A 57,671-nucleotide genomic window follows, 5' to 3' on the forward strand; every position below is an offset into this window, starting at 1 on the left:
CGACCTGCTCGATGAGCTGACTAAGACTCATGATGAGGCCTGTTCTTCAAGACATCGCCCAAACGGAACAGTTGGGTATCGAGAGAAGCATCGACTTGTCGAGTTGCGGTGTGCAGCAGGCAGCTTCCCCGTGGAAGAGACGGCACCGGTTCGATGGTGATCGTCAACGCAATATCCTGCTGCCCCGTGAGTTCCGTCCGAACAGCCTCGAGCACCGCTGCATCCGCCGGATGGACCCGTATCACGACGCCGCCTGACTCTCGAATGACGCCCAACGCGGCTTTGACCTGCACAACGATCTGTTCCCGGCGCGACTCGGCCGACTCGTGAAGAATCTTGGACACAATCTGAAGCGCGAGTGCGATGACTTCGTCGTCGACCGTCTGTCGGAGCAGTGACCGGGCGGCATCGAACTTTCTGACGGCATCGGTCAGCACCGTGATATCGTGCCGGCGCTGCTCTTCCGTCTGTCGCCGGCCGTCCGCCAGACCTCGCTCGTATTCCGTCGGATCGTCCTCTCTTCGGAGCGCCTCTCCGTCTCCGAAGGTCTGGAAGGGTGCGCTCTGCAGACGTATCGCGCCGGATCGCACGGCGGCATGTTTCAAGACCGTATTTTCGGTGCGCAGCCGATGGAGTTCCAGTAGGCGGCGCACGGTTGCCAGGACGACTTCGTTTTGAAAGGGCTTCATCAAAAAATCGGTGGCGCCGGCCTTCATCGCGCGGACGGCGAGTTCCACCGTCGCCGCTCCGGTCATCGCCACGCCGATAATCCGATTGTCGATCCGCTGTGCTTCTTCGAGCACTGCAATCCCGTCTTGATCCGGCAGTAAGACATCGACGATCAGCAACGCCGGCGCCATCTGCTTCACCATCGATAGCGCCTCCTGGCCCGAACCGGAGACTCGAATGGGCACTCGCTCCGGCTTGAACAGTTCGACGAACAAATTGCGAACTCCCTCGTCATCGTCAACGACTAGGATGCTGCCCTGAAGTCGTGGAACCCCTCGTTCGCGCGCGGTCATCCACGGGATGGTCATACCCGTCACTACAGCATCTCCTCTCCCGGTCCGGCGATGACGATGCGGCTTTCCTCCTCCAGCTTGCGGCATACTTTAAGGATATTCTGCTGAGCCTTCTCGATATCGGATACCTTGACCGGTCCCTTGGACTCCATATCGTCCTTCAACATTTCCGAAGCACGGCTCGACATGTTCTTGAAGAATTTCTCCTTGACCTCCGGATTGGCGCCGCGGAGGGCCAACGGAAGGTCTTCCTTGCTGATCTCCTTCATCAATTCCTGCATGCCGCGGTCGTCGACTTTGATAAGGTCGTCGAACACGAACATGAGCGCCCGGATGGCGTCGGCCAGCGGCTGGCTCTTCTCGGCGATCCTGACCATAATGCCGCCTTCGTTGGCCTTGTCCATTCTTGTCAGAATGTCGGCCATCACTTCAGGCCCTCCGATGCTCTGCGATCCCATTCCTTTACTGGTCAATAACGCCTCTTGCATACTTTGGCTGAGTTCCTCCAAGACCTCCGGCTGCACTTCCTCCATGGTCGCGAGCCGAAGCGCCACGTCCCCGCGCATCGATTCCGGAAGCCCGGCCAGCACCTGCCCGGCTTGTTCACTTTCAAGGTGGGCGAGCACCACCGCCACCGTCTGGGCATGCTCGATTCTCAGCATTTGAACCAGGCTCCTCACATCAACCCATTTCAGCGCTTCCAGGCCGGGATAGGTTTTTCGGGCCATCGATTCGATGATCCGTGCCGCCTTTTCCGGACCCAACGCCTTATTGAGGACGGTCCTGATAAACTCTTTTCCATGGAACTGGACTTGTCCCGTCGCGCTCTGGGCGCGAAAGTCCGAGATGACCGCATCTTCCTCGTCTCGCGAGATTTGCGCCGTGCCGTCCATGAAGCTTCCCAACTTTTTGATTTCTTTGGGGTCGAGTTGCTTCAAGACCTGGGCAGCCGCCTCTTCCCCGATGGCGCGAAGAAGAATGGCTGCTTTCTGCTCACCCGTCAGGTTCTTCGTCATCTCAACGTACTAGGTTGGATTCTTGAGCCACTGTTTGACGACAACCGCCGTCGTGTCTGGATTCTTTCTGGCCATGTCGATGATCTGAGCTCGATCCGGCGCGTTCGGCAAGGAAGCTTCCCCCATTCCCACAGCGCCGGGTAATGCAGAGGCGACCGCCTCGGCCGGCATCTGCTCCGTCGTCGAACCCAGCATGGCCAGCAACGGACGGACGACGAAGAGGAGAATCACCGTAAACAGCAGAATTCCGACCCCGTAGCGGAGATACGGCAGCCACGGCCTTGGGCCTTCCGCCATGGCCTCTGCCGTCGCACCCTGTGCTTCTTCCGGCTCCGTGCCGAATTGGACATTGACGACTTCAACTTGATCTTGCCGCTCGGCCGAAAAGCCCATCGCCTTCTTGACGATTTCCTCAATCCGTTTTAAATCTTCCTCCGAACGCGGAGTGTATTTTCGTGCGACGACCGGCGTGTCCGCCGATTGCCCCTCACCGGCTTTTGCGGTTTCATAGATGCCGTCGACCAGCACCGCGACCGACAATTGCTTGATGACCCCCACCGGCTCCACGATTTTTGAGACTGTTCGGCTGATTTCATAGTTCACCGTCTCGTTTTTCGTCTGGCTGCTGCTCGAACTGGTCTGAGGCGGTTCCAGATCCGTTCCCGGCGGTACATTCGACTGCACACCGGGAACCCCGCCGCCGACCCCGTTGGAGCCATTGGCTTTTTCCTGCCCGCGCTGCTCGCTCCTCACCACCTGGCTGTTCGGATCATAGCGCTCTTCCGTCGTCTCGACCTTGCGGAAATCGACCAGGCTGGACACACGGACCACCGCCTTGTTGGGCCCGACGATTCGCTCCAACATCGTTTGAATGCGGGTCTCCACATCCTTTTCGATACTGCGTTGGTATTCGAGCTGCGAGTTGGTCAACCCCGACGTCTCGTCCGTCGCCGTGGACGACAACATGCGGCCGTGTCCATCCACCACCGTGACATCTCGGGCCTGCAGCCCTTCGATACTGCTGGAGACCAGATGGATCACCCCTTGCACCTGCGACTGAGTCAGCTGTTGTCCGCTGCGGAGCGAAAGAATGACCGACGCGCGCGCTTTTTCCTGTTCGCTGGCGAAAAGACGACGCTCCGGAATGGCCAGATGCACACGGGCCCGTTCGACTTCCGGCAGCTGCGCGATGGTTCTCGCCAACTCTCCCTGTAGGGCGCGACGATAGTTCAGCTTCTGGACGAATTCGGACATGCCGATCGATGTTCGATCGAAAATTTCAAACCCGACCCCGCCGCCGTGGGGAAGCCCTTGGGTCGCCAGTTGAAGCCGCAGATCGTGAACCTGAGCGGTCGGAACGAGCACCGTCGATCCGCCGCCGGTCGTTTCGTACGGCACCTTTGTTTCTTTGAGCTTGTCGACGATGGCGGCTGCGTCTTCAGTGCTGAGGTTGGTGAACAGCACCTGCATGTCCGGTTGCTGCGTCCATAGAGTAAGGGCAATGAGACCCGCAACGGACCCGGCCAACGCAATGAGGATGATCATCCGCTGATTGATGGAGAATTTTGAAAATATACCGGCCACGTTCCCTCACTCCTTCCGGTTGATCAGAGCTGCATCCGTTGAATCTCTTCATATGCTGCGACCAGCTTGTTCCGGATCTGCATCATCAATTGGAACGACACGTCCGCCTCCTGCAGGGCGACCATCGTGCGATGAAGATCCTGCGATTCACCCGTCATGAGGGCATCCACCGCCCGGTTGGATTCTATTCTCGCCTCGTTGACTTTTCCGATGGCGGACTTGAGAGAGTCCACGAACCCGGAGGTACCCGAGGTTTCGGCGGGGCCTGCCGTCCCAATCTTCGCCACATCGGCGATGGGAGCGATACCGGATGTCACGCCGTAAATCTGACTCATCATTACCTCCCGATCTCGAGCGCCTTATTCCACATGGCGCGTGTCGCGTTGATCGCCTGGACATTGGCTTCATAGGCGCGCGATGCCCCGATCATGTTCACCATTTCTTCCATGACGTTCACATTGGGCAGACGGACAAACCCTTTTTTGTCGGCATCCGGGTGATGCGGGTCATAAATCAGTTGCCCGGGTTTGGGATCTTCCACGACCTTTGCCACGGAAACCCCTTCGAGCGCATGCGCCGATGGTCCAAGGGCGACTTGGCGGAAGGCCCGCTGAAACGCGCTGGGGACCGCCGTCGAGCGAAAGACGACGTCACGTCGCTTGTACGGACCACCCGTCGGCGTCTTGGTCGATTGCGCGTTCGCAAGATTGCTGGCAATGACATTGAGTCGTCGCCGTTGGGCGTCTAAACCGGAAACCGATACGGCCATACTGTCGGACATTTCCATACACAACCTCCTCGATGGCAGTCAGCTCTCGGCAACCATCTGTCGGACGTCAATTGTTTGTTGACGGTGATTCGTCATCGCGCATCTCGTATGGCGCTCAACAACCCCCGGAACCTGGCGGCCAGTATCGTGGTCGCCGCGTTGTACTGCATCGCGTTCTCAGATAACTTCGCCATCTCCAACTCGAGATTCACGGAGTTCGCGTCGAGAGGGAGATCCCCTGCCGGCATTTCGCTGAGCTTCCCTGTGACGGCTTGCACCCCTTGCGGCCCATGGACGCCGAAATGCCCGGACTGAGTGGCCGCCAGCATGATCGGCAGGCGCCCCTTGTGCGCAGAATGCAATTGGTCCATAAAGTTCAGCTCTGATGCGCGATAGCCTGGTGTTTCTTCGTTGGCCAGGTTCGAGGCGATCACACGTTGCCGCGCACTGCGAAGATCAAGTGTCCGTTCCAACAGTCGCATGGTTCGATCAAAAATCGTCATAGCCTTGTGCTCCCTTCAGTATGCGTCGGCGTACCGTTTGCACTTTGATTGCAACCCTAATGCCTGCTTAAACCATCCGGTTATGGCCGAGACCCCAGCTTCGTCCCTATCACACGGCTTGTCGCAGCACGTGTTGTGGTTCTCTGTTTGGCGCGAGCCGTGGCTCGGGACGAACTTGCCGACCGGCAATTCTTGCCTCCCTCATGGCGTGATGATCGACAAGGGCTGCTCGCTCTCCCGATACTCCCGCAGCTTGTTTCGTAACGTGCGGATGCTGATGCCCAATTCTTTCGCGGCGTGTGTGCGATTGTCTTTCACACGCGCCAGCGTCTTAAAGATCAATTCCCGTTCCATCTCCCACAGAGATCCGTTGGCCGGCTGTTGCGGACGGACGGGCTGCGCCGCCGTCTCATCGCTTCGCTCCGGAGGACAATGATCGGGAAGGATGGGACTCTGCCCGGCCAACAGCACCGCCCGTTCCATCACATTCTCCAACTCGCGCACGTTTCCCTTCCACGCCAGCCGTTGCAAGTGCGCGATGGCGCTCTCCGACAAGGACGGCGGAGTCAGGCCGTTCCTCGTGGCCGATTGGTTCACAAAATGCCGCGCGAGGAGAGGAATATCGGCGATGCGCTCGCGTAGCGGCGGGACGGTGATGGGAAATACGTTCAAACGATAGTAGAGATCCTCGCGAAAGCGGCCTTGTTCGACCTCGCGATAGAGCGCCCGATTCGTCGTTGCGATCACGCGGATGTTGACGGGAACCGGATCGCGGCCTCCGATCCGATCCACCTCGCGTTCTTGCAAGACACGCAGCAGCTTCGCTTGGAGGGTCAGGTTCATTTCGCTGATTTCGTCCAAGAGCAGCGTTCCGGAATGCGCCATCTCAAACTTCCCGATTTTTCTGATCAAGGCGCCGGTAAACGCGCCGCGCTCGTGGCCGAAGAGTTCGCTCTCGAGTAGTCCGTCCGGCAATGCGGCACAATTGACCGCAATGAACGGTCGATGCGCCCGTGGGCTCCTATTGTGGATGAACCGAGCCAGGAGCTCTTTTCCCGTACCGCTCTCTCCATGGATCAGCACGGTCGCTTGACTGGAAGCCACCCCTTCGATTGTGCTTAAGAGCCTGACCATGCCCGGGTCTTGAGTTAATATCGCCCGGGTGTCCGTCGGTTGGGTCGGCAGGTCTGTTCCCGCCCCTTCTTCCCGTCCCACTTTGAGGTTCACGACGACTCGCTCCAGCAAGTCCATTGAAAACGGTTTCAAGAGGTACTCGCTGGCGCCCAGCTTCATCGCCTCGACCGCCGTTTCGATCGTGCCATACGCCGTCATGAGCACGATCGTGACCTGCGGAGCGCGCGACTTGATCTCTTTGATCAAGTCCAGGCCGTTCAGGCGCGGCATCCTGAGGTCGGTCAGCACCATCCAAGGACGAAACCGGACGATCCGTTCCATGGCATCGACGCCGTCGGACGCCCCTTGCACGGAATACCCAAGCCGCCTGACGGTTTCCATCAGCGCTGCTCGCATCGACGGGTCATCGTCCACAATCAGAACGCGTTCGTTTTCCTCGGCACTCTCCGGAAGAGGGCTGTTTTTATCGCGATCACTCATGAGACCAATCCTCCAGTCACATCACATTGCTTTCCACAGGGTCCGTTACATCGGATGCATTCCCGTTCCGCGCCATGACCGGACCCTCACTCTGATTCGAGGACGCCGATGGGTGCGGCAGAATGATCGAACAGGAGGTGCCTTGCCCGACTGTGCTTTCGACATCGATCCGTCCTTGATGGGCTTCGATGATTGAATGGACGATAGCAAGGCCGAGGCCGGTTCCCTCGTCTTTCGTCGTGAAGAAGGGATCAAATATGCGCGAGCGAAGAGCCGGGTCGATGCCGGTACCGGAATCGCGCACGGTCAGCCGAACGGCGGGCATGCCGAGTGTGTGCGCCGGTTCTTGTTGAAGACCGACCACCAAGATGCCTCCGTTAGGCATCGCCTGCACGGCGTTCACGACCAGATTCAAGACGACCTGTTTCAACTGCCCCTCATGGCACCAGATCGACGGGGTCTCTCGATCGATGTCGACTCGAATCTCCACCGGCGCTTTGGCGATCGTATGGGCGGCCAGCTTGATGGAATTACGGATCAACGGGTCAACCGGGTACCAGCCACGAGCCATGCGTACCGGTGTTGTGTACAGCAAGAGATTGGCCAACAAGCGGTCCATCGATTGGACAGCCTGCGAAATCTGTTCGGCATAGCGTTTGGCAGACGGGTGCTCATCGAGATCGCGCTGGAGCATGGATGCAAAGAGCTCCACGCTGCCCAACGGATTTCTGATTTCATGTGCGATCCGTCCGATGAGCTCCCCCATGGCCGCCAGTCGTTCCTTGCGCTGTAATTGCTCTTCAAGCTGATACACCCGAGTGATGTCCTGAATCAGGACGAGGTGACCGGAGGCATCTCCGGAATCGTTGTGCAACGGTACCCGACTGATTGAGACCAACGCCTGCCCGATGCGTTGCGGCCGATCGCACACGCTGAGGCCCGCACGTGCCAAGACGTCGGATGCGCGACGATTCCGCAGTTCGGCATCCGTCGCCCCGAGCAACGTTCCGGCGGCTCGGTTGCTCCGGCTGATGATCTCGGAATCGTCCACCACCAAGACCCCGGTCGATAAGGACTCGAGGATGCCGTCCAGATGCACGCGCATGGCCTCGTTCTGACCGAGCTGCCGGCGCAGCGCCTCGTTGCTGTGAGCCAATTCCACATCCATCTGCTCCACACGCGCCGTGAGCGCGTGATACGATTGCTGCAGGGTATGGGCGGCTTCATCAAAACTTTTGAATGCCGCGCAAAGCAGTTCCCGTTCCTCAGGACGCCCTGTGGTCGCGCTGGTCATAATCCCTCCGCATTCGCCGAACGACGGACGACTTGCAAGCTGGCTTTCAGCGATGCCGCCAACCGGTTGACCGTCTGATCACCGGCCACATCGAGCTCCGCCAGCGCGACGGTGGCGCGATCGTACTGCTTCAACGCCGTCCAATGCTGGGCGGTTTGGAGATGCGCCCATTCGGCTTGGCTCGCCTTCGGTTTCTTTTCCAACACCGCCAGATAAGCCGTGATGGCTCGTTCATGCCGATTCAATCGAGACAAGGTATCCGCGTAAGCCAGGAGTGTATCGGGCGATTTCCCCGCGCCGGCTTTGAACGCTTCTTCGTACGCCAGCGCGGACTCGTCGAGCTTCTCCAGTTCTCCCAAGGTCTTGGCCAACTGCAGATACATCGCCGGCCGTTCAGGATGAACCGGATGGCGTATGAGCCATGTGCGACAGAGATGGAGAAGGCCTTGCAGATCCCGCTGCTGCCGCATGGCGGCGATGAGCAGATGCAGCACTTCCCCTTCGTATTGTCCGATAGGAAACTGAAACCGGTATCGCTCAAGGACTTTTCGGGCGGCCTCAGGATCCCGTTGATCGAGATAGATCTTTCCAAGGCTGATTAAGGCCGGTTCGATCAAGGCCGGCTCCCGATGCGCCTTCATCACCTGTTGGTGAAGCCGCAGGGCCTCCCGTGCGAACCCGATGCGTCGATGGGCCTCGGCGATTTCGAGCAGCAAAGGAGAACGCGCATAGCGTTGTTCTCCGGTTGCGCCGTAGCGATGAAAGAGACTCACCACCGTGAGATCGTCATGCGAGGACACCGCCGCTTCGATCCAAGGCGTCAAGAGGGCCGACAGACGCTCCGAAGCCTTCATCGCCCACGGAGCGCTTCCAGGCTCGGTTCGAATGGTGACGTCCCTGTATGCACCAAGCGCCCGATTCATGTCATTCGCATCTTCATACCCCTTCCCCAGGTAAAACAGTGCCTCGCCACCGATGGGAGTATCCGTCTCTTGCGTCGCGATCGCCTCCAGCAGCGCTCGGTAGGATGTGTCGGTCTGATCCGGGACCGGTACGTCGTGCATCATGGCGCGTACCGTGAGCCCGACCCAATTTCCTCCGGCAGGAAGCATGCTTTCCCCGCGAAGCGTGGCGATCCGCAGCCTGGCCGTCGCCGCCAACGGGCTTTGAGGGTACAGCGAGGGAATCAACGCATAGACAAACTCCGCGAGCGGCTGTTTGGCCCCCGCCCGGAAGCTCTCGGCCGCCTGCAGCAACGCTGCAGGCGCGTACTCGTGATGCGGGTACAGATTGTAGAACAGCATCATGAGCTCTCGGACAGGTGCCTCATGATGCAATTCAACCTGTGTAACGGCATACCACTGAAGAGTCAGAGGGTCACCTCTGAAGAGGGTCGGCCATCGCCGATAACTCAAGTCGTAGAAGATATGCGCCTCCGCAAATCGTCTCTGCCGGAACAGGGCATGGGCCAATCCCAGCGTGGCCCCTTGAAGCAGCCGGTCATCCTCGCTTCGCTTTCTCACATTGGCATAGGCGTGCTCGGCGTCCTTCCATTTGCTCATCGCCATGAACGTATGTCCCAGCCCGAGTAGAGCCCGATTCGCGTCGAACGGAAGGTGGGCGGAATGGGCCATGGCTTGTTCATAGAACGCCTGTGCTTCCTGAAACCACCCTTGATCGATGTATAAATCCGCGATCCGCCATTCCGCTCTTCTGGCGTTCGCAGACTGTGGATGATCATGAAGAAGCTTTTTGTATTCCTGAATCGCATCCAACCGGTGTGGCGTGGAGAGCTCGTCACGAAGCGACAGCTCAACCAAAAACGCCTTCGCCGACGGAACGAGTACGCTTGCCGGATGTTCTTTGACGATCATCTCGAAAAATCGTCGCGCTTCCACCCAGGATTTCTTTCTATAGGCAGACTGGCCTTCTTCCCACGCCAGACCTTCAATTCCTTGAGAGAGGCCTTCCAGACGGGGCCCGTCGTCGGGCAAGAGCTGCAGGAGCCGGTCGACCGGCTCCGGATTGCGCACCGAGGGGGCCCGCTCGGTGACGGCGGCCGACAAGATGGGAGGAGATGAGCGGCCGGAAGACTCCCCAATGGCTGAGGGAGGGATCGCCATCCAGACGGCGGTCCAGAGAATCAACGGAGCATATAAAGGGCGGTATCGATGCACGGCGATAGGGCATCAGCAAGGCTCATGCCCTGTGCATCCGCAGAAAACTCGAAGGAAATCATGACACTTATCGTGAGCGGTCGTGAACCGCGGCTGGCGGCGTCAGGATTGGCGTCGGCTAGGTCGCGATATCGTCAATCTTTTGACTGGATGGCCCGGGCCACAATGGGAGCGTTTCCAGGTGGGATCGCGGATCAACGCCTTTGCGTTTGAGTTTTTCGACCAACGTCGTTCGATTGAGATGGAGAAGTTGAGCGGCGCGAGACGTGACGCCGTTTGCCTTGCGTAACGCCTCCATGATGAGGTGCTTTTCGTACTGCTCGACCTCTCTGGAGAGATTGATGCCGTCCTCACTGAATCTGAAGAACTGTTCCTTGAATTCAGGGGCGGCCGGTTTCGGACCGATCTTCTGCGGAAGATCCTCTGCCGACAGAATGCCGTGCTTCTTCAGGACGACCAACCGTTCGACCATATTCTCCAGCTCGCGAATGTTCCCAGGCCAGTCGTACTCGGTCAACTGATGCAGAGCCTCGGGGGTAAAACCCGACACCTCGGTGTGCTTGCTCTGATTGAAGCGGGTCAAAAAGTGATCGATGAGGAGCGGAATGTCGCTGCGGCGGTCTCGGAGGGGCGGGATGACGATCGGAATCACGTTGAGCCGATAGAACAGATCCTTGCGGAATCGCCTTTCCTCCACGAGCGTTTCCAAATCCTGATTCGTCGCGGCGATGATGCGCACGTCCACATGAATCGTCCGATTTCCCCCCACCCGTTCGAATTCCCGTTCTTGCAGCACACGGAGCAGCTTCACTTGCAGCGGGAGGCTCATTTCCCCGATTTCATCGAGAAAGATGGTCCCGCCATGCGCCAACTCAAAACGGCCCATCCGCGGATGGGTGGCACCGGTAAACGCGCCCTTTTCGTGCCCGAAGAGTTCCGATTCCAGCAGATTTTCAGGAATGGCTCCGCAATTCACCGGGACCAACGGGCGATCTCTTCGGAGACTATTGAAGTGGAGCATGCGGGCCACCAGCTCCTTGCCCGTGCCGCTCTCCCCTTGAATCATCACCGTACTGTCGCTGTCGGCGACTTTTTGCACGAAGTCCATCACCTGCTGCATGGGCTCGCTGATGCCCACCAATTGCTCCAGCCGGTATTGATCTCGCACGGCCTTTCTCAAGAGGTGGTTTTCTTGACGCAGGCGATGAAACTCCGCCGCCTTCCGCACCACCACCGCAACCGTCTCGAGATCAAACGGCTTCGTAATGAAATCGAACGCGCCGGACTTCATGGCACGGACAGCGGTTTCGATCGTGCCGAATCCGGTCATCATGATGGGAATGATTTTCGCGTCGAGCTTGGCAAGGCGATCGATAATGGCAAGTCCGTCGATGTCGGGCAGCTGAAAGTCCGTGATCACGATATGGACCACTGCCTCCCTGACCGCACGGATCGCCGCAGTCCCATCCTCTGCAGTCGAGACACTGTATCCCTCCTGCACGAGCGTTTCCTGCAGAATGTCCCGAAGCGCGGGATCGTCGTCGACAACCAACACGTGGACTTGACTCATGGTCGATACCATTGGGAATACGAAGTACGCGGCGGGGTTAGGATAATCACCAAGGGCATCCAATGCAAGTTATATCAGTTACCCAACAGCAACCTGATCGGAGGGAGATTACTTGAGAGGTTCTAGTGAAAGGACACCACATGTCATTCGCCAAGCAACGTATCGAAGAACTCAAAAGAGAGCTGGCCCAAGCGGAAGAGGAACTCACACCGCACACTGTAGAGGTTAACCGACGACAAGGAGCAACGCGTAGTTAGACTCTATCCGAGCGAGACAATTCGCACTGATACCCGCGCAGGCGATCCAGAGGCAAACCAGCACATCCCCGATTTAGGAAACCAGGTGAAGACGTAGAGGGGCAATCTAGCCCGGCAGTGTTCTATGAGTTCGTGTCACGTGGCCGGAAGTGTCCGGGAGTGTAAGGAGAAGGACGAGCAATAGCTCTTAGAGTGTTAAAAAGAACCGCAGGAAGAAGCCAAAGGAAGTCGTCCAGGTGGGTGACTCTAGACGACTCCCTTTAGGCCAGCCAACAGCGGGTGATTGTCAGGGTAACTAATCCAGCTGTTGAACTCTCTTATACCGGTGACAAATCGGGAATGCGGGCACAGTCCCAGAAGTATTTTGAGGAGCATGCCCTTATTGCCGATTCACAAAGCCTCCGTGTCGTTCACAGAATGGGTGTCGCACACAGGCTAACGCCGCGCGAGTTGAAACACTTGGTACACCAACCCAACGATGGTGGCCAACAAGAATACTTCTATGAGGATTGTCATAATGTGTTCACCTCCCTCCTCTTGTCTTTAGCCTATCCTGCGAACATGAATTCCCGATGACGATTTCGTGAACATTTCTTCATTGATCTGAAACACAACAATTATGCCTATGGAACCGTCTCAGGCTGCACTCCGAAACGGCCCATAGGCGAATCGGGAAGGGCCTTCAGGTTAGTTCTCACTTTTGCCGCTGTTGACCCTTTTTGTAGACGACCACTCCCGCAATTACTAACCCAAGAATCGTCCCACCGAATATCAGCCAATTGGTGTCCATAGGTTCCCCTTTCGTTTAATCGATGTAGACAGCCTACCGCTGGGAGATGAAGACAGGGTGAAGGTCGCATGAAGAAGGTCTAATGAGAGCAGCGCACCGCCAAACCACGGAAGACACTCATGGGACTAACCCAGCGGCCTGATAGTGGCTATGTGAAGTTTCGCGTGATCGAGAGCGAAGACGGGAAATCGTTGGTCTTGGCGAGTGGGGTACACACTCCCCTCAACTGTGGAAGCGGTATAATTAGATTCGAGAGGAAGACTTAACTCAGGCGGCACACCGACTCGGAAAGTATCTCCAACAGCACACGCCCAGAACACTTGACGGAGCACCCCATAAAGGATAAAAGGACAACTCCTCGAAATTCTTAGAGGGCTGGCGTAGCTCAATCGGCAGAGCAGCGGTTTTGTAAACCGCAGGTTGGAGGTTCGATTCCTCTCGCCAGCTCCAACCTTTCAAGCACTTACGACTGACCCTGATTCACGATCATCGGCAGGTGTTATTACAGTGTTAGAAAGGTAGGCATTCAGCTTATTCGCAGCCGTTAATAGATCACTCTCCGCCACACTGTTATAACGTTTCCACATGAGCGGCGACTTGTGACCAATGATCTGCATTGCCGTAGTGGTATCGACCCCTGCTCGCCTCAAGTTGGTCGCAGCACAGTGTCGCAAGTCATGAAAGCGTAAGTTTTCAATTCCAGCCTTCCGGCAAGCTGTCTTGAATGCCGTTTTGACCTCACTCACTGGATTCCTCTGATAGACAAATACATGCTTGTGGGCAATATCTCGAACCTTGGCTAGTTGGCTCAAGGTTGCCTTCACTTGTGGTGTCATGGGTATTTGGCGACGTTTGTTCGTTTTTGTGTCTATTGCTCTCAGAGTGATAATCCCCCGATGCAGATCAACCCGATCCCATGTCAGATTGAGAATCTCGCCTAATCGCTGTCCTAGGTGGTAGGCGGTCAGCAAAATAGGCTTGAGGTGTGGAGCAGCCGCCTCAAAGAGCCGTAGCCATTCTTCAGCCGTCAATACCTTATCCCGTTCGTTGTTAGCATAGGGAATCGGTACCAGGGTCGCAGGATTGACGGAAAGTAGCCCCTTACGTCGTGCTACGTTCAAACAATGCTTGAGGATGATATGGTCATTGTTAATGGTCTGCAATCGTGGAGCCTCTCCGTCATACTTTCTGCGTTGAGCACGATACGCCTCCACATCCTCCGGGGTGATGGCCGTCAGGAGTTTCTTTCCAAAATATGGAACCAACTGAAGGCTGACCACGTTTATCCGATCCTTGAGAGATCGTAGCCGCTGGACTTGCTCTGATTGTAGATAGTCATTTGCCCACTCTTCGAAGGTAATCAACCTTTCTCTATCGCTCTTGATCGCTCCTTTCATAAGGTCAGTTTTGATTAGGGCTTCCTGCTGCTTAGCAACCGTCCTATTACTACTACCTACTTTCCACCGTCGAAGCTTTCCACCTTGGGCTTCTGATGACAGTTTAAGCGTTCTGCCATCATCAGTAACTCGAAACTCGACATAGTAACTGTCCTTCCGTTTGGTCAGTCCCATATAGCTCCTCCCCGTCATTCATGCATCCTTGTGTCCGGCCCCTTAAGGTTCGTTAGTAATGTTTTTACGTGCTTAGTTGCCGATCTAACCTGCTTATACTCATAGTTCCATGTATAACGCTCCCATAGACCCCTCTCCACATATTGACTAAGCCACTTTTCCAAGGCCTTGATCGCCTGGTCTACGGCGGCGTTTCGGCCTTTTGGATCATCTTGATTCTTCATCTCCTCCCTCCTTTGATTAGGTTGATGTTTAGAAAAACGCCCTGGGCCACCAAGTAATTCGGGCACCGCCACACCCAAAGTCGCTGCTATAGCGAGAAGGGTTGAAAGGCGGGGGTCGTATTCTCCCTGTTCCAGGCGTACAAGCGTAGCAAGACCAACCCCCGAATCCTTGCTCAATTGTCGCAAGGTTTTTCGCGCCTCCTTTCTTATAGCTTTAAGTCTAAGCATGATCACATGTACTCAGTTGTGAGTACAACTGTCAATAGGTAATCTTGGACATAGGCATAACAGTGTTCTGCATGAGCCACTTATTCAGTAGTTCCACGTCAAACTTCACCAATCGTCCGACCTTGAGATAAGGTATTCTCCTTTGGCTGACCATCGAGTAAATGGTATCGGTAGCCAAGCCGGTGTACAGGCTGACCTCCTTAACCGTTAGAAGCTTCTTAGAAACCATCATCCTTTCTCCTTCCACAATGGGGCCACAGCGCAAGCATAAGGAATCCATAAATCCTTGATATTGCTATTGTAAGACGATGTATGTGCATTTCTCTTTTTTATGCAGCAGACCTCATCTTGGCAGCCTGTATAGCTAACAGTTCCTTGTAAACTTCATCCGTTGGACGCCTACCCATTCGGTAAGGCCAAAGGGCACAATTGGTCACTGGACACAGACGAACTTCTTTAAGCTGGTAACAGGAACAGTCAATACACTTCTCTCTGATAGCCTGGATTGCTGTTAGTCTCCTCATAAATGCTTGTCCTTTGTAAGAAACCAGGGGCTAGGTGACCTTTTTGGAAAAGATCCACCGCATCCCTATGGATGGCCCTACCCCTGGATTGATTGTTTCGAAATGTGGCACCTAACTATGATCCTTTTTCACTATTAAACGATTGCCGGTACACCCATCGCAGACTGCAGAGCTGGTTACGGCGTAGTCCGCCGCCACCGCCTTTCCCTATAAGAGATGACGCATTGGCGCATATTGACTACTGCTCTTCAGAGCTGGGTTCCGTCACAGCCCACACTCCCTTACTCTCTTTATAGATCTTGCCTCTCGATAGCAGCTGTATGCGGCTTAATGTTCTCTGGGCTGTTCTTTCGGTAATGCCAAAGCCTGATAAGTACGCTAGGATTTCCTCAGTTGCTGCATGCCTCTCAGTAGTTCTAGAAACGTAATCTTGTATCAACCTGTTGGCCTTCTCTACCTGGCTTTCTGGTCGCTGAGCATTTGACGTTTCGTTGAAACTTTCAAATTGCATGCTGATAGGCCTTTCATTCCCTTGACCTTCTTGAAAGGCTACAAGGAATGGTTTGACTTCCTCTGCTTCGCGCGATTTCACACACTGCACTTGCAACGCATTCCCCTTTCGCATAACCGCAAAGCCTGAATCAGCTCCAGCCAAAATATCGGTCGATCCGCTAGCTCTATGGCGGTTGTCATCCCAGCCGTTCGGGTTAGGCTTTCTCATGTGATGGGAGATGATAATAGTCTTCCCACTGACTCGAAGAGGTTGAAGATTACGCCAGAATGCGCCAACACTTTCCGCTTCATTCTCACTGCCAACAATAACCCTTCGCAGCGTTTCAATGATGATGATGTCCGGGTCAAACTGCGATTGGTTAAGTGCCTCCAATAGCTGTCCTGCTCCGTCAGCATTAAACGTGATACCTACTTGGGACAGATGCGCAAACGGAATATCGCTCGCCCTGAAGTTCCTTTCGATCCCAAGCCGACGTATGCGTCGTTGCAATGTCCTGCTATTCATTTCTTCATCGAGGTACAGAACTCTTGCTGGTGAAGGAACCTTGAACTGATTCAGCCAATGTTCCCCAGCTGCGATATGGAGTCCCATATCAAGCAATAGCCATGATTTCATCGAGCCATATTCACCGTAAATGATCACCCGATCACCTTTCGCAATGACCGGCTCTATGACCCATTCAACTGGTGCCAGTTCCGATTCCATGATTTTCGCAAATAGGACAAGTGGGAGTGGTATTTGTAGTGCGGGCATAGCTATCTCCTCTTCAGCAAATGTTTTCAGCGTTTGTCACTTCAAAAAGTCGCTGCAGCTTGCTGGGAGGATATCGTTGCAAGAAAAATGGAACCAGACTGGATAAATTGAAACTGAATTGTTCAGGGGGACAAAATGGGAACGAATTTATCGGCTAGGCTGTTGGTGGGAGAAAGTCAGCGATCTCAGCTCTCAGTTCCTTTTCAACGTCAAGATTCTGGGGTGAAGTAGGAGGAAGGTGAAATAAGGCTCCTATATCAAGCGTTCCGTCAATCGCGGCTGTGCGCGTCAAATGCCAGCCTTTCATAAATTTCTGGCCTGGGGATAGTGATTTTGCTAGCCGCAAATAGTTACGAATTGCCTTCATAGTTTTTGATGCATGTTTGTCGAAATACTTGATATCTGCACGTGGTAATTCTAAGTCAGGGAACACCTTCCCAGTTCTTTTAAGGATAACCCACATTCTTACATACTTTCTTATGGCATCCTGTTTGATGACATCCTGTGGTGACCGCTCAGCTTCGACAGTGTTTTGCACAAGCCGGATAAGCCCGCCTTGCGTAATGTGTCTAGCGACAGGACGTCTCAATTCATGGTTCCATAGAATTTTGAACACATCTGCTCTTTCGGAAGGTCTACCGCGCTGCCTCTTGGGATCATGCCGTCTGATCCATAATGCCCTCGCATTGGTCAAGAATGCTTTCAATGTCTTTGCATCTTCAATCAAAAGCATTTTTGAGGATACAACCGACTTCCATTCATCTGGTGCAACTTCGTAGTCCAAATCCATTTCTACTCCGTAATGTCTGACGAAGTCTGCAATGGTCCATCTGTTCAGAATCTTTTGGTTTGGCATTCCACACACCCCGTTTCCTCATACAGCAACTCACACAAAATCCGATCTGCCATTGAGGAGATGTTTTAATAAATTGGATTATCTCTAATAGAACGGCCCTAGGCCTCGCAACCGTCAGGACTTGCTAGTTATCTGATAACCACCTAAAATACCCACAATTATGACATAAGCCCAGACTGCATGGTTAGCACTTAATCTGACTTCTAAAACCAACTTGCATCCTGCATCACAACAAAAATCCGAGGTCGATCTTACCCCCCACCTAAATAAGCTATTACAGATTCCACATGACACCTTAGACGCGTTTATACACTGCGTTGCCAGAACGACTGTCTTACCGAGCACCAAAGCGAATGTGCGATGCTACTGCCTCGCACTCGATGGCTCTGGCAATCCACGGGTAAAGGATTTCATAGAAGAACTCGCAGTTCACTCGTTGACCTATGCAATACCGCGCAGTCGAATCGAAAAAGCAAAGGCTAGTGGAATTCCTGCCGAGTTGATTAGATTGGGGAATGAAGCCCGCAAACTATTTACTTACCTTCTAAATAGTGGAGAAGGAGGAGAGCTGCTGCTTTATCTGCTCGCAGAGAAGCTCCTTAAACTTCCGCAGCTCCTTTGCAAAATGCCACTTAAGACCAGCGCTGCCATGCATGTTCACGGCAGTGATGGTATACACGTGGGCGTCACTGAAGATACGAAACAACTAGCTCTTTACTGGGGTGAGGCAAAGTTGCATAAAACTCCAGCTAGCGCCATAGCAAGCTGTATTAAAGATATTGCTCCATATCTCCTTGACGCAGGTGGCAGTGAAGCAGCTCAAAATCGCGACCTCCAACTGCTTAGAGATCAACTAGACCTCAACAACCCTGATCTTGAAACCGCCCTTAAGATTTTGCTGGATAAGAGCAATCCGCATTACAACAAAGTAGAATTTCGAGGGTTAGGCCTGATTGGATTTGACAATGAGCTATACCCAGTTGAGCCAAATAAAAAGACTATTGAGGGTCTTGCTGCTGAAATTAGTAGTGAGATGAGCTTGTGGAATAGTCTGATTGCAAGAAATATTAAGAATGAAAGTCTTACTTCATTTCGCCTAGAGTTGTTCTGTTTCCCCTTTCCTTCAGTAGAGGAATATCGCGAAAGATTTAAAAAGGAACTAGGTATATAAATTGGGAAAAGCAGAATTACAGGGCTGGCTAGCAGAACGGTCATTCTTTAAGAGAGATGTTAGGAATGTCGTCGCAACCTCTGTCCTTAAACAATTTAAACAAGTCGAACCTGTTGAAGATTATAAGCGTATAGAGCACGACTGGAATCACCTACTGTTATGCGCCAGCCTATTGGCGCAATCCAACAACGAAGCTCATCAAGACACCTCGCTGCGAATTGCTCAGCATTGCTTAAATGATGGTTCAAGCAGAGGACAGCATAAGGATGCTGCCGCAGTAATTTTGGACTGTCTCGGCAATCGAATCGCTATCGAGTTAGCCGAAAGCCGCAACATAATACCCGCAGGAATTGATGAAAGATTGCCTCCTCCTCTCCGTATGGACTGGACCGCACGAGCAATGGAATATTCGCTAGCGCTAAATACCGATAAGATCTTGCACTTGAATAAATTCCAACGTTCGTTTTGGGATGCCATTAATGAAAGCGATTGGCTTAGCCTCTCTGCCCCAACATCAGCGGGAAAGTCTTTCATTATGTCTAACTGGATTTCTCACTATGCAAGAGAACACTTGGAGTCAACTATCGTTTACCTGGTGCCAACTCGTGCACTCGTTCAACAAGTAGAAGAAGATTTACGGCGTTGTTTTGAAGAAGCTAACCTTACCTTATCGATTCATGTTTCCTCAGTACCACTTCATTCTAGCATCAGGCCCGGTGTGGCTAATGTACTAGTCTTCACTCAGGAAAGATTGCATCTCCTACTTGCTTCTACCAATTACGAAATGCAAATCACCTCCTTGATTGTTGACGAAGCACAAAAGTTGGGAGACGGTTATCGTGGGATATTGCTGCAGTCGGTCATAGAAACCTCTTTGGCAGCAAATCCAGGTATGAAACTTATATTTGCAGCACCAATGGCTGACAACATTGAATCGCTGATCGAGCAAGATCAGCTCCAGGATGAGCCTCAGAGAAAGACGCGGGCAATATCAAATGATGCCCCCATGGTTAACCAGAACCTCCTTTGGGTATCTCATGTCCCAGGTAGACCCAAGGAATGGAACATGGATCTTATCCTGGAGGGCGAGCCAACAGCCATTGGTAGGTTTGTAATGCGATTTGCTCCTACATCGACAAGTAAGCGACTCACTTTTGTGGCTTCTGCTCTTGGAGGTAACGAGGGGGGCAATCTTATTTATGTTAATGGAGCAGCGGAGGCGGAAAAGATAGCTAAGCAGCTTTATGGGATTCTCCCACCTCTGTCACCTCAACAACAGTTAGAAGTAGCAGGATTGATACAGTTATCTAGAACTGTAGTTCATCAAGAATACCTGCTAGGTACTGTCGCATCGAGGGGCATCGCGTTTCACTATGGAAACATGCCACTTCTTTTGAAATCAGAAATCGAAAGGCTTTTTCGCGCAAACATAATTAAATATCTGATTTGCACATCCACACTTCTAGAAGGTGTAAACCTGCCATGTAGAAACGTATTTGTTCGAGGACCAAGAAAGGGCAGAAATACACCGATGAAAGACGCCGACTTCTGGAATCTGGCTGGAAGAGCTGGACGGTGGGGTCAGGAGTTTCAAGGAAACATAGTCTGCATAGATCCTCATGACTCTAAGGTATGGAGGTTGCCTGCACCTAGGATAAGACATAAATATACAATTCAGCGTACCTCCGATGAGGTCCTACGCCATCCCACTGATCTAATCGAGTTCATTGAGAATGGAACCCCAAGGACGACGGCCATGCAACGGCCTGACTTAGAGTATTCATTCTCTTACTTGGTTTCGACGCAGTTAAGATTTGGCTCAATTTATAACACCCCCTGGACACATAAATTACCGAATGGGAACATTCAAGATCTGCAGACAATGATTGAGAACATTTGTTCGAACCTAAACCTACCTGCTAGCATAGCGACCCGCAATCCTGGGATCAGCCCACTCGCCATGGAAAATCTGTTGGCTTATTTTCGTGAAGAAGAATTGGACCCGCAAAAATTCGTACCAATTCCATCTGAGAGCGACCAGGCCGTTCTGCAATATACAATGTTACTGTCCAGGATTAATAAGACCCTTGGGCCTGTATTTGGTCATGCGGGGCGAACATATGTCTTAGGTCTGCTCATTACAAATTGGTTGGAGGGACATCCTCTCGCTAGATTAATTTCTGAGAGGATCAATTACTTAAGGAGAATGGATCGTCCCGCAAATATTGCAAAGGTAATAAGAGACACTATGGCAGACGTGGAACAAGTAGCCAGATTCGAAGCCCCTAAATATATTGGCTGTTATGTAGACGTGTTGAGCTTCCATCTAAAATCAATACATAGGGAAGACTTAATTGAACCCATAAAAGATATAGCTCTTAGACTAGAGTACGGCATCAATAGCACTACACAGCTATCCTTGATTAGCCTAGGTCTATCCCGCACTACCGCTGTGGCACTGGCGGAGATCATACCAAACGATGAATTAACGGAATTCGAGTGCGTTTCGTGGTTAAGAGACAACCGACAGCTATATAACGATCTCTCACCGGTTATAAAGGCAGAAATTGAAACAAGCCTCCATCAGAACCCTGAATCATTTTGATACATGACGAATCATTTATGATTCACCATATCCGCAAACAGTAGGTTTCGCGCCTCATCAAACTCGTGGCTATATTAGGCTTTAGTTCTTCGGATCAGGATGGCGTGATCCTTGCCTCAATCTGCAACTTTAGAAACTTGACAGAAGGTATTAATGCCCAAAGTCTATGCCTGGGGAAACGCTCAAACCAATCCTGTTAAATCAGGGAATCTATCGGCGTTTCAATACGTTATGAATCGCGACCATTTAAATGCCATCATATTTTATATAGGCTCTAGAAATTCTTTTTCGTAGGGGCATATAATTTCGCCCGCATACCTAGAGTGCTTGGACTTTGAAGGAGGACGCCATGCCCTACAACAAATTCCTCGTCCCGGTTAGCGCTCTGCTGGCAGGGCTCATTCCTGCGAAGCTGCAAGCTACCCCTGCTGTTCCGGGTGATCTGATTCCTAGCGAATTGGTTCAGGAACGGGATCCTTCTACCCCCACTCCAAACGACACAGTGTTAATGAACCTTCAGTACATGCTTAAGACCGAATTGCACAGTCTCATTCTTCGTCAATCTCAAACAGGTACTCTTTATGCCGGACATGGTTCGCACATGTCGCACTCTTCTCATGCATCGCACTCTTCTCACCGATCTGGGTACTAAACAGATTTGGCGATGAAAACCTTCGTGCTACCTATCAGCGCTGCAATTGCTGCTCTCCTCTCCCAAACCCTTCCTATGCAAGCCAACGTGATACCAATGGAATAAGGACAGACATGGACTTCTCTCGATCTACATTTGCCATGTTGTCAATTCAGAACCATCTATCGTCGTTACAGTTGGCCTGCCAACAGTTTGGTATAAAGCTGGCCACACACAGTTCACATCGGTCCCATTCATCGCATCGATCGCATAGCTCTCATCGGTCTGGACTATAGAAGCTGCATCCTGGTTCCATTTGGAGATCCTCTTTTAATGAATTCCATATTTGTCGAATTTGACCTCAACGCATTTTCGTTGAATGTCGTGAAGTTGGCTGCATACCGATATCTCCATCTCTTTACAACAGATATCATGGTCAACGATCAGCGCATTCAGTGCGCACTGCAATTTGCATCTACGCTAAGTCAAGACAAGACACAGCAGATCGTGAACGATTTTAAGAAGGAAGTCTTGGATCAGGACTTGAGAGAAAGACTAAAGGCCGAAACTGAGACCGTAAGGAACCTCATTTTGGCCCATGCTTTTTCTAAAACTGGTTTGGCGGACCAATGAGCCATTTCCAAGGGATTGAAAGCTATCATCCCGCCATTGCGGAATATCATCTGCTGCCATTTCGCTTTAGCCATCTGCAACATGAACAATATGTCCTTTCCAACCTTGCAGGGGAATACCTCGTATTAGACCGCGACGCCTTATTGGATTTAGTCACACATCGGTTAGATCAGAACAATCCTATCTATACCGATCTACGAGCCCGACACTTTCTCATGGATTCTAGTACTTCGATTGCACCCACACTAATAAGTCTAAAACTTAGGACGCGCTACCAGAGACTAGCGGAATTCACCACCCTTCACATTTTCGTAGTCACACTTCGATGTGAACATGCTTGTCCTTATTGCCAGGTTTCAAGACAGTCGGAGGATACCCTCAGTTTTGACATGAGCCAGGAAGCTGGTAGTGCAGCGATTGATCTCGCCTTAAAGTCACCTGCTCAACTTCTCAAATTTGAGTTTCAAGGTGGAGAGCCGCTACTGAACTTCCGATTGATCCAATCGATTGTCTTAGAGGCTAAGGGGAAAGCCGAACGATTGGGGAAGCAGCTCACGTTCGTGATTGCCACCAATTTGGCTTTGATGACCAAAGAGATCCTAGATTTTTGTCGAGAGCACTCAATTTTGATCTCCACATCTCTTGATGGCCCACGCGAACTTCACAATACTAATAGACCGCGTCCTGGTGATGACAGTTATGAAAGGACTGTTCGGGCCATTGCCTTGGTGAGAGGAGCTTTGGGACCTGATCGTCTCTCAGCGTTAATGACGACTACCGAAGCAAGCCTCTCCCAGGCTAAGGAGATCATTGATGAATATATGTCACGAGGTTTTCCCGGCATTTTTCTGCGAGCACTCTCACCCTATGGCTTTGCGATAAAGACTAGGTCTTACCGTGCCTATAACACAGAGCGCTGGTTGCGCTTCTACAAGGAGGGCATCGAATACATTATTGAACAGAACAGACAGGGGCGCGATTTTGTTGAGTACTATGCGGCAACCATTCTCAAGAAGATGTTCACAAGTGAAGACCCTGGATATGTCGATCTAACAAGTCCAGCAGGCATTGGAATTGGAGCGATTGTCTACAACTATGACGGGTCCATCTATGCTTCTGATGAGAGTCGGATGCTCGCTGAGATGGGCAACGACCATTTCAAGCTTGGTCATGTCCTGACACATTCCTATAAAGACATCTACACGTCGCCACGACTCCTGGAGGCGTTGGAAGAGTCATTTGCCTATAGTGCTCCGATGTGTCACGACTGTGCGTTTGAACCATTCTGTGGAGCTGATCCGGTGTTTCACTATGCGACCTCTGGAGACTATGTCGGCAGAAAGCCGGAATCGGAATACTGTAACCGCAACATGGAGATAATAAAGTTTCTAATTTGCAGGATGGAGGAGGATCGTTTTGTCCGACAGCTATTCACGAAATGGGCGAATCGTTGATGCTGAAGCTTAACGGACATTTACCGATGCTACAGACCGCAACACGAGATGCCTATCTTGTTACGGTCACCACGAATGACACCCTTCCTTCAGACTTAAGAAGTGGTCGAGCATTAATGATGGGGCCGGGCTTGGATCCTGAAGGCTTCAAGGCAGTACTCGTGAAGGAACGAGTGGATGCCGTATCGACTACTGATTCAAAGCGCGATGTCTTCCTACTGTCCAATGACTATGACTATTTGGATGAAGGGGACATCTTGCGGCTTGATCCGAACACGGGGGCAATGCGCTGCTTGCATCGCAGAAACTCTCATCACAATACGATCCTCTTAACCGAGCGTTGTGACCATTATTGTTTGATGTGCTCGCAACCGCCAAAAGAAATTGACGATGCATGGTTATTGGATGAAGCTAAGAATCTCATCTCGCTGATTCCTCGCGAAACCCAGCACCTAGGATTCTCCGGTGGTGAGCCGACCATGTATGGAGAACGCTTTATTGAATTGCTTCAGCACACAAAACACTGTCTTCCTACTACTGCAATCGATGTCCTTTCAAATGGGCGAGCCTTTAAAGATATTGATTTCACAAGGAGCTATGCGGAGGTAAATCACCCCAACCTCATGATGGCAATCCCAATCTATTCCGATGATCCGGTCAGGCATGACTATGTTGTACAAAGCAAAGGCGCATTTGATGAAACGGTTCTCGGTATCCTGAACCTAAAATCTCTGAATCAACGGGTAGAGATACGAATTGTCATTCACAAGCAAACCGTGGATCGCCTTGTTAATACCTGCCAGTTCATTGCTCGCAATCTCCTATTCGTGGATCATGTTGCCCTTATGGGATTGGAGATAACTGGTTTCACACGCACTAATCTGGAAACGCTTTGGATTGACCCGTACGAGTACAAAGACATTTTGAGCGAGGCCATCACAACATTGAATTCCTATGGCATTCCAGCCTCAGTATATAACCATCAACTCTGCACCATTAATTCTGATGCTATGAATAACTACCGCAAGTCTATCAGCGATTGGAAAAATGAATATCTTGAGGAGTGCGGCGCATGTACGAAGAGAGACATATGCGGAGGCTTATTCAGTTCATCAAAGAAGTACAAACACAGTGCTTACATTAAGGCATTTCTGTGAACACCGCTTAAGCGATTGCCTGAAAGGGACATGATGAAGTATTTCCCTCTCATACTCACGTTAACTGGCATGTTGTTGAGCTTATGGGCACTTCCCTCCATAGCTGTGGAAGTAAATCCATCTGCAGAGATGATTGATGGCGCAATTAAGGACGGAGATACCAACCGAGAGAGTCAAGGAATTGAGGGAACAACAAACCGCTTTGGTAAGTATGATTCTATCTGCGGTGGATGGGGATTTCTTCAGACAAAACTATGGAATGTGCGAGAGACGAGCAAGGGCAATGCAAGGAAAATGAAAGCTACGCAGGCCATAGACATTGAACAGTATCTATCAGCTAAAACGATGCTCGTCACGTATGCCTTCTGTAGCATATCGTTCAAACCAACTGACCACCATGTAGTTTTGAAACAAGGAAACAGGGTAGTCCAACCTGTCAAAGTCTCCGTCTCTCGCCCTGAGTATGTAAGCTCCAACACTTACATGCATACCGTCCAAGCGCACTTCAGCTATGACAGCTTTGATCCCATAGCAGAAACCATCCTGATTGTAATTCCCAGCGTTGAGGAGAAAAGAGAGTACGGCTTAAATCTTGCTGAGTATCGATAACGATGCCTTCCTTGAAAACAGCTCTCATCCTTGCTTTCCTCCATTGCACCGCCATAGCGGCATTCTCGTTTACTGGCCAAGTGGTAGCAATCGTTGATGGTGACACAATTGAGGTACTCCACAATCTAAAAGCGGAACGTATCAGACTCAATGGCATTGACTGCCCTGAGAAGAGCCAAGCCTACGGTAAGAGTGCCAGGCAAGCTGCCTCCACCTTAGTCTTTGACAAGGAAGTCACCCTTCAAATTTACGGCAAGGATTGATATGGGCGCTTCCCTCGCCGAGGTACTGCGTTCAGAAGGAACGAACATCAATCACGAACTGGTCAAAGATGGGTGGTGCTGGTGGTGTCGGCAATATGCTCCAGCTGATATGGTTCTAGAAGGTTTGGAGAGTGGAGCACGAGCGGCAAGGAAGGGCTTATGGAACGATCCTAACCCAATACCGCCGTGGGAATGGCGATAGAGGGCAAGTTTAAACTATGGGTAATGGGTAATCAAACTGCCCTTTCCACCTTGGCTAGTAATCTAGATGCAGGAATGGACAAACCTCGTGAAAGTCTCAAAATCACACTAAGCGTAGATGGTTTCAAACCTCGCTCAAGCTGGCTTATGTAGGTTCCGTGGACTTCCAGGTAAAACCGTTAGTTCGGTGCTTCAACAGCGGTGAGCGCATATTGAGTCAAGATAGATTCTTAAGGGGTGGCCACTTGAAGACCTAAAATAATCCGCATTACAATTGCCGCTCTTGAAAAAGTGGAGGAGATATTATGGCATCGATACTACAAAAGAACATATTCGGTATTGGAAAGTTTAATAATTATCTGGTCGCTGGAAATATCTGTAATGCATTCGCTCTCGGCGAACTGGGTTCGACAGAAGACTTCTTCCTTGTCGGTGCTGAGCCGCCAGATGAATCGAGCTTTCCTTTACTGACGGGGAACTTATTAGATTCGGATGGTAAGGTCTTATTTCGTTTGGTGAGGAACATACTAATGATCAACCCTGGTCATTGCTCAAAAGTTATCGGGGATCACATAGGATATGAAATACACGATAGCAATGGCGTTCAAATTCTAAAAGTCGCGACCCGCTTTGAAAAGTTACCCGGTAATCTGCCCGAGTGTTATGTTACTACGATGTCGGTCAATTGTTTTGATAAGTCTGGAAAGCTCGTATTTAAAGGTCAGTCTGGAGAGGAGGATGAGCATATTGAATCGAGTGTTAAATCGTTATTTGGACTCGATCAAACTTTTGGTGCTGTTCAAGGGTTCACAGATGAAGAGCTGGAAATGGCAAGGGCAATGCTTTTGTCAGGCGGTCGCATTCATAAAGTTTTATCGGGCTCCATTCAGGGCCAAGACATTTGTCTAGATGGTGTCGCGTTGAATAACGCACATATAGACAACTGCAACATTAGTGTTTCGTCAACTGACTTTATGTTTATTGGGAAAAGCAGCAGTTTTTCTAATTCTAGATTTCAGTTTATTGGAGGAGCTAGCCTGATCAAAGACTTAGTGCTAAGGATGAGCGCGTCATAGTCTCCGGGAGTAGACGGAACAGTTCGCCCCAAATTTTATCTGACGTGAACAGGGCTGTCTGTCGCTCGACATCTTTTTAGATTATCACTATACCTATAGAATCCTTTATATCCGCCGTGTATCGCCTTTTACCTGAATGGCCCCAGGCCCACAGCTAAGTACCTAGCACAAGGGTGGCACCCCACCTCATAACCTCCAAGTTCCAGCGCATTGCTTGCCGTCAGCTCGGCTATACGGATTTAGACACTCAGTACAGGTGTTATTACAGTGTTAGGAATTGGTACAAACAGGAAGGATTGGCGAAGAGAAACGCCTAAACGATGGGATAATGCAAAGTGCGAATCGCCACAATAGGCGGGAGGATTGCCCAGGTCTTCAATGACTTGAGCAATCCCCTTTCACTGATTTGTAAACCGCAGGTTGGAGGTTCGATTCCTCTCGCCAGCTCCATACCTTTCATTGATATTTCAGGTAATTGCAATTTCGATCCAGTCCGTGTGTTCTTTGCAGAGGCTCCGCTTGCTACCACTTTGCTACCACTAACTAACGCAGCGGCGGAAATTACCTGAAGAGAATCCAACCGATCCAACGCGCCAGGAGCTTTCTTCTTCAGCCAACGGCCATAGGTTGAAACGGTCAGTTCAATAGTGGCGTGACCTAACTGCTCTTGCACATAAACGGGGCTGATACCGTCCGCAAGTAATATCGAGGCGTAGGTATGCCGGAGAGAGTGCGGTGTGAAATGCGTCGGTAGCTTTGCCTTTTTCAAAATAGATTGCATCGCTTTTCTAACATTAGCTGCATCTAAAGGCGTTCCAGCTTTCGTTACAAAGAGCCAGGGCGGAAGCTCAGCCCAACCATACTTAAGCTTATCCTCTTTGCGCGTCGTATCCTGCGTGGCCAGGGCTTGCGTCAACGTTTGAGAGATATCAACTGTCCGGCCATGGCCACACTTCGGCGTCCCAAGTTCGCCATCTTCGCAAAAGGCACGGCCAATTCGGATTGTTTTTGAGGGGATGTCCACATCCTCTGCTTGTAGCGCCAAAGCTTCTCCAAGTCTCATACCCGTCCCAGCCAAGACAAAGAAGAACGGATAGTAGCGAGGCGCTTCGCGCATTGCCGTCGCCAAGAAGATTTGGCGTTGCTCTATGGTCAAGGCTTTGATTTCTTCCTGAGTAGCGGATTTCGAAAAGGTCAACTTGAGCGTTCGTCCTAGCTTCGATGCAGGGTTAGAAATGATCAGTCCGTCGTCAATCGCCGCGTTCAGCATTGCCCGTAGAACCGCCTGAATGTTACGGACGGTCCGCTTTTCAAGTCCCTCGTTCAACTTCTCCGCCAACAACAGTTTGATACGTCCACGATCTAGCTTTTGAACCGTAACTTTCTCAAACCGAGGCAGAATATGGAGCGTGAGAATTTCCGAGTAACGGTTGAGAGTACGTGACTTTACCGTCTTTCCGATCAACTTCTTCCAGTGATCGCTATAATCCTTTATATTAATATTGGCCGGAACAGTCGGATTAAGTCGCTGGCGGGATTCCGGTCCAACCTTATCGCGATGTGCATCTGCATCGGTCTTTTTGTGAAAAGTCTTCCAGTGGCGTACTCCGGATCCATCGCGCCAATCAACTACATATTTACCTCGTCGCTTCCTTACACAGGCCATACTCACTCTCCCTTGTGAGCTGCTTGTTTAGATCGTTCCTTTGGTCCTTTGGCCTTTCTTGTGTGGCCGTCCCAGTAGGTAGAGTGCGAACTCCCTCGCACCGCGCATCCGTTGCTCGAATGCCCCCTTAATGTTTTCGTCTGCCAGGTGCAGCGCGAAACCTTTTAGACTTTCTTCAACGAACCGATCAAAAGGAGCCATAATTCCGCCCTTCCCTCTGTTAGCTAGGATTGTAATAAGTCGGGCAGCAGGTTCGTAAATGTCAATCTCGTTACGTTCCCATCGTGCGACTGTATTCGCTGTGACACCTATCTCATCCGCCATGCGATCCTGTGTCCAACCAAACTCTTCACGAATTGTTCTTAGCTCGCTTCCAGTCATGAGACCCATTCTATACATAACGTATATACATCGTCAACCTATCTGTGCCGCCATTCCGATCAGCTTGTAGGCGTGAAGTAACTTGAAGGGGCCTCAACAGTCGGGAGCAGATTAATCTAGCTAAAGCGCAGTCATCAGTAACTTGCTATGCGATAAGCTGAAGGTCACGTACTAGCAGAAGAGTCACTGTTCAATTGTGTCCCATTGGTTCGTCAATGTGGCATATCCAAGGTCTACATAGGCGTGAAATTGCTCTGCGGAAAAGTTCTGTTTCGTTGTGGGAAAGTGCGGGAAATCTGGATCGCATTCTTTGCTAACTGCCTTTCGTTTTTCATACCAGCTTTGAACAGTAGAAGAATACTTTTTCCCAAGAGCGCTTTTAGCAGCGCTGTCTCGGGATGCGAGGTCGAACTCCTTATTGTCCACCGCCATTTTTATGTAAACAACGCGCAGTGTGTTATTCCCATCCCCGAGAGGAAAAGGACCGACTCTTCCGATCATTACAGGGCGATGCTTGTTAAACGAAAGTTGTAGCGGACAAATCTGATCACTGCTGGGGTGAGGCTTCGGATTGACGCAGAGCGTCCTTGGAACGATGGAATCTATATCCTCAATTTTCAGGTCTACATCCATTTCTTTGCTTAAGGCGTCTCGCAGGCCACGATAATCACAAAATTCATATTGCGGATCATATCCGGCGTCAACGACGATGATCTCTTCACATAACCGGCGAATGGCAGTATATGCGCCTAGGTTGTCAATAAAACCTCCATCGGCAAGATATACACCGGATTCTTTTTCAAGCGGCATATACCCGCCGAGGCTTGCCTCTGTGAGTTGAACCGCGATTTGCGAATAATGGCTGTCTTCGTGGGTTGCGTCTACGGCAGCGCCGGATAAACGTGCAACTCGGTCGATCCTAGTCCAACCAGTCTCTGAATTTTCGGGGTTCCAGGGATAAAATCCCACCGCATCGGAACCCATATACGATGGGGTGATTTCGAAGATTCGTGGCCCCCACTTTGTATAAGTCCTGTCAGGAACGACAAGCGCCGAATTGAAAACGACGGTAGGCAGGTGATGCGAACTTACGATTTCCTTAATATCGGGCATCGCCGTCACATAAATCTTTCCAGAAGGGGCGGTTAGAAACGCTCTTCTGATGGCCGTCTCATATTGAATCTGAAACCATGTTGCATCTACATACATTATCCTGCCATCCATGATCTGCGCGAGAGCGAACATTGTACCACTTAGATATCTAAGGGATGCACTAAGCATAGACCGAATGGAAGGCCACTGTACGAACTTTGCACGGTCCGCAACGTAATTAATGTGTGTATCATCAAACAATGAACTTAGAGAACCCTCTGGGCTTGCATGCCTTTGAGTATAAAGCCACGCTGCCGCGTATGAACCGCCAGAAACGCTCGAAATAAGATCGAGGTTTTGTAGGCGCCCTTTTTCTTCTAGTGCTTTCATTACACCAATATTAAAAGCAGCTGATCGAATGCCACCACCTGAAAACGTAATGCAGTACCGTGGGGTTCCTTGTCCAGCATTTTTATAATATTGCGCTTCAACTTGGCGATAGTGTGACAGTGCTTTCTCATTGTGTTCTGCTATCCGTAAGACCTCTAGATTGGAGATGGATTCAACACGAACGCCCCGAACAACATTTGAATCCTCCCGAGGCGTAATGTTCGGTACGTTAGTGATGAATTGCCCGCAGCAGACAAGTGTGGAAAGCGTTAGGCAAAGAAGAGTCGCATTTGCTTTCCGGATGGAAGGATACTCCATTGCACTTTACCCATCGAGTCCGACTTGCAACCAATTGTTAGGCCACCACTTGAGTTTACTCATACAGAGGTTGATCCGCTCAGCGATGAAAAGGAACTGGAATCCGGTTTCTGTTATTAGGCTATTGCCATGTCAATTTTTCTATTTGCGCCTCTTAGAGCGACTGTTTCAAGACTAATTTATTTCAAACGATGCGTTTTGAGCCATTATCTTTTTCAGCTATTAATTCGAAGGATCTCCTCTACCCTGCCCATTCCCTGATACCCCAGGATTATCCAAAGCATATCGCGCCATAAAAGCAATCTCGTCCTCGATCATTTCTGCAATAACCGGCTCCAGTGCCGCGTTTGTGAAGTCGATACGATGGTCTATGCGAACATCAGCCGGATCGAGGACCAACCTAGAAATCTCATCTAATTCCCCATGGGCAATTGCTAAGCGAAACTCTGATCGAACATGATCCAGAAAGGCTCCGACTCTTTTCCCAACGTAAGTAGGGAAGTATTGTCTGGTCAGATTGTTGTCCATCAAGAGTCTGTTAGGTCGGTCTGGTCTGATCGTATTTGCCAAAACTTTCTTATCATTCTCCTGGCGAACTTTCGTGATGATTTCCCGAACCCTATAGAGACAGAGGAGTCGATAAGGAGGCCTTGCTGAGCTCGTGCCTTCACGGAACAAGCGTAACGCAGGTTTGATGCTAGCCGGGATTGTCGCTGCTTGATCAATGTTCTCAGGTATCAGTTCGCGCGGGGAATAGGCGTACGTCCTGTACTGTCTGCAGAATTTCCCTTCATTGGCGTGAACATCTATACTCCGAACTGATAGCGGAAGGCGTTTAAGAAATGAAATTGCATCAAGAATATCGGCCACGAGTTGACCCGTATGCCGGATCGCCTTTTCAAAATTAGATTCCGGTGTCTCGATGATTAACTTCTGCAAGACCTGATTGGCTGTTCCAAAGCGGAGAGTCGCCTCTTTCTGGCCTTCGGGATATGTTGTGTCAACGTATTTGAGGGAGATATCAAAGCGATCGAATTCCTGACTAGTCTTGAGGTACGAATACCCCTCTTCGAGCCGAAAAGAAGGTAGTTCGCTTTCATACAGTACAAACTCTGTCCCCAGGGTATATTCGATTCGAAATGGTCCTGTAGGAATTTCCTCTGACGAATTCACACTCATATCGAGAGCAAAAGTGTGCCCTTGCATCCACGGCTCAAGTCGGTAGCGAACGACCTTCTTCCCCTGATTCTCTTCAACTTTTAAAGACTTCTGACTGCTTACTAACAGATCAGTCTTCGCAACAGAGTCGAAGGGCTCATTGGGCATATAGCCAACCTCTTAACTGATGGACGACCATTCTAGGATCGAAAGAGATGGCCTTCGATCGCTCTTGTGGCAAAGGGCGCGAGAGCAATATCGGACACGACATGTGTCTACGAAGAACATTTCTTTTTAGATCCGTAAAGGATGGTCGATTACCATAAATTAATCAAGCCGTAGGATCACAAGCTGTCCGTCAAGCTGGCTTTATTTGCAATTGGAGTCAGTTGAACCCCAGCTCGCCTGCCGCTACTTTTTATCTTGGTACTACAAACCCGAAAAGAGAGCCTATATTAGGCCGGTGGGAGGGGGTACTCCGGATAAAGAATGAAATAGAGATTCGCAAGGAATGAGGAGTGATAGCTTGCAGCAGATGCCATCTTTAGAATCACTCCCTACGCAGTCTCATTGTCACTCGTATTTGCTACCACCTTGCTACCAGGACAGGACAAACAGGCCCCATCTGGCCCCATGTCTGATGAGTCCTGGTTTGTGGTTTCTTGTGGGCTTAGGTTGTCTGAGGAAGGATCTAAGAGATTTTGTAAACCGCAGGTTGGAGGTTCGATTCCTCTCGCCAGCTCCACACCTCGCTCGTGCGTGCCAGCGGCTCTTCAGGCGAAGCCTCTCCCTATTTCCGCCGACAGATAAACACCACTTAGGCCGGTTCAGGCGCGGTAGACCTACCGAAATCGACACTTACGGAAGCTCATTGGATAATTCTATCCAACTTGGGTGACCCAATCTGGCACCGGATAACTGGTCACGTTGGCCTCCCCTCCACAATGATCACATATTCTCTGACGAGTAACCGACCCATGCCTTCGGAGTTTGGCCCAGTAAAATTTGATTTCGTCTTCATTCCAAGGTGCGGTGAATGACAACCGATCACAACATTTCGGACAGTATTTAACCGTCATCGTCATGATTGCGCCCTCGCCTCGACGAATAGTGGAGATCGGCTCTGGCTTTTCGTCTGCGGCAATGCTCGACACTGATGAGAAATTTTTTGGGGGACAGGTACAATTTACATTTATTGAGCCTTATCCAGACCGGCTTCTAAGCCTACTTCGGAACAAAGATGTCGAACGCTGTGAAATCATAAAACAACCGGTTCAGATGGTGAGCGTAGACCATTTTGACAACCTCTGTGAGAATGATTTCCTTTTTATCGATTCCTCACATGTTGGAAAGATTTGCAGCGATGTTCTTCATAATCTTTTCACACTCCTCCCGTCTTTAAAGAAAGGCGTCATCGTACATTTTCACGACATCTTGTGGCCATTCGAGTATCCTCAGAGATGGATTGATTTTGGCAGAGCGTGGAATGAAGGCTACTTCATGAGGGCTTTTCTGCAATATAATAAATCGTTTGAGATCTTGTATTTTAATTCATACATGGAATTCCACCATTCAAGCTTCTTGAAGGACAATCTGCGACTGACCTTGAAACCCCCATCAAATGACCTCACGCCAGGGAACACAAGCCTGTGGCTTAGAGTCTGTTGAGACTTCAGCTCGCCTACCCCTTATTTCGTCCTGGTGTTGTAAACCTTAAAAGAGTCACAAGCCCATGAGGCGTGGCAGGGTGTGCCGATCCTGCGGGAAGTCGTGAGCTCATGAAGGCCGTCAAGCTCACACGTACATCGGCCGACGGTCGCCAAGAGTGACCCAGCCTCGAATGATGCGATATACGAACCACAGTCCGACCAGAGTGATCGGTAGCCACACGAAGAGGAGGCCGATCCCAAAGGTTGCCATAATAAAAGCCACGCATAGGGAGATCCAAAGCAGTCCAAACCAGAACGTTCGAATCTGCCAGCGAAAGTGCGATTCAAGCCAGGTCCCGCGCGCCTCGCTCCGCTTGATGTAATTCAGAATGACCGCGATGATCGAAGGCCAGCCGGTGAGGAATGCGCCGACCACCGTGGCGGTGCCAATGATGCCGGTCAGCAGGCTGAACGCATGCAGGGCGTACACGACCTTTGTCCAGGTGACCAGTGAATCCACGCGTTCGCTCCATTCTCACTTTCAGTGGTGAGTACTGGTAAATCAAGACCGTATGTTCAGCATATTCACCATCTTCGGTCTAACGCAATAGCATGAGTTACCTAGCGCGCATGCTCCAGCTCGTGTTGGGTACAGCCAGGTAGTTGGAGGCAGGTGGTGTAACGGTCACTTTTGAAGAGGTGCTGCAAAGCGGAAATGGTGCCTGAGCCAATGACGGTGGCGGGGTGTGCCGATCATGGAGGGGTAGCCGGTGTTAACCCAGTGTTGCTGGAACAGACAGGCTGGTCTGAATCGATGTGAACGAGGGCCACGTGGGACTGGAAGACAGTCGCATATTGAAGCAAGGCGCTACCACCAGGTCCAATTCTGGTTGCATATCACCCGCTTGAACCTCTGCGTTAACACCTCAGTCGTTGGCTCTCATGATCCAGCCATGACTTTCCCAAACAGTTGCGTGATCGCCCAAAGTAGAAAGAGGCTGTACACCAGCCCAAAGAACCATGGAAAGCTGATGGCGCGGTGCGCCCACCATCGCCGATGTTGACGAAATGCCCATGTAGGCTCAAACCGAGGCGGTTGATTTCTTGCATCTTCGATGGGCTGCTGCGTTTCATGCAGGAGGTAGGCATTCGTAAGCAGCTTGCTTTCGACCCACGCGGGGTCTTGCTCAATCCCTCTCAATTGCCACTCCCACAGAGCGTTTTGCCCAGAAAAACGGCCAAGAACAATCGCCATTTGCAAGCAGAGCAACACCCCAAAGATGGAGAGCACCAGAATCAGGACGGTAAAGAGCAGCGCGAGAGATTCCCGAGACACCATGAGGCCGATCACTGCCACAAATATGGAATTGGCGGTCAAGTAATCGGATAGCAGACTGTGATAATCCCGGACACCGGATGTCCAAAGGGTCAGGAGATGCTCGTAGGTTTCATGGAGACCAGGCTCTGGTTTCATAGTGAGGGCTCACTGCTACTATGAAGGACTAGGTGAATCATATCAAATGCATCACCCTCTGCATGTGGATAAACATTCATCAAATTGTGATCTCATGACATGTGCCATTTGGATACACATTGGCTAGAACACGCGCGCACTTTCTCCCACAGAAACCATAGCTTTCCTTTGTCGTGATGCTACAAACCGCATATGGGTCTCCTGCTTATGCCGGTGGAAGATCCGCCGGTTCGAGGATGGCAGGTGCGTGTTATTAGCGTGTCTAGGCAGCTATAGATCAGTAGATCAGTGCGAAACAGGATGATCGGGACTGAAGAGAAGCGAAACACCTCTCGTGCTCCCGTGTTGGAATGAGAACGGATTGCCCAAATCGTCAATGCCTTGAGCAATCCCCTTTCAGTGATTTGTAAAGCGCAGGTTGGAAGTTCGATTCCTCTCGCCGGTTCCGCACCCTCCTTTGGTAACTCCGGCAAGTTATATTGCGTGTGGATCTTCATCAAGGGAACCCCATCTCAGGGACTGGTCTCAACTCCTTGCGCCTAGAACATTCGCTCTCTTACAATACGCCCCCACACACACCATAAAGGTCTTCAACCGTGGCCTACATTCTACGGCCCTATCGTCGTTTCTCCATCATGAGCCCTCGGAAAGTACGACTCCGTGATGGGATCGGAACCCTCCCCCATCTCTCTTCCTGTAGCTCGAGAATCCATGGCAATCTTCCGCGGAACCTGAGCAATGTGTGCTCAGTGAAAGTCAAACTGACGTTTGAGAAGCGAGCGATACATGACAAAGAATGTGGGATAGAAGCGATTCAGATTAGAGCCATTAGGTTCTCATTTTAAAGGGAGGCACCGGCACTTGAGCACCAAAGAAGGAGAGGAAGGGTGGCGCTATTGGTTAATGGCACTTCGGCAAAGATCTCCTGCATTAACCTCGGTACTGGTCCTTCTCCTGCTAGGCATACCCGTGTCGGAACCTTTGCTTCATGCCGAGGATGAAAGTGTACGACCAATCGATGATCTCAACACGATCCTGATGGAGAATACCTTCCGACTCGAAGGGAAGGGCAAGGGTGGGATTGTTACTGGCACAGTTTTCCTCATTGGCAATCAAAGGGGGGACAAGCCTGACCTCCGCATCGTGCTTGTGACCGCCGCGCATGTGTTGGCCGATATTGTGGAGGATTTCGCCACACTTCATCTCCGCCAGAAAGCGGAAGGAAATGAGTGGACACGTGTCCCATTTGCACTTCCGATAAAAAACAAGGGCGAGCCACTTTGGACTAAACATCCGAAGGCGGATATCGCTGTCATGTATGTTCGTTTACCATCTGCCGCGGTATCCGCAATATCTAGGCACTTAGATACGTCGCTGTTGGCGGATGATGACATGCTGCGTCGCTATGAAATCCATCCAGGCGATACCCTGTATTCCCTCGGTTATCCATTAGGTTTTGAGTCAAATGGCGAGGGCTTTCCTATATTGCGTAGTGGTAAAATCGCGTCCTATCCTTTGATCCCAACAAACAAAACAAAGACATTTATGATGGATTTCGAAGTCTTCGGCGGTAATAGTGGAGGACCGGTCTATTTTGTAGATCATAACCGTACGTATAACCAAGCCACTCATCTCGGTCAGACCAACCGATTCATCGTAGGTGTGCTGATCCAGCAGGTTCAAACCAGCCAAATTGTCAGAGAGCTCTTTCCCGAGCGAACCCAGCAATACCCCGTGAAGCTCGCTGTGGTCGTTCATGCCAGCCTACTCAAGGAGACCATTTCACTCCTTCCATGACAACACCAGAATGCTTTGTTGGCAGTCATCGGGGTATCGTCATCTTTGAAATAGTCGAAGCCTGAAGCATGAACTAGTCAAAGACGATTGGTGCCCATGTTGGTGATGTAAGCACCGTGCCATCATTTTTGCTTTCTCTCGTTCAGAATATTCACTGAGCCATCGCCTACTCGACCACACTGAATTCGTAATCAGAGCCCTGCAGGGCAGCCAAGAGTTCCGCCGCATGATCGCGTCCACGAGTTTCCATCGTAATATCGATCGCCGCTTCGTTCAAACTGACTCCATAGTGAGCACGGTTATACGACGTCTCCACGATATTGGCCCCCGTCTTGGCGATCATCGAGGCCAGGCCTTCTAACGCACCAGGATAGTCTGGAAGAAGGACCCGAAGACGCAAGCGTCGTCCGTCCCGAACCATGCCTTGCTCAATGATTCTCGCCAATAGGTTCACATCAACATTGCCGCCGGACACCAGCACCGCGATGTTTTTCCCACGATGGCCCATTTTGCCTTGTAGGACCGCGGCGAGGGCAATGGCACCAGCACCCTCCGCTACGGTTTTCTCACCTTCCAATAAGAGCAGGATTGCCGCCGCAATGTCGTCTTCGTCGACCGTCACAATGCCATCGACATATTTTTTCACGAGCGGCAACGTGCGTGTGCCCGCTCTGCGCACCGCAATTCCATCGGCGAGAGTCGATTGCGCGGGAACGCCAACGGGCTCTTCGCCTTCAAGGGCAGCTCTCATCGAAGGCAAGCGTGCTGTCTGGACACCGATGATCTCAATCTGAGCGCTTCGGCTCTTGACCGCGCAGGCCACGCCGCCGATCAACCCACCGCCTCCGACCGGCACGACAATCACATCCAGCGCCGGATTCTGCGCCAGCAGCTCTATGCCAATCGTTCCTTGTCCGGCAATGACTGCCACGTCATCGAAGGGATGAATGAACGTCGCCTTCCTTTCGATACTTGCTTCCACGGCTGCCTCACAAGCTTCGTCATAACTATTGCCGTGAAGAACGACCTCTGCCCCGTACGAACGAGTCGCGGAGAGCTTGATGAGGGGCGTTGATCGCGGCATCCAAATTTGGGCGGGGATGTGGTGCTGCGTCGCGTGATAGGCCACGCCTTGGCCATGATTCCCGGCTGAGGCCGCAATGACACCCACTCGCCGTTCGTCCTCGGTCATTGTCAGGATGCGATTCAGTGCACCGCGCTCCTTGAAAGACCCGGTCATCTGCAGATTTTCCAGCTTGAGGTAAATGGAATTGCCGGTCAGTCGGGACAGCGTTTTCGAGTGGACCAGCGGAGATTCATAGATCGAGTGTCGAATGCGACAGGCGGCGGCTTCAATCGACTGCAGAGTGACCATGTTCCTTTCTCCCTTTCTGTCACGTGCTTCTTGTTCGTACACAATAAAAAACCCCTGACGGAGATCAATCCGCCAGGGGCCTCACGTCGATGACGTGATAGTGCAGGCCGGCTTAGGCGGAATTGGCGATCATCATCGCCACCGCCATGCTAATCCCGAAACTCCGAAGAATGGTTGTCATTGGTGGACTCTCTGGCACGACCGATCTATTACGGGTGTGACTTATATCATCGGAGAATCATCATATCAAGGCAGACTCATGGTCCGTCCGTCTGTAGCACATCCGCGCGAGTGTGGATCGTTAGCGGCGCATTTTCCTCTGCCCGACTATTGACGATTACGCACGTCCATCTGTACTCCGCAACCACCTTTTCCTAAGGCTACCGTTTCCTGCCGCATCTCCGGTAGTTCACCCACGATTTTCCCCGCCGCTCGACCATAATCGCACCTCTGCGAACGCAGATTGACTCACCCTAAGGGACCTGGTGGATTTCCTAGGCCACACCCTACCTCGTACTGCCGTACTATGAAAAACGTCGACCGAGGACAACCCACAGCCATGAATCTTACGCGGGGGTGGAGACTTCCGCATTCAGGGAGGTGCACCATGTTATCGATTCACGCGGACATCTATCTTGATTTGCATTCCAAGGGCAGCCGAGCTTCTCACGACCATGCCGACCGAGGAAGCGATTGGGCGGAATCCGAATATCACGGACGGTCGATCAAATTGTGGTCTGCCCAGGCAGATGATGGGACATGGGTCTGTGAATACACCATCGTAGAATTCTGGCCAACACGGTCGTTCAGCGAATCGGGATACCCTGTAGGCGACTATCGTACTCGCGACGAGGCGGAAGCGGCAGCACTGGAAGTTGCGCGCAGTGTCATTGATTCACGCGATCCTGTCAGCGATCCCCTTCAGCTCAAACGGCTCTCTCTCAGCCACAGATGAGCCATATACTATCTATCAGGTTAACAATTTCAATTTCTTCGAGAGAGCGGCAACGCATCTCCCATTCACATTCGCTCACTCTATACATATGCGAGGCGCCAGGTCATTCCTGAGTTAGTACGCATTCGCATTGTTCTCACCACGTACACACCAGACGTTGTGACTGTCCGTGACTTTTATGTCGTGCACCATCCCCATGACGAATCCCACATTCCACGCGTGGGTCGGTTTACCGGCAAACGACGTCGCTGACCAATAGTGGGCAGCCTGCACGTTTACGAAGGGATGGCCCGCCTGTAGAGTGGGGCCCGGTGAGACGGAAGGATCTACCAGGCTTGCCAACTCGTGCACCGATGGAAGTCTCCAACCCATACGCCCGCCAATCTTGCGGCTCGTACACTGAAACCGTGCGGTTGTCCAATTCACGGTCTTCGTCTCCGGGGATTGTTCCCAGACCAACCCTGTTTCGTTATCCCGCACCGCTGTTCCACCAAAATCTGCCAAGACGGTAAACCGCGCGGTGCCAGGTAACTTCTTATCCCAGCTTTGTGAGAGACTCGGTTGATCTGTCGGCGAGCGTTGTTCCCCCTCAAGCGCATTGGCAGAATGCCACTCTGCGACAACCAAACTTCCGAGTATCACCCCTAGGACACCGATACCTCTTATCCATCTGTTGTCGACGTGCATGATACTTCCTCCCTCTATCTGGATGGCACAATGGCTTGGTGATCATGTACCGACCGCGACACCCATCGCCAGCGGACTACTCTATTCCAGGCAGGCGCCATTTGACTAGATGCTGCACATCGAATATGGGAACGCAAGCTTATGCCGGTAGCAGGATACGCCGGTTCAAGAAAATGGCGGGTGTTACTACGGATTTGAGGGGAACGACAAAATGGAGTGAATAATCAGGTCTGCGTGCTTCAACTTTCAGTAGTTTTACTGTCAAAAATACAGTCTGTCCCTCATGGTTGGAGATAGTCGTCTCTTGTAGAGTTAACCAACCCAGTTAGCCGATCAACGGTAGCGAGATACGGCACTTGGCCTGCGAACAAGGGAGATGACCATGGAATACTATAAGCAGCGAAGGATCGACGTGGCCCCCGTACGACAAGCGAATGGGACCTGGCATTGCCCGTATATGATTATTGAATCCAGACAAACCTGTTGGGGATGCCAGACAGGATGCCTCGATGGCAACTTCTCCTCCCGCAAGGAGGCCACAACGGCAGCCCTGAAAGAGGCAAAACGTAGGGTCGATGCACTCGAACGATTTGCACCACCGCCTAAGGGTTCTCGCAGACTGAACGTGATCCACTGATGCGAGGTCAAGACGAGACCTCGGCCGAGGAGCGATGCACGAGGCAACGGGCATGAGCCGGCTCCTCAACCTGTGCCAGGAGGGCCGTCTCCCTACGTCTCATAAGCCCAGACAGTGAAACAGTTTCATAACTTCCTCCCCACCCTTCTGGCCTGGTGTTGCATCCCTTAATAGAGTCCTCAGCTTATGACGTCGGCAGAGTGCGCCCATCATGCCAGGTGGGCTGATTGTTGCTACTCAAGCAACAGTCCATGGGCAATTGCTGATGGATAAGCAACAGCGAGCCTTCTGCTTCTTATCGTACGCGTGAGTTTCTGAGACTTTCCGCATCCATGCTTCAATCAGCCACTGGCATGCTCTCTGCCCTTCTGGATCACGTACCTGAGGGGAGACCAATGTCGGACTATACGAAACGCTGGATCGAGTTGAGACGCTGGGAACGGCAAGCGGATGGAACCTGGAACTGCCACTATGTCATTTTTGAGTTTGGAACCCGAGCATGGACGTGCAAGAAAGGATGTCCTGACGGCACCTTCAAAACCCCGGAAGAGGCAGAAGTCGCCGCGCTGACACAGGCCCAACAGATCATCGATTCCCTTCACACCTCTGTCGCAGGTCTATAGAAACGCCATGTCTCTTGGAAGTCTCCCAAAGGTGAGACAGATCCCAGATCGCCTCTGCACCTGGTGCAACATACTCATGAAGAAACGGCTGATCGGCGGTGAGCACTACGTCCATTACACTTGCCCGAAATGCATCTTCCAGCACACGAGTCGACTGAGCGCCAAACCCTAGCCTACACGCCGCGCATCATGAGACGAGCGGTTCTGTCCGCACGTCCATCTACGGATCGATGTCATACCTCGGCAGGTTCGCATGGCGATCGATGCAGAATGATGAGGGAACAGAAGCCATGGAATGTCTTAACTACATTGCTTGAATTGGACCATGCAGTTTCTTGATACACACGATCGCATCGTCATCTCTGCCATAGACCACCGGGTATTCTCTCATCGCGGGTAAAGGTCGGTCAGCGGTAGACAGGGGAGAGGTCATGGAAAACATCGTCCAGGTGAATCAGGACCTCTATCTCAACATGGTGGAGGCGGTGAAGATCGAGGCCCACGGGAAGAGCTTCCGTATCTCAATCCGGAACGGCAATGGGTCCCTGACTGAGTATTACTGCCATCCCGAAGCGCCGGGCTATGAGAAACTAAAAACCCTCTTAGCAAATGCTAAATAACGGCGAGGCTCTTTATGTGACCAACTCAGGGAAGGTCGATGACAGTAGGTTCGCCACCCTCAGACACTGAAGCAACTTCACCACGTCCTACCCGCCTTTTCTCCTGATGCTGCAAAGCGGATACGGGTTCCTTGCCTAAATCTTTGGGGGCGCCGCTTCGATTGTTTAGGCCACACGCCTACTTGTTGCCGGCTCCAGGCATTCTACTCGATGAACCTGTGCTGTTCGAGTCTGATCCGAAGCTAAATGTGGATTCTCCCATCCTCACTGTAGATGTGGTATTAGTCGACCGCCTGGGTTTCGGAGTGCCCGTTTTGATATCGAGTACGTCTGGCAATCCACCGACAGTAGCGAGACCGTTGATCCTGCCTCCCTCGCCCACTATTTGAGGATGGGGCTCGATGGAGCCGTTCGCATCAATGTCTGTGTACACGCCTGTGAGACTGTTTGATTCACTGGCCAAGATGCTCTCGGAGGGAGTATCCCCTTTTGGTTGGTCTATCATTAAGGAGCAGCCCGCGTTGTAGAGAATTCCGCTCGCCATCACCATATAGGCGCACATTTTTCTAATCGTCATAATCGTCTCCTTCCTGCTAGTTACATGTGACCAACCGACGCTCCATGTTGAACACCCTGATCATATCGTAGCTACGCGTGAGGAACTTCTATACTAGGGAAACACATAGGGAGTCCATGGCTATGGCTTGAAGTTCGACCTGGCGGGAGCAGCCTCAGGGTTCTGGATTTCTCTGTACGAAAACTAGGAAGCTGCCCAGCTCATGGTTACCTCTTGGAAAGGTACAGTAATCAACAACGACCAACATAACCAGGAGGTACCATGATTTTCACTTCAGCCGGCCTTCCAACCAATACATTAATGTTTCTAGGACTCGCCACCATCTTACAGGTTGGTTGTGTAGGATCTCGAGAGGAGGGGAAAACGGTGGGAAGCCCATGCGACATATCACCTGGGAAAAATGCGATGCAAGCGGAACACAATGCGGTGCGTAAGAGCCATATGCTTTTTGGTGAAGTACTCCGCGTGGACGGTACAACCTATGTCCTGAAAGATGAAGATGGCAAAGAAGTGAACGTACTGACCGATGAGACAACTGAGAAACCTCCTATTAACAAAGGAGACCGCATTACGGCAAATGTTGACAATCTGAATCATGCGCTGTGGATTCGAGCGAACAGAGGGACCGATCGCCGAACTGAACATGCCTCAGCTGACTGCAATCCAAATTAGAATACGTCTCCCTTTTCTCAGGATGCCGCAAATCGAATACGGGACCTAACCCCCATGCCGGTGCAGCGCCTGGACTACCCGGAGGAAAACGCTGGACGCTTTCCCTGGGGCCATGGGTCTTTCGGTACCCCTATGCGCCAGAAAGGAGGCTTCGGTAAAATTTAACCCCTGTCCGACGTGACACCCGGCTTGCGATCTGGCATGATAAACCCATGCCGAATCAAAGCCCAAACCCAAACCGAAGAAACTTCAAGGCAAGAGCCCATCCGACCCCATGAAGCTTGCCCGCCTAAAGCATTAACGCATATACTGGACCCATTGAGTATCCTTATCACTGTCTGCGAATGAAACCGTCGTGGTCTCTCCCAATCCTGCTCTTCATATTCTTTCCATCGTTCAGTGGAGCCTCGGACTTTACGGGTAAAGTGATCTCCGTCATCGATGGCGACACCTTCGATGTCGAACACGAGCAAGGCGTCGAACGAGTTCGTTTAAATGGGATCGATGCACCTGAAAAGGGGCAACACTTCAGCCAACACGCTATGAAGTTTATCGAAGAAATTACTACGGGGCAGCACCTCACCATCGAAAACAGAGGCCAGGACAAATATGAGCAGACCATCGGCGATGTGTTTCTTGCCGATGGCCGACACTTGAACAAGGAACTCGTGAAGGTTGGTCTAGCCTGGTGGTTCTGCCGGTACTCCGCCGATACGGAACTGCAACAGCTGGAGGAGGACGCTCGCGAGGCGAAACGCGGGCTCTGGAAAGATCCAGCGCCAACCCCGCCATGGATCTTTCGCAAGCTACAGCGAAACCAAGTGCCAGAGGCATCGGATTTCACCTGCCCGCCTTCAGCCTCTCAGCCCATGCCTCAGAACGCGGGCCCTTCGCCCGGAGCTTCCGATGTCATTGGGAACAGGCGTAGCCACATCTACCACCGCGTCGACTGTCCTGGCTATGATAAGGTCTCCGAGGTCAACCGGATCGCGTTTGTGAGCGTCGAAGCGGCGGAACAGGCGGGGTATCGGGTCGCCGGAAACTGTCCGTGACATACAATCAGAAACTCGCCGGCGATCATCGGGAGTACGTGAAGAGTCTTCCCTTCCTGTTCGCGTAAAGTCCGAGCACTGAACCATATTCGGCCCGTACCGTAGCGCCGAATGACACCGCCTTACACGTTTATCCCCGCACTGCATTCCGCAAATGAAGCGCATGCCTCCGAAGGTAGTGGGTGTGCCGATTGGAGGGAATTGAGAGGGCCACCATCCGTAAGTCTGACTCTTTCCCTGCCTACTTCTGTCGTTTCAAGTGATCGAACAGCTGGTTCACAATATCGCTCCTCAAAGCAATTGGATCTATAGATACGTTGAAAATCTTCTGGCAGAAAGGGCAGACAAGGGCTGCGCCGTGCCACTTCTTGTCATCATTCTGATGAATAGGTAGACGCTCGATACTTACGTTAATGAGCAATTTATTGCAGTGAGGGCATTTACCTGTATTGATCATTCCGGTGTCCCCTTTGTGTAGGAGGTTCAGGAGAGCACACCAACGACACATTGTTGGAAGGGTTGAATATTACCTAGACGAAATGTAGACTCAGCTCCCCTCACCTCTCCGGGTAGAAATCCAGTAAATTCAGGAATTTCCTGATTGCGGATGCGCACTGACGATGTTTAGAGTCCAGCAATCCTGTACAGTGTGATCGCCATCATTGGGCAGAAAGGCTTTCACTCATGGAATCGATGCGAGAGGAGATCCGGCAATTTGTGGTCGCGTCGGAACATTTACTGCGTATTGGGGTGACCGCTGGCGAATTGAGCAGAAGGGCTCATTGGACAGGAGTGTCCATGGAATGTACGGCTATCGATCCTTCATCAAGGCACGAGTATAAGGGACGCACCATCTCGCTGTTCGTTAGCCAAGCCGATAATGGAACATGGCGTTGTCGAAATGTGTTTATTCAATTTTCTCCAATAAAATCGGCTTGCGTATCGTCCTATCCTGCAGGCTCCTTCGCGACACAACAAGAGGCGAAAGCAGCCGCCCTACAAAAGGCCAAACGTCTCATCGATGCCGAGGACCCGTTATCAAGTTGAGCGGTAACTTTTCTCTGATAAGCGTGGTCAATCCGGTGCGCCCGTAAGCGCCCTACCCCTGCCAATCTCTGCCCATCCAATGCAACGCCATGTAACATGCCCAATCAGCTGTATAGCAGGCTGATCTCTACTTTCCGCTGTTTTGGATAAGTTACACTACTCTGAGATTTACTTTGGGTTGCTCTGTGTGAACCGCAGGTTGGATCATCTTGCCAGCTCCACACCAACCTTCGGTTAGGCCAGCGGTATATGCCATTGGGCTGTGCCGTATCGATGATGTGAGTGTGCTTGAGAGCGGCTATTTCGCTCAAGTACGCGGCAATATCACGCTCCACATGTAACAGGAACGATCACCTCACCACTTCTTGCTTCAGGAGGTGCATTCCTTAAAAGACTCTCACGCCCATGATGTGGAGAGGGCATACCGATTCGCTGGGTAACACGTGCTAATACGGTGTTAGCTGGAGCGACAAGACCGACTGAATTGAGGCCCTAGACAACAGGACAACCGAACGTATCCGCCTCACTGCCATCGCGCTACGGGCGACAGCCCGCCAACCAGCAGCCGAGGATACACATCCCGGGGTCACGTTCTGGAACTTTCCTCCAGAAGTGTTCACACCTCCCCAAAGGCGGCGACTCATCAGTGCACTGACCTACTGGATCTGCTGTAACGCTTAGGCGGCAGCGTAAACTGTTCGAGTGCATCGGCCATATGTTTCGCCTCCTTCAGAGCTGCCATTGTGGCCTCTTTGCGGGACGAGAAACTGCCGTCAGGGCTCCCTGTCTGGCACCCCCAGCAGGTTTGTCTGAATTCAAAAATGATATACGAACAATGCCACGTTCCATCAGCCTGCCGTACGGGAGCTACGTCGATCCTGCGTTGCTTATATTTCAGCATTGTCGCTCTCCATTCACTCACCATTACCTCAGACATCTGAACCTACAAGAAGCCAGAGATGCGCAACAACTAGGCACTGGCTCTGTTTGTGACACTAATTCTGCTGGGCGCTGAGGCAAATATCTGAATGTCGTCTTTGGTCGTCAGGCTTATCAAGCGCTAACGCGAAAGATTGACCCATTGCGATACTTGTGAAGTGATGACCGCAGCACATTCTTCTCATCGAGAAATAGACGTATTGGGATCGGGATAGGTCCTCTTTGATTGGCGATTGGTTGGGTGGCTGGGCCTCCTTGTCCGCCGGCTTTACTTCCGACGGCGTTCGCCTTGCGAAGATCCGGGAACCCATTGTGGTGGCAACAACGCGCTGGATTGATGGCTAGTCGTCGAAACAAAGTACAACGGGCAGGTGAGAGCTCTGCTCTTGGTGAATCGGGCGAATGAGGCCATTTCGGTAGGCTGCGTACCACAGTGTACGCCGAGCGTCAGTCTATGTTCAATTGTGGATGCTGGAACTTTCCAAACCGCTGAAAGTATTGCTGCATCTTAAGGATCAAAATTTGCTCCCCTCCTCGGAGCGTTCATTTTATATCGGAGGAGGGGTTATGGAATGTCCAAAATGTAATGGTATGTTGAGGCTAGAGCGGCTTTCAGACTTCTTTTTTGCATTCTACACTTGGAACTGCATAAATTGTGGTGCCATCATCGATCGGACCATCTCCCACAACCGACGCAAAAGTCGGGCGGCAAAGTCTGCCAAGGTTGCCCCCAAGTCATTCGAGACGCTAGCTGTGTGGAAGTCTTTGCAAACTTCAGAACGGATTGCGATCCGTTCCACTACTCAGGTCTTTACCACTAAATAACAAGTCTAGGCACTTTGCAACCATAAGACCCTGACAAGGAGTTATCGCGGTTTCAAACGGCCTGCACTCATACATCTTCCGTTTGTGTCAGTCACGGTCGAGCCATAGGCTGCTCACTCTTTTTACACTCACTTGATCCCATGGGCGAAGGACAATCATCATCATAGCGGACTATTTCCCGCTATTGGGAATCGAATCGCCGGTAAGAAGAATTTCAACATCACGCTTCTTCGCTTCCATTCGATATAAGCCATCTGAGACTACAGGCTTGCTTCTTTGGCCCTAGTCTCCTTCCCAGGTGGCGAGTACTCATTCTGGAATGTATCGTATTCTAATCAACCCTGGCGACTTAGCGTGGCGCGGGAGGGGCAGCACTCTTTAGGAACTATAAGAAGACAATGCCGAAGGACAATCGAAGGCCAGTATTCCACCGATCCGCGGGTTCCTTTTTGTCAGCCTGTGTGCCGATCGAGAAGCCTCTGCCGGAAAAGAACGCACTCACGGAATCGGAAGCGCATTTTATGTATACGGCTATTCTTGGGATTACAACGACGGTCGATGTGCGCAGGGAGGCACTGACTAGCGTCCATCAGCCGGAGGAAACGACAATGACGGGATCAAGCTATGAAGGGCGGTCGATCCAATTGAGGTCCTGTCAGCAGGACAAGGGAGCATGGATCTGTGAGTACACAATACTTGAACTCGGGCCAACAGGATTGTCGAGGTCGACCGGGCAAGCCACCGGCAGCTTCTCTACTCGTGAGCAGGCGGAAGCAGCAGCGCTGGAGGTAGCGCGAGGTGAGATCGATGCACGCGGTCCCATCCGAGGACCTCTCAACTGATCTCTCGAAGCAGACTTTTCTCTCTTGCTCAACCAAAAACCCAAGCGTCCAGGGAAGTTGACCTTGACAGGAAGTCCTGGCACTTGCCGGAGCTTGTGGTGTTTAGGAGTATTCCTAGCCTGAAATGATATATCTCGAGTGTAGCATAGCGCATGTCCAAGGATGATTGCGTGGCCTGCGTCCTGATAGAAAAGTCCGCAGCCGCACTCGAACAAAGAGATGCGGGAGCATGGTTCTTTTGCGGTATGCGAGCTGCTGCATCATCAGGCAGACATGACAGAATGCGTGTGGTCGAGTTGATCTTTGTAAACCGCGAATCTCACAGCATCATACCCGCCTTCTGCAACTCGGCAATTCTCGCGCGACGAGTAGTGTAGTCCCCTTAAATTCGAGCCGAAGATCTTGGGGGCCTTGACTGGGCCGGCTGAGAGATTATCTTGAATATCTGAACGCACCACACGCTCAACCCCTCACAACGCATGGAGGTTTGCTCGCATGGAAACTTACATGAACGGCTTCAGACAGGAGATCGTGGACTTTATTTCAGTGAGCGAACAGATACAACGTGTTGTGGCGCGAGGGGAACATCTCACCAAAGACGAGGCCGGAGTCGTGCGGCTCTGCGCGACTGAATTGCTCAAAAACCTGGCTGAACCACTTTAGGCCGCTATCTTGCTGACCGTCCTGTAAAACAGAATTCTGACCAGCCTCCTGCGTGGCAAGATACGCCGACTATTTCGACTTCTCCTTGCACGGACGCGCCCAATCATCGTTCTTGGCCTCATAGCAGCTCGAGGGGAAAGAGATTGCTCAGGCCTTCGAGAGCTTGAGCAATCCCCGACCGGATAAGGGATACCGATATCCGGTTACCGTGAAGGGTAACTGTCGATGGGAACCATTAAATGGGCATAGGGGGTGCCGGCCCACATGATCCAGGGTCCTCCGTTTTTCGAATCGGTCGGCACATTTTTCAGCAAACCTGCATCCGGGAGCAGAATCATGAGATGCGCGCCAACTCCTTCCACCCACTCGTCGCCAGGCTTGGGTTCTGTGGCATAGGGATCGGTGTTGCTCACAGGCCTGTCACCCTGGAGCATATACGCGATTCCCACTTGAGTGACGGCGGGCTTCTTCTTATCTTTCAAAGCCTCCCAAAAATTACGCCACGGTTCGTTCATACATATTGAGTCCGTACCGGATGTATTGGGATCGTCGGGTACACACGTCCATCCATTGCTGCCTTTGCGAACCACTTGTCCATCCCGACTCATGATCGTTGCATGTTGGGACAGCGACGACGGCGCGGCGCGTTCCGCCCCCGCCGATTCGGCCGCATGACGTACCACATCACGGCGAGCCCCTCCTTCACCGAGAACCGGCGGCGCCAGTGTGACGGTAGAGGCCATGATCAACGTCCCTGCGAGGACAATCATGGATTTCCCATATCGCATCATACGTAGTTCTCCTTTCTCAATATGGCAGCAATCAGCCAAGAATATCCTAAGCGCCGAGTACTTTGACTGCAATGGGAAAGGTCGAGACATAACGAAGCGGCCAGGGACTACAAGATGAAGAACCCGGTCAATGGAGCACACGTGTTCAAACACAAAGGCCGCGTCAATTGAGACGCGGCCTCTCCAAGTCCGCCGATGCATGACGATCGAAGATCGAGATCTATCGCTCCGCCTCGGTCAAATTTGCTTCGGTTTCCAGCTCTTCCAGTTCAGAGTCCGATTTTCCCTTCGTCGTGGAGGGGTGAAGGCCGTACTTTCTCAGCATCTTATAAAAATCGGCCCTGTACCTGCCGGCAAATTGAGCAGCGCGCGAGATATTCCCGCCCGTCAACTGGAGCACATTTTTCAGATAGGTCCGTTCGAATTCTTCTTTGGCTTCCGTGAGCGGTTTGAGCGGAGACTCGGCCGACACACTGACCGCCGGCAACAAATCCGGCGTCAACATGTCTTGCCGTGACATGACCACGGCCTTTTCAACCACGTTTTCCAGTTCCCGTACGTTGCCGGGCCAGGGATTGATCATGAGTCGATGGAGTGCGGCGGGCGTGAATCCTTTCACGTCCTTATTGGCTCGTTTCATGCTGAGCTTGAGGAAATGTTGCGCCAAAAGCGGAATATCGTCGCGGCGATCCCGCAACGGCGGAACGAACAAGGGGACCACGGAAATGCGATAGTACAGATCGTTCCGGAACGTCCCGTTCTTCACGGCCTCCCCGAGGTCTTTATTGGTCGCGGCAATGATGCGAACATCGACTTTGACCGAGTTCTCGGATCCCACCTCTCGAATCTCCCGCTCCTGCACGGCACGCAATAATTTCACCTGCATGGACAGCGGCATCTCGCCGATCTCATCGAGGAACAGCGTGCCGCCGTTGGCCATTTGGAACAACCCTCGCTTCGCCCCATGGGCGCTCGTAAAGGCGCCCTTGACATGTCCGAACAGCTCGCTCTCGAACAGCGTTTCGGGTATAGCGGCGCAGTTGAGCGCCACGAAGGGACCTTTATTGCGTCGACTATTTGTATGGATGACACGAGCCATCACTTCTTTGCCGGTGCCGGTTTCTCCAAACAGCAAGATGGTGGCGTCTGAATCGGCGACCTGCGCGATTTGCTGGAAGAGCCGTTGCATTGCCGGACTTCGCGCCACGACATTCTCGAGTCCGTACAGTTCCTTGACCAACGATTTGAGACGCTGAATCTCGCGGCTCATCCGCTGCTGAGCAAGTGCTTTTTCAATGGTGGCCTTGAGTTCCTTGTCATCAAACGGTTTCGTCAGATAGCCGAACGCCCCTCGTTGCATCGCCTCCACCGCGTTGGGAATACTCCCATGGGCCGTGAGAATAATGACCGGAAGTCCGGGATGACTTCTCAGCAGCTCTTCGGTCACGTCGAGTCCGTCCTCTCCGCGAAGACGGAGATCGGTAATAGCCAAATTGAACATGGTTTTCTTGGCCTCACCGACCGCATCCTGCCCTGTCGTACAAGGCGTGACTGTAAATCCCATGGCGGATAACCGCATCTTCAGCAGATGCAGCAACCCTTCATCGTCGTCGACTACGAGAATATTCTCTTGTTCCATATTCAATGTTCCTTGTCGTATTTGCTAGGGTGTCATATCAGGACCTGGCACCGGAACGGTCACCGGCGGGCGGATTGGGCGCACCTTTTCCCGCATTTCCTGATCGATACGTTTCAAAGCCTCCAGCTGCGTCGAAAGTTCCTCCACCTTTCTGTCCCGCTCGGCGAGCTGCTTTTGCAGATTTTGAATCATTGACGGGTCGGCTGATGTCTTCACTGACTCTTTCTTCGACTGCAGTGACTCAATCTTGTGGTCTCGATCCACTAGTTCGCGCTGCAAGGCCTCAACCGCTTCAGAATCGTCTTCCCTGGAGGAGCGAAGCTGGTGGATAACCATTTCTCTGTCTAGCAAATCCCGCACCAGACGATCGGCAGTCAGCGCCAATGATGTATTGGTCTCCGCAATGGCAGGGGCAGTCAACACAGCTTCGGACCAAGATTTCCGTCCTGGAACCACAGGCTCCTTCAAGAGCTGGAGCCAGGCTTTACTCGACTCTGCCAGTTGGCTTATAGGAGCCACCGCCAAGACCTTGCCGAAATATTTCTCTGCAACTTCGCGACTTTCATAGAGACCCAGTAGTCCGAGTGTAAAATATACATGGTCACAGGAGCTCGACTGACTGCACTTCGGAACCAAACCCTCTTGTTTCCTCGTAAGCATTTGAAACATTTTGACTTCTTGAGGTTCGGCCTTGAAATAAGGACGGGACGAGGGGGCTGGTGTCGTCCAGGAAGCACATCCGACTAACAAGAGAGAAATCACGATGTGGCCAGCTGTGATAGACCGAGTCGTTCTGCTCACGATTGCCCTGCCTTTTCCGGTTTCGTCAACCGTAGGATAAACCGTACAGTCGCCCCCTTGCCTTTCTCACTTTCAATCCAGATTCTTCCACCATGGGCTTCGACCACCTTCTTGGCTAATGCCAGACCCAATCCACTCCCCGCCGTCTGCTTTACTTTTGTGCGACCTTGATAGAATCGTTCAAAAATATGTGGGAGATCTTCCGGGGCGATTCCGGGTCCCGTATCAGAAACGGAAACTTCGAGAACTCCGGCTTGTAGATCGGGATTCATATGAACCTTCACCACGCCTCCCTCAGGGCTGAATTTCAGAGCGTTCGACAAGAGATTGTCCAACACCTGTTCAAGACGAGAGGCATCTGCCTTGACCCAAGCCCGTTCACCGACACTTTCTAACACCAGCTGAACATGCTTGGAGTCGGCAAGAAGGCGAACCTTGTTGATGGAGATTTCAGCGATTCGGTGGAGGTCCACCGGGACGATGCGGTATTCCATCATGCCGGCTTCCATTTTCGACAGATCCAGAATCGTGTTGATCAGGTGGATCAAGCGCCGGCTGCTGTCGGCCATGATCCGGAGCGTTGTTCGCTGCTCCTGCACCAGCGGCCCGGGAATTTCGTCAAGGAGCAGATGCGTCCCCTCTTGAATCGAGGCCATCGGCGTACGCAACTCGTGGGACACGTGCGCCAAGAATTCCGTTTTCATATCATCGATCTCTTGCAACTTTCTGCCCATCCAATTCACGGTATCCACCAGATCTCGCAGTTCGGCCGGAGCCTTGATCTGGAGGGACGTGCCGAAATTCCCTTGTCCGATCTGTTTGATGTGCCCTTGCAGCTGTCGGAGCGGGCGCAAAATCGTATAGCTGGCGATGCCGGCCAGTCCCAACCCAAACACCAAGGCAACCAGCACAAGTTGTTCCGTGACAGCCTCCGCTTGAGCTGCACTCGAACGTGATTCGCTGACCCCGACGCTTACCCGCACCTCATGCAGGTCGATGTAGCTCTGAATCGAGGCAGACATCTGATCCATGAGGGCATCACGTTTTGTTTCGTACTCCAGAATGGCCTGACGGGATCTCCCTTTCGCCTTCTGGAATTCATCCCGAAAAAGCCTCAACCGTTCTTGCAGCAAATCGCCTGTCTCTCGCAGCAGTTTCAACCCCTGAGTAGAGTTTTCCTGATTCTGTAACAGCTGAAGATTACGCTGGAACTCGTCAACCTCCTCAGTCAAATTCGTCAGGAAGGTCTGATCTTTTGTTGCGAGGAACTTTTTTTCACTGTTCAATTGAGCGTAGACCGAACCCAAGAGCCGCTTCGCGGATTCGACGGCCGGATAATGGTAGGATGCCATCTGAGTGCTCATGGCCGTCAATTGTCGAAGCTGAAAGAGCGCGTAAAGATTGACGCCTCCCATCACTGTAATAATGACCAGGGAGGTCATGACCAGGCGCCAAAATATTGAAAGCCGCATGAGTTCGTGCCTCACCTGGACAGCATCATGAAGGGGCCGAACTCAGGTGTAGGATAACCCATACACTATTTCAGCTCCAAATCACAAGCTCATTAGACAGCAAGGGCACTGAGAACTGACTGGAGTTGCTCCAAGTGTAACGAAAAGAACTGAGACAACAGCGTGTTGCGAACGAAGTTCCCTACTGTCTGGCGTCAAGCTGGTGAGAGAACAGACGTTGCCGTCTGGAAGACCCACGGAGCAATGCAAAAAGATGGCCGCGGAATAGCAAGATTGCCATAGTCATAGGCGGGGTTAGCAGCAGAAGCAGAATCCCCTGCGCGTCGGAATCGATCCCCACGTAGGACAGCCATCCCCCTATGGCGGTGAACGGCAACATGAGAATTTGCAAGAAGTCGAGGCCGGCCCCCCGGCCGACACTGCCGGAAAGCGAAAAAAACTCCTGCAGGCCGCTTGGAGAAAGCACCAGAGGTAGGATGAGCACCACAAACGGCAAGAACCACTCGATCCAATGTTCCAACACGAATTCATAGGCGGTCTTGAAGACGTCGAGGGTTGAATCGTGCCGGACTTGATAGATCACTTCCGGCGCCGGGTTCAACAGAATGAAGACCATGAGCAGAAACGCCGACAATAGGAACTGGCCATACGGATTGGCCTGCATTCCCATATCCAGCAACAACGTAGGCAGCCACAACACGAATCCGACACCGATCACGTCCCAGAAGTAATGCCCGAAGCTTTCGGTCACATCAGCCAGTTGGATGCTTCGCGACCCGCTGAGAGACTGTTCGATCAACCGCAGCGTCGCACCCACCAACAAGGCATTCGCGATACCGAGCAGAAATCCTCCGGCCATACCCAAAGGGGCGGCGATCCTCGCGACCCCCAGGAACAGGACGGCAAATGCGATGAGCGCCACCATGGTCACCCAGCTTCGAGCGAGCGAGCGTCCCGTCGCGTAGAAGACTTGCCGATATAGCTGGAGTGTGGCCGAAACGAGGTTCACCATATCGATCCGTACCCTAGTCGGGATTTCCGAAGAGGTCAAGATCTAGTCGCGTCGCCGGCAGAATATAGATTCTCGGTTGACTTGCTCCTCCTAATGATTATCAGATGGTTCATCGACATACATTTATACGGGTGAATAACCATGGACATGAATCGAATGACGATCAAACTGCAGGAGGCCTTGCAGGCCGCCTCTGCTCACGCGCAACGTCGAAGCCATCAAGGCATCGATGTTGAGCACATCCTGCTGGCACTGCTCGATCAGGAGGGTGGAACGACTCCGGCCTTGCTCGAAGGGGCGGGGCTCGCGTTGCCAGCTGTTCGGCAAGCAGTCGAACAAGCCCTTGCCAAGCTGCCGCAAGTGCAAGGCGGCGGCGCTTCCCCCGGCCAAATGCATGTGGCTGCCCGACTCAGTCAGGTCTTGAGCCGAGCGGAGGACGAGCAAAAATCGCTGAAGGATGATTTTCTCAGCGTCGAGCACGTGCTGCTGGCAATGGTCCAGGAAGGAGGCGTCTTCAAGAAACTCGGCCTCACCAGGGACCGTTTCTTGTCCGGATTGCAGCAGGTGCGTGGAAATCAACGTGTCACCAGTCAAGACCCTGAAAGCACCTACCAGTCGTTGGTGAAATACGGCCGCGATCTGACCCAATTAGCCGGACAAGGCAAGCTCGATCCCGTCATCGGGCGCGATGATGAGATCCGGCGCGTGATTCAGATCTTGTCCCGCCGGACGAAGAACAACCCGGTTCTCATCGGCGAACCAGGGGTCGGGAAAACCGCAATTGTGGAGGGGCTGGCCATCCGCATCGTCAAAGGTGACGTGCCTGAGAGCCTCAAGCACAAGAAGCTCTTCGCCTTGGATATGGGATCGCTCGTGGCGGGCGCCAAGTTCCGCGGCGAGTTTGAAGAGCGGCTCAAGGCCGTCTTAAAAGAAATCCAATCCTCTCAGGGTCAAATTCTACTATTCATCGATGAATTGCATACGGTCGTCGGGGCCGGAGCCGCCGAAGGCGCGATGGATGCGGCCAACCTGTTGAAGCCGATGCTTGCGCGGGGCGAGTTGCACCTCATCGGCGCCACAACACTCGACGAGTACCGCAAACACATCGAAAAAGACGCCGCGTTGGAACGCCGTTTTCAGACGGTCCTGGTCGACCAACCATCCGTGGAAAACACCATTTCCATCCTGCGCGGCCTCAAGGAGCGTTATGAGGTGCACCATGGTGTAAGGATCAAGGACAGCGCGCTGGTCGCCGCGGCCAAGCTCTCGCATCGATATATTTCAGACCGGTTCCTCCCCGATAAAGCCATCGATTTGGTCGACGAAGCCGCGGCGCGCCTCAGAACGGAAATCGACAGCCTTCCGGCCGAATTGGACGAGGTCTCGCGCAAGGTGCTGCAGCTGGAAATTGAACGCGAGGCGTTGAAAAAGGAGAAGGATGCCGCAAGCGCGGCCCGTTTGAGCACTCTCGAAGCCGAGCTGAACGAGAAGCAGCGTGACTTACAAGCCCTCAAAACCAGGTGGGAATCGGAAAAAGCCTCCGTCTCCCGGCTTCGAAAAACACGCGAGGCGATCGAGGACATCAAGCTGAAGATCGATCAGGCAGAGCGAGCCTATGACCTCAATCGAGTGGCCGAACTCCGGTACGGCGAACTGCCTCGGTTGGAACGAGAGCTGTCTCTGGAACAGCAGCACTTAGGAAAGAAGCAGGATGAGACCAAGCTCCTGAAAGAAGAGGTCGATGAAGATGAAATTGCCGCCGTGGTCAGCCGATGGACCGGCATTCCGGTCTCTCGTTTACTCGAGGGAGAAACCGACAAGCTGCTGAAACTCGAAGAGCTGCTCCATCAACGTGTGGTGGGACAGGATGAAGGTGTTCGAGCCGTTGCGGATGCCGTGCTGCGCGCCCGTTCGGGCATCAAGGATCCGAATCGTCCGATCGGCTCGTTTCTCTTCCTGGGGCCCACGGGAGTCGGCAAAACCGAACTGGCACGGGCCTTGGCCGCGATTCTCTTCGACAACGAAGGAAATCTGATCAGAATCGATATGTCCGAATACATGGAAAAGCACACCGTCGCCCGCTTGATCGGCGCGCCTCCCGGCTATATCGGCTACGACGAAGGGGGTCAACTGACTGAAGCCGTTCGCCGGCGTCCTTTCTCGGTGATCCTGTTCGATGAAATCGAAAAAGCGCATCACGACGTCTTTAACGTCCTGCTGCAGGTCCTTGATGACGGCCGGCTGACCGATTCACAAGGCCGCACGGTCGACTTCAAGAACACGGTGCTGATCATGACCTCCAATATCGGCAGCCCGCACATTTTGGAGGCGCAGCAACGCGGCGCCACCTACGAACAGGTCAGAACGGTGGTCATGAGCGAACTGCGGCAACATTTTCGACCTGAATTTCTGAACCGCGTCGATGAGATGGTCGTCTTCCATCCGCTCGGCACCCAACAGCTGATCAAGATCGTGGAAATTCAGCTGGAACGCCTCCGCAGCAGATTGGAGGAACGCCGGATTACACTGGCCGTCACTCCCGCGGCGCTCACGCATGTGGGAGAACGCGGCTATGACCCGGTCTACGGAGCGAGACCGCTCAAGCGCCTCATTCAGCAGGAGCTGGAAACGCCGATTGCGCGCTTGCTGGTGAAGGGAGAGTTGCGGGACGGGGATACCGCATCGGTCGATATCAAGAACGGGAATCTTGTTGTGATCCCGACGGTGACGGAGCCTCGGGCGTCTACCCGATAGAAACAGCGCCTCCTTGTGTATCGTGCGTCAGCCCGCTCTTGTGCTGCTTCTCGAGCTTCCATCCAGTCGGTGAGACTTGGAAGAGGTGGCCTTTCATCGTGTGAAACTCTCCGCGTGAAAAGGAAACCGCATCAGGGGCTTTCGCCTCGAGCTGGAGCAGAATCTTCCCGGAAGCGGTATCCTTCATGGCCATACCCTTGTCTGTCTTCGTCAATTCATAGGCGCGCCGCTCGTTGAACATCATGGTGCTGTCCACCACTTTGGCGAGCATTCGGCCGTTCGAGTCAAACAGGGCAAAATTGACCAGGAGCACACCGGTCGTGGGATGCCGGGCTACCTGAATTTGCGGCACACCCTCGATCTCAATGGTTCCGTTCGAATTGCGGTAGGTATTGGAGCCGACTTCGATATCCATATTTCTTGGACCTCAGTTAGTCTGTCTCGGCCTTCTCTGTTATTCATGAAACTGGTTCTTTCTCAATCCTCGCCGATAGCAGCACAAACGGTCTATCGAAATTACAGGGCTGACCGGGTTCAGCTGGTTGGCCAGTGTGAAGATGAAAGGACAACCAAAGTGGGCAGCATGGTCGGCGCAACAAACGCTTGGCGAATAGTCACATCTAGAAAGGACTCAAACCTGCCGTTAAGATTTCTTGATCCGATCCAAAATCAGCGCGATACACCCTCCCAACAGCCC

At 52.1% G+C, this 57,671-nt stretch carries 52 protein-coding genes and 1 tRNA gene (2 of these 53 cut by a window edge); 21 read left to right on the plus strand and 32 right to left on the minus strand.

What is annotated here, in order from left to right; genetic code table 11:
• The 11 genes from H8K03_04150 to H8K03_04200 form a co-directional block, all read right to left on the minus strand.
• Positions 1-31: the beginning of a FliI/YscN family ATPase gene (locus tag H8K03_04150; protein ID UVT21117.1), read on the minus strand. Its footprint begins 1,277 nt before the window's first position; 31 of the gene's 1,308 nt are visible here — the first part of the coding sequence; it begins with the start codon at positions 29-31; its stop codon lies off the left edge, out of view.
• The gene (locus H8K03_04155) at positions 21-1,046 is read right to left on the minus strand and encodes a response regulator (protein UVT21118.1); all 1,026 of its coding nucleotides are present in this window, start codon (positions 1,044-1,046) and stop codon (positions 21-23) included. Before H8K03_04155 ends, H8K03_04150 begins: the two co-directional genes overlap by 11 nt.
• Positions 1,046-2,038: a flagellar motor switch protein FliG gene (gene fliG, locus H8K03_04160; protein UVT21119.1), complete on the minus strand. Its 993-nt coding sequence runs from the start codon at positions 2,036-2,038 to the stop codon at positions 1,046-1,048. Before fliG ends, H8K03_04155 begins: the two co-directional genes overlap by 1 nt.
• Positions 2,039-2,047: 9 nt before the next feature.
• Positions 2,048-3,622 carry a flagellar M-ring protein FliF gene (gene fliF, locus H8K03_04165; GenBank protein ID UVT21120.1) on the minus strand — a complete coding sequence of 525 codons (1,575 nt, stop codon included), beginning with the start codon at positions 3,620-3,622 and terminating at the stop codon, positions 2,048-2,050.
• A 23-nt stretch (positions 3,623-3,645) separates the two neighbouring features.
• On the minus strand, positions 3,646-3,960 hold the full coding sequence (gene fliE / locus H8K03_04170; GenBank protein UVT21121.1) for a flagellar hook-basal body complex protein FliE: 315 nt from the start codon (positions 3,958-3,960) through the stop codon (positions 3,646-3,648).
• Complete coding sequence (gene flgC / locus H8K03_04175; protein UVT21122.1) at positions 3,960-4,409, minus strand: flagellar basal body rod protein FlgC; 450 nt, start codon at positions 4,407-4,409, stop codon at positions 3,960-3,962. Before flgC ends, fliE begins: the two co-directional genes overlap by 1 nt.
• A gap of 74 nt (positions 4,410-4,483) precedes the next feature.
• Positions 4,484-4,894: a flagellar basal body rod protein FlgB gene (gene flgB / locus H8K03_04180; protein ID UVT21123.1), complete on the minus strand. Its 411-nt coding sequence runs from the start codon at positions 4,892-4,894 to the stop codon at positions 4,484-4,486.
• Positions 4,895-5,095: 201 nt separating this feature from the next.
• Positions 5,096-6,508 carry a sigma-54-dependent Fis family transcriptional regulator gene (locus tag H8K03_04185; GenBank protein ID UVT21124.1) on the minus strand — a complete coding sequence of 471 codons (1,413 nt, stop codon included), beginning with the start codon at positions 6,506-6,508 and terminating at the stop codon, positions 5,096-5,098.
• 16 nt (positions 6,509-6,524) lie between these two features.
• Complete coding sequence (locus H8K03_04190) at positions 6,525-7,802, minus strand: PAS domain-containing protein (GenBank protein UVT21125.1); 1,278 nt, start codon at positions 7,800-7,802, stop codon at positions 6,525-6,527.
• Positions 7,799-9,925 carry a tetratricopeptide repeat protein gene (locus tag H8K03_04195; GenBank protein ID UVT21126.1) on the minus strand — a complete coding sequence of 709 codons (2,127 nt, stop codon included), beginning with the start codon at positions 9,923-9,925 and terminating at the stop codon, positions 7,799-7,801. The genes H8K03_04190 and H8K03_04195 overlap by 4 nt, the downstream gene beginning before the upstream one ends.
• Positions 9,926-10,097: 172 nt before the next feature.
• On the minus strand, positions 10,098-11,549 hold the full coding sequence (locus H8K03_04200; protein ID UVT21127.1) for a sigma-54-dependent Fis family transcriptional regulator: 1,452 nt from the start codon (positions 11,547-11,549) through the stop codon (positions 10,098-10,100).
• 1,421 nt (positions 11,550-12,970) lie between these two features.
• Here H8K03_04200 and H8K03_04205 point away from each other — a divergent pair.
• A tRNA-Thr gene (locus H8K03_04205) sits at positions 12,971-13,046 on the plus strand.
• A 5-nt stretch (positions 13,047-13,051) separates the two neighbouring features.
• On the opposite strand, the gene H8K03_04210 is transcribed toward H8K03_04205, so the two are convergent.
• From H8K03_04210 to H8K03_04230, 5 genes are all read right to left on the minus strand, one after another.
• Positions 13,052-14,167 (minus strand): site-specific integrase, encoded by a 1,116-nt coding sequence (locus H8K03_04210; protein UVT21128.1) that lies wholly within the window; start codon positions 14,165-14,167, stop codon positions 13,052-13,054.
• Positions 14,168-14,181: 14 nt separating this feature from the next.
• Positions 14,182-14,619, minus strand: coding sequence for a helix-turn-helix transcriptional regulator (locus H8K03_04215; protein UVT21129.1), 438 nt, complete (start codon positions 14,617-14,619; stop codon positions 14,182-14,184).
• Positions 14,620-14,650: 31 nt separating this feature from the next.
• Positions 14,651-14,851, minus strand: a complete 201-nt coding sequence (locus H8K03_04220; GenBank protein UVT21130.1) for a helix-turn-helix domain-containing protein — start codon at positions 14,849-14,851, stop codon at positions 14,651-14,653.
• 530 nt (positions 14,852-15,381) lie between these two features.
• The gene (locus H8K03_04225; protein UVT21131.1) at positions 15,382-16,410 is read right to left on the minus strand and encodes an AAA family ATPase; all 1,029 of its coding nucleotides are present in this window, start codon (positions 16,408-16,410) and stop codon (positions 15,382-15,384) included.
• A gap of 154 nt (positions 16,411-16,564) precedes the next feature.
• A complete protein-coding gene (locus H8K03_04230) occupies positions 16,565-17,200 on the minus strand; it encodes a hypothetical protein (GenBank protein ID UVT21132.1) in 636 nt (211 codons plus the stop codon).
• Positions 17,201-17,702: 502 nt separating this feature from the next.
• Between H8K03_04230 and H8K03_04235 the strand changes: the two genes are divergently transcribed.
• From H8K03_04235 to H8K03_04275, 9 genes are all read left to right on the plus strand, one after another.
• Positions 17,703-18,437, plus strand: a complete 735-nt coding sequence (locus tag H8K03_04235; GenBank protein ID UVT21133.1) for a DUF1837 domain-containing protein — start codon at positions 17,703-17,705, stop codon at positions 18,435-18,437.
• A 1-nt stretch (position 18,438) separates the two neighbouring features.
• Positions 18,439-21,042, plus strand: a complete 2,604-nt coding sequence (locus H8K03_04240; GenBank protein UVT21134.1) for a DEAD/DEAH box helicase — start codon at positions 18,439-18,441, stop codon at positions 21,040-21,042.
• A 964-nt stretch (positions 21,043-22,006) separates the two neighbouring features.
• A complete protein-coding gene (gene hxsD, locus H8K03_04245; GenBank protein UVT21135.1) occupies positions 22,007-22,306 on the plus strand; it encodes a His-Xaa-Ser system protein HxsD in 300 nt (99 codons plus the stop codon).
• Positions 22,303-23,760 carry a His-Xaa-Ser system radical SAM maturase HxsB gene (gene hxsB / locus H8K03_04250; protein ID UVT21136.1) on the plus strand — a complete coding sequence of 486 codons (1,458 nt, stop codon included), beginning with the start codon at positions 22,303-22,305 and terminating at the stop codon, positions 23,758-23,760. Before hxsD ends, hxsB begins: the two co-directional genes overlap by 4 nt.
• Positions 23,760-24,917, plus strand: coding sequence for a His-Xaa-Ser system radical SAM maturase HxsC (gene hxsC / locus H8K03_04255; protein UVT21137.1), 1,158 nt, complete (start codon positions 23,760-23,762; stop codon positions 24,915-24,917). Before hxsB ends, hxsC begins: the two co-directional genes overlap by 1 nt.
• Before the next feature lie 30 nt (positions 24,918-24,947).
• On the plus strand, positions 24,948-25,526 hold the full coding sequence (locus H8K03_04260) for a hypothetical protein (protein ID UVT21138.1): 579 nt from the start codon (positions 24,948-24,950) through the stop codon (positions 25,524-25,526).
• Positions 25,527-25,537: 11 nt separating this feature from the next.
• Positions 25,538-25,789, plus strand: coding sequence for a thermonuclease family protein (locus tag H8K03_04265; GenBank protein ID UVT21139.1), 252 nt, complete (start codon positions 25,538-25,540; stop codon positions 25,787-25,789).
• A 1-nt stretch (position 25,790) separates the two neighbouring features.
• On the plus strand, positions 25,791-25,991 hold the full coding sequence (locus tag H8K03_04270; protein ID UVT21140.1) for a thermonuclease family protein: 201 nt from the start codon (positions 25,791-25,793) through the stop codon (positions 25,989-25,991).
• Between the two features lie 304 nt (positions 25,992-26,295).
• Positions 26,296-27,066 (plus strand): hypothetical protein, encoded by a 771-nt coding sequence (locus H8K03_04275; GenBank protein ID UVT21141.1) that lies wholly within the window; start codon positions 26,296-26,298, stop codon positions 27,064-27,066.
• Between the two features lie 313 nt (positions 27,067-27,379).
• On the opposite strand, the gene H8K03_04280 is transcribed toward H8K03_04275, so the two are convergent.
• From H8K03_04280 to H8K03_04295, 4 genes are all read right to left on the minus strand, one after another.
• Positions 27,380-28,732: a tyrosine-type recombinase/integrase gene (locus H8K03_04280; GenBank protein UVT21142.1), complete on the minus strand. Its 1,353-nt coding sequence runs from the start codon at positions 28,730-28,732 to the stop codon at positions 27,380-27,382.
• A gap of 27 nt (positions 28,733-28,759) precedes the next feature.
• A complete protein-coding gene (locus tag H8K03_04285) occupies positions 28,760-29,113 on the minus strand; it encodes a helix-turn-helix domain-containing protein (protein ID UVT21143.1) in 354 nt (117 codons plus the stop codon).
• Between the two features lie 183 nt (positions 29,114-29,296).
• Positions 29,297-30,913 (minus strand): patatin-like phospholipase family protein, encoded by a 1,617-nt coding sequence (locus H8K03_04290; protein ID UVT21144.1) that lies wholly within the window; start codon positions 30,911-30,913, stop codon positions 29,297-29,299.
• A 222-nt stretch (positions 30,914-31,135) separates the two neighbouring features.
• The gene (locus H8K03_04295) at positions 31,136-32,239 is read right to left on the minus strand and encodes a hypothetical protein (protein UVT21145.1); all 1,104 of its coding nucleotides are present in this window, start codon (positions 32,237-32,239) and stop codon (positions 31,136-31,138) included.
• A gap of 864 nt (positions 32,240-33,103) precedes the next feature.
• On the opposite strand from H8K03_04295, the gene H8K03_04300 reads away from it, so the two are divergent.
• A complete protein-coding gene (locus H8K03_04300) occupies positions 33,104-33,739 on the plus strand; it encodes a class I SAM-dependent methyltransferase (protein UVT21146.1) in 636 nt (211 codons plus the stop codon).
• A gap of 126 nt (positions 33,740-33,865) precedes the next feature.
• Here the strand turns inward: H8K03_04300 and H8K03_04305 are convergent, their stop codons facing one another.
• Both H8K03_04305 and H8K03_04310 read right to left on the minus strand, forming a co-directional pair.
• Complete coding sequence (locus H8K03_04305) at positions 33,866-34,240, minus strand: hypothetical protein (GenBank protein UVT21147.1); 375 nt, start codon at positions 34,238-34,240, stop codon at positions 33,866-33,868.
• Positions 34,241-34,660: 420 nt separating this feature from the next.
• On the minus strand, positions 34,661-35,194 hold the full coding sequence (locus H8K03_04310) for a hypothetical protein (protein ID UVT21148.1): 534 nt from the start codon (positions 35,192-35,194) through the stop codon (positions 34,661-34,663).
• An 861-nt stretch (positions 35,195-36,055) separates the two neighbouring features.
• Here H8K03_04310 and H8K03_04315 point away from each other — a divergent pair.
• Positions 36,056-36,991: a trypsin-like peptidase domain-containing protein gene (locus tag H8K03_04315; GenBank protein UVT21149.1), complete on the plus strand. Its 936-nt coding sequence runs from the start codon at positions 36,056-36,058 to the stop codon at positions 36,989-36,991.
• Positions 36,992-37,157: 166 nt separating this feature from the next.
• Here H8K03_04315 and H8K03_04320 read toward each other — a convergent pair whose 3' ends face one another.
• Entirely contained in the window at positions 37,158-38,366 is a 1,209-nt protein-coding gene (locus H8K03_04320) for a threonine ammonia-lyase (protein UVT21150.1), read from the minus strand.
• 607 nt (positions 38,367-38,973) lie between these two features.
• On the opposite strand from H8K03_04320, the gene H8K03_04325 reads away from it, so the two are divergent.
• Positions 38,974-39,321, plus strand: coding sequence for a hypothetical protein (locus tag H8K03_04325; GenBank protein UVT21151.1), 348 nt, complete (start codon positions 38,974-38,976; stop codon positions 39,319-39,321).
• Positions 39,322-39,435: 114 nt separating this feature from the next.
• Here the strand turns inward: H8K03_04325 and H8K03_04330 are convergent, their stop codons facing one another.
• Positions 39,436-40,008 carry a DUF1566 domain-containing protein gene (locus H8K03_04330; GenBank protein UVT21152.1) on the minus strand — a complete coding sequence of 191 codons (573 nt, stop codon included), beginning with the start codon at positions 40,006-40,008 and terminating at the stop codon, positions 39,436-39,438.
• A gap of 1,032 nt (positions 40,009-41,040) precedes the next feature.
• Here H8K03_04330 and H8K03_04335 point away from each other — a divergent pair.
• From H8K03_04335 to H8K03_04345, 3 genes are all read left to right on the plus strand, one after another.
• Complete coding sequence (locus tag H8K03_04335; GenBank protein ID UVT21153.1) at positions 41,041-41,268, plus strand: hypothetical protein; 228 nt, start codon at positions 41,041-41,043, stop codon at positions 41,266-41,268.
• A 31-nt stretch (positions 41,269-41,299) separates the two neighbouring features.
• Positions 41,300-41,440 (plus strand): DUF1610 domain-containing protein, encoded by a 141-nt coding sequence (locus H8K03_04340; protein UVT21154.1) that lies wholly within the window; start codon positions 41,300-41,302, stop codon positions 41,438-41,440.
• A 259-nt stretch (positions 41,441-41,699) separates the two neighbouring features.
• Positions 41,700-41,888 (plus strand): hypothetical protein, encoded by a 189-nt coding sequence (locus tag H8K03_04345; protein ID UVT21155.1) that lies wholly within the window; start codon positions 41,700-41,702, stop codon positions 41,886-41,888.
• Positions 41,889-42,066: 178 nt separating this feature from the next.
• On the opposite strand, the gene H8K03_04350 is transcribed toward H8K03_04345, so the two are convergent.
• Positions 42,067-42,465 (minus strand): hypothetical protein, encoded by a 399-nt coding sequence (locus tag H8K03_04350; protein ID UVT21156.1) that lies wholly within the window; start codon positions 42,463-42,465, stop codon positions 42,067-42,069.
• Positions 42,466-42,726: 261 nt separating this feature from the next.
• On the opposite strand from H8K03_04350, the gene H8K03_04355 reads away from it, so the two are divergent.
• The 4 genes from H8K03_04355 to H8K03_04370 all read left to right on the plus strand — a co-directional run bounded on the left by H8K03_04355 (position 42,727) and on the right by H8K03_04370 (position 48,505).
• Positions 42,727-43,137 carry a hypothetical protein gene (locus H8K03_04355; GenBank protein UVT21157.1) on the plus strand — a complete coding sequence of 137 codons (411 nt, stop codon included), beginning with the start codon at positions 42,727-42,729 and terminating at the stop codon, positions 43,135-43,137.
• Positions 43,138-43,481: 344 nt separating this feature from the next.
• Entirely contained in the window at positions 43,482-44,189 is a 708-nt protein-coding gene (locus H8K03_04360) for a thermonuclease family protein (GenBank protein ID UVT21158.1), read from the plus strand.
• A 3,209-nt stretch (positions 44,190-47,398) separates the two neighbouring features.
• Positions 47,399-47,842, plus strand: coding sequence for a hypothetical protein (locus H8K03_04365; GenBank protein ID UVT21159.1), 444 nt, complete (start codon positions 47,399-47,401; stop codon positions 47,840-47,842).
• 495 nt (positions 47,843-48,337) lie between these two features.
• Positions 48,338-48,505: a hypothetical protein gene (locus tag H8K03_04370; protein UVT21160.1), complete on the plus strand. Its 168-nt coding sequence runs from the start codon at positions 48,338-48,340 to the stop codon at positions 48,503-48,505.
• Between the two features lie 203 nt (positions 48,506-48,708).
• Here H8K03_04370 and H8K03_04375 read toward each other — a convergent pair whose 3' ends face one another.
• The 5 genes from H8K03_04375 to H8K03_04395 all read right to left on the minus strand — a co-directional run bounded on the left by H8K03_04375 (position 48,709) and on the right by H8K03_04395 (position 54,220).
• Positions 48,709-49,296: a hypothetical protein gene (locus H8K03_04375; protein UVT21161.1), complete on the minus strand. Its 588-nt coding sequence runs from the start codon at positions 49,294-49,296 to the stop codon at positions 48,709-48,711.
• A gap of 220 nt (positions 49,297-49,516) precedes the next feature.
• Positions 49,517-50,935 (minus strand): sigma-54-dependent Fis family transcriptional regulator, encoded by a 1,419-nt coding sequence (locus tag H8K03_04380; GenBank protein ID UVT21162.1) that lies wholly within the window; start codon positions 50,933-50,935, stop codon positions 49,517-49,519.
• Between the two features lie 24 nt (positions 50,936-50,959).
• On the minus strand, positions 50,960-51,604 hold the full coding sequence (locus H8K03_04385) for a hypothetical protein (GenBank protein ID UVT21163.1): 645 nt from the start codon (positions 51,602-51,604) through the stop codon (positions 50,960-50,962).
• Positions 51,605-51,732: 128 nt separating this feature from the next.
• Entirely contained in the window at positions 51,733-53,208 is a 1,476-nt protein-coding gene (locus H8K03_04390; GenBank protein UVT21164.1) for a HAMP domain-containing protein, read from the minus strand.
• A 181-nt stretch (positions 53,209-53,389) separates the two neighbouring features.
• Entirely contained in the window at positions 53,390-54,220 is an 831-nt protein-coding gene (locus tag H8K03_04395) for a hypothetical protein (GenBank protein UVT21165.1), read from the minus strand.
• Positions 54,221-54,361: 141 nt separating this feature from the next.
• Here H8K03_04395 and clpB point away from each other — a divergent pair, with 141 nt between their 5' ends.
• Entirely contained in the window at positions 54,362-56,974 is a 2,613-nt protein-coding gene (gene clpB, locus H8K03_04400; GenBank protein ID UVT21166.1) for an ATP-dependent chaperone ClpB, read from the plus strand.
• On the opposite strand, the gene H8K03_04405 is transcribed toward clpB, so the two are convergent.
• Both H8K03_04405 and H8K03_04410 read right to left on the minus strand, forming a co-directional pair.
• The gene (locus H8K03_04405) at positions 56,964-57,389 is read right to left on the minus strand and encodes a hypothetical protein (GenBank protein ID UVT21167.1); all 426 of its coding nucleotides are present in this window, start codon (positions 57,387-57,389) and stop codon (positions 56,964-56,966) included. The two genes, clpB and H8K03_04405, sit on opposite strands and share 11 nt — an antisense overlap.
• Before the next feature lie 228 nt (positions 57,390-57,617).
• Positions 57,618-57,671, minus strand: the 3' portion of a protein-coding gene (locus H8K03_04410) for a hypothetical protein (GenBank protein ID UVT21168.1). Its footprint extends 159 nt past the window's final position; 54 of the gene's 213 nt are visible here — the last part of the coding sequence; the start codon falls outside the window, past its right edge; its stop codon occupies positions 57,618-57,620.

The organism is Nitrospira sp., from assembly GCA_024760545.1.
Classification (GTDB): domain Bacteria; phylum Nitrospirota; class Nitrospiria; order Nitrospirales; family Nitrospiraceae; genus Nitrospira_D.

Excerpts from the sequence above, each read along its gene's own strand:
- fliG (UVT21119.1), bottom strand. The coding sequence starts at position 2,038 with ATGACGAAGAACCTGACGGGTGAGCAGAAAGCAGCCATTCTTCTTCGC.
- fliE (UVT21121.1), bottom strand. The coding sequence starts at position 3,960 with ATGATGAGTCAGATTTACGGCGTGACATCCGGTATCGCTCCCATCGCC.
- flgC (UVT21122.1), bottom strand. The coding sequence starts at position 4,409 with ATGGAAATGTCCGACAGTATGGCCGTATCGGTTTCCGGTTTAGACGCC.
- flgB (UVT21123.1), bottom strand. The coding sequence starts at position 4,894 with ATGACGATTTTTGATCGAACCATGCGACTGTTGGAACGGACACTTGAT.
- H8K03_04185 (UVT21124.1), bottom strand. The coding sequence starts at position 6,508 with ATGAGTGATCGCGATAAAAACAGCCCTCTTCCGGAGAGTGCCGAGGAA.
- H8K03_04190 (UVT21125.1), bottom strand. The coding sequence starts at position 7,802 with ATGACCAGCGCGACCACAGGGCGTCCTGAGGAACGGGAACTGCTTTGC.
- H8K03_04195 (UVT21126.1), bottom strand. The coding sequence starts at position 9,925 with ATGGCGATCCCTCCCTCAGCCATTGGGGAGTCTTCCGGCCGCTCATCT.
- H8K03_04200 (UVT21127.1), bottom strand. The coding sequence starts at position 11,549 with ATGAGTCAAGTCCACGTGTTGGTTGTCGACGACGATCCCGCGCTTCGG.
- H8K03_04210 (UVT21128.1), bottom strand. The coding sequence starts at position 14,167 with ATGGGACTGACCAAACGGAAGGACAGTTACTATGTCGAGTTTCGAGTT.
- H8K03_04215 (UVT21129.1), bottom strand. The coding sequence starts at position 14,619 with ATGCTTAGACTTAAAGCTATAAGAAAGGAGGCGCGAAAAACCTTGCGA.
- H8K03_04220 (UVT21130.1), bottom strand. The coding sequence starts at position 14,851 with ATGATGGTTTCTAAGAAGCTTCTAACGGTTAAGGAGGTCAGCCTGTAC.
- H8K03_04225 (UVT21131.1), bottom strand. The coding sequence starts at position 16,410 with ATGCCCGCACTACAAATACCACTCCCACTTGTCCTATTTGCGAAAATC.
- H8K03_04230 (UVT21132.1), bottom strand. The coding sequence starts at position 17,200 with ATGGATTTGGACTACGAAGTTGCACCAGATGAATGGAAGTCGGTTGTA.
- hxsD (UVT21135.1), top strand. The coding sequence starts at position 22,007 with ATGAATTCCATATTTGTCGAATTTGACCTCAACGCATTTTCGTTGAAT.
- hxsB (UVT21136.1), top strand. The coding sequence starts at position 22,303 with ATGAGCCATTTCCAAGGGATTGAAAGCTATCATCCCGCCATTGCGGAA.
- hxsC (UVT21137.1), top strand. The coding sequence starts at position 23,760 with ATGCTGAAGCTTAACGGACATTTACCGATGCTACAGACCGCAACACGA.
- H8K03_04260 (UVT21138.1), top strand. The coding sequence starts at position 24,948 with ATGATGAAGTATTTCCCTCTCATACTCACGTTAACTGGCATGTTGTTG.
- H8K03_04270 (UVT21140.1), top strand. The coding sequence starts at position 25,791 with ATGGGCGCTTCCCTCGCCGAGGTACTGCGTTCAGAAGGAACGAACATC.
- H8K03_04275 (UVT21141.1), top strand. The coding sequence starts at position 26,296 with ATGGCATCGATACTACAAAAGAACATATTCGGTATTGGAAAGTTTAAT.
- H8K03_04280 (UVT21142.1), bottom strand. The coding sequence starts at position 28,732 with ATGGCCTGTGTAAGGAAGCGACGAGGTAAATATGTAGTTGATTGGCGC.
- H8K03_04285 (UVT21143.1), bottom strand. The coding sequence starts at position 29,113 with ATGACTGGAAGCGAGCTAAGAACAATTCGTGAAGAGTTTGGTTGGACA.
- H8K03_04290 (UVT21144.1), bottom strand. The coding sequence starts at position 30,913 with ATGGAGTATCCTTCCATCCGGAAAGCAAATGCGACTCTTCTTTGCCTA.
- H8K03_04295 (UVT21145.1), bottom strand. The coding sequence starts at position 32,239 with ATGCCCAATGAGCCCTTCGACTCTGTTGCGAAGACTGATCTGTTAGTA.
- H8K03_04310 (UVT21148.1), bottom strand. The coding sequence starts at position 35,194 with ATGAAACCAGAGCCTGGTCTCCATGAAACCTACGAGCATCTCCTGACC.
- H8K03_04320 (UVT21150.1), bottom strand. The coding sequence starts at position 38,366 with ATGGTCACTCTGCAGTCGATTGAAGCCGCCGCCTGTCGCATTCGACAC.
- H8K03_04325 (UVT21151.1), top strand. The coding sequence starts at position 38,974 with ATGTTATCGATTCACGCGGACATCTATCTTGATTTGCATTCCAAGGGC.
- H8K03_04330 (UVT21152.1), bottom strand. The coding sequence starts at position 40,008 with ATGCACGTCGACAACAGATGGATAAGAGGTATCGGTGTCCTAGGGGTG.
- H8K03_04335 (UVT21153.1), top strand. The coding sequence starts at position 41,041 with ATGTCGGACTATACGAAACGCTGGATCGAGTTGAGACGCTGGGAACGG.
- H8K03_04345 (UVT21155.1), top strand. The coding sequence starts at position 41,700 with ATGGAAAACATCGTCCAGGTGAATCAGGACCTCTATCTCAACATGGTG.
- H8K03_04350 (UVT21156.1), bottom strand. The coding sequence starts at position 42,465 with ATGACGATTAGAAAAATGTGCGCCTATATGGTGATGGCGAGCGGAATT.
- H8K03_04355 (UVT21157.1), top strand. The coding sequence starts at position 42,727 with ATGATTTTCACTTCAGCCGGCCTTCCAACCAATACATTAATGTTTCTA.
- H8K03_04360 (UVT21158.1), top strand. The coding sequence starts at position 43,482 with ATGAAACCGTCGTGGTCTCTCCCAATCCTGCTCTTCATATTCTTTCCA.
- H8K03_04365 (UVT21159.1), top strand. The coding sequence starts at position 47,399 with ATGCCGAAGGACAATCGAAGGCCAGTATTCCACCGATCCGCGGGTTCC.
- H8K03_04370 (UVT21160.1), top strand. The coding sequence starts at position 48,338 with ATGGAAACTTACATGAACGGCTTCAGACAGGAGATCGTGGACTTTATT.
- H8K03_04375 (UVT21161.1), bottom strand. The coding sequence starts at position 49,296 with ATGATGCGATATGGGAAATCCATGATTGTCCTCGCAGGGACGTTGATC.
- H8K03_04380 (UVT21162.1), bottom strand. The coding sequence starts at position 50,935 with ATGGAACAAGAGAATATTCTCGTAGTCGACGACGATGAAGGGTTGCTG.
- H8K03_04385 (UVT21163.1), bottom strand. The coding sequence starts at position 51,604 with ATGTTTCAAATGCTTACGAGGAAACAAGAGGGTTTGGTTCCGAAGTGC.
- H8K03_04390 (UVT21164.1), bottom strand. The coding sequence starts at position 53,208 with ATGCGGCTTTCAATATTTTGGCGCCTGGTCATGACCTCCCTGGTCATT.
- H8K03_04395 (UVT21165.1), bottom strand. The coding sequence starts at position 54,220 with ATGGTGAACCTCGTTTCGGCCACACTCCAGCTATATCGGCAAGTCTTC.
- clpB (UVT21166.1), top strand. The coding sequence starts at position 54,362 with ATGGACATGAATCGAATGACGATCAAACTGCAGGAGGCCTTGCAGGCC.
- H8K03_04405 (UVT21167.1), bottom strand. The coding sequence starts at position 57,389 with ATGGATATCGAAGTCGGCTCCAATACCTACCGCAATTCGAACGGAACC.